This window comes from Sinorhizobium glycinis, from assembly GCF_001651865.1.
GTDB classification, from domain to species: domain Bacteria; phylum Pseudomonadota; class Alphaproteobacteria; order Rhizobiales; family Rhizobiaceae; genus Sinorhizobium; species Sinorhizobium glycinis.
The window spans coordinates 223,435-278,233 of sequence record NZ_LPUX01000067.1; the positions used below are offsets into that span (position 1 = coordinate 223,435).

The 54,799-nt window shown below is 59.9% G+C and carries 56 protein-coding genes and 9 pseudogenes (2 of these 65 running past the window's edge); 35 read left to right on the forward strand and 30 right to left on the reverse strand.

The genetic code is table 11. From position 1 onward, the window contains the following. The 10 genes in view from AU381_RS26025 to AU381_RS26070 are tightly spaced (at most 38 nt apart) and all read left to right on the forward strand, a layout consistent with a single transcriptional unit that may run on beyond the window. Nucleotides 1-2,373 carry the 3' portion of a VirB4 family type IV secretion/conjugal transfer ATPase gene (locus AU381_RS26025; RefSeq protein WP_064244473.1) on the forward strand. The gene continues 87 nt to the left of window position 1, outside the view, so 2,373 of the gene's 2,460 nt are visible here — the last part of the coding sequence; its start codon lies off the left edge, out of view; the stop codon is at nt 2,371-2,373. Then, nucleotides 2,370-3,458, forward strand: a complete 1,089-nt coding sequence (locus tag AU381_RS26030; protein WP_064244474.1) for a lytic transglycosylase domain-containing protein — start codon at nt 2,370-2,372, stop codon at nt 3,456-3,458. Before AU381_RS26025 ends, AU381_RS26030 begins: the two co-directional genes overlap by 4 nt. 11 nt (nt 3,459-3,469) lie before the next feature. Further along, nucleotides 3,470-4,171 (forward strand): type IV secretion system protein, encoded by a 702-nt coding sequence (locus tag AU381_RS26035; RefSeq protein ID WP_064244475.1) that lies wholly within the window; start codon nt 3,470-3,472, stop codon nt 4,169-4,171. Further along, nucleotides 4,161-4,388 carry a hypothetical protein gene (locus AU381_RS26040; RefSeq protein WP_064244476.1) on the forward strand — a complete coding sequence of 76 codons (228 nt, stop codon included), beginning with the start codon at nt 4,161-4,163 and terminating at the stop codon, nt 4,386-4,388. The genes AU381_RS26035 and AU381_RS26040 overlap by 11 nt, the downstream gene beginning before the upstream one ends. A 15-nt stretch (nt 4,389-4,403) precedes the next feature. Further along, nucleotides 4,404-5,432 (forward strand): TrbL/VirB6 family protein, encoded by a 1,029-nt coding sequence (locus AU381_RS26045; protein WP_064244477.1) that lies wholly within the window; start codon nt 4,404-4,406, stop codon nt 5,430-5,432. A 38-nt stretch (nt 5,433-5,470) separates the two neighbouring features. After that, on the forward strand, nt 5,471-6,166 hold the full coding sequence (locus AU381_RS26050) for a VirB8 family type IV secretion system protein (RefSeq protein ID WP_064244478.1): 696 nt from the start codon (nt 5,471-5,473) through the stop codon (nt 6,164-6,166). Then, nucleotides 6,163-6,972 carry a P-type conjugative transfer protein VirB9 gene (virB9, locus tag AU381_RS26055; protein ID WP_064244479.1) on the forward strand — a complete coding sequence of 270 codons (810 nt, stop codon included), beginning with the start codon at nt 6,163-6,165 and terminating at the stop codon, nt 6,970-6,972. The genes AU381_RS26050 and virB9 overlap by 4 nt, the downstream gene beginning before the upstream one ends. Further along, nucleotides 6,972-8,183: a type IV secretion system protein VirB10 gene (virB10, locus tag AU381_RS26060; RefSeq protein WP_064244480.1), complete on the forward strand. Its 1,212-nt coding sequence runs from the start codon at nt 6,972-6,974 to the stop codon at nt 8,181-8,183. Before virB9 ends, virB10 begins: the two co-directional genes overlap by 1 nt. Next, entirely contained in the window at nt 8,164-9,192 is a 1,029-nt protein-coding gene (gene virB11 / locus AU381_RS26065) for a P-type DNA transfer ATPase VirB11 (RefSeq protein WP_064244481.1), read from the forward strand. The genes virB10 and virB11 overlap by 20 nt, the downstream gene beginning before the upstream one ends. After that, on the forward strand, nt 9,189-11,288 hold the full coding sequence (locus AU381_RS26070) for a type IV secretory system conjugative DNA transfer family protein (protein ID WP_064244482.1): 2,100 nt from the start codon (nt 9,189-9,191) through the stop codon (nt 11,286-11,288). Before virB11 ends, AU381_RS26070 begins: the two co-directional genes overlap by 4 nt. 185 nt (nt 11,289-11,473) lie before the next feature. Here the strand turns inward: AU381_RS26070 and AU381_RS26075 are convergent. The 4 genes and pseudogenes from AU381_RS26075 to AU381_RS26090 all read right to left on the reverse strand — a co-directional run bounded on the left by AU381_RS26075 (nt 11,474) and on the right by AU381_RS26090 (nt 16,021). Then, nucleotides 11,474-12,914, reverse strand: a pseudogene (locus AU381_RS26075) (IS1182 family transposase). Nucleotides 12,915-13,214: 300 nt separating this feature from the next. Further along, entirely contained in the window at nt 13,215-14,159 is a 945-nt protein-coding gene (locus tag AU381_RS26080) for a beta-ketoacyl synthase N-terminal-like domain-containing protein (RefSeq protein ID WP_064244483.1), read from the reverse strand. A gap of 74 nt (nt 14,160-14,233) precedes the next feature. Further along, nucleotides 14,234-15,422 (reverse strand): annotated as a pseudogene (locus tag AU381_RS26085) (acetyl-CoA C-acyltransferase). Nucleotides 15,423-15,436: 14 nt separating this feature from the next. After that, the gene (locus AU381_RS26090; protein ID WP_064244484.1) at nt 15,437-16,021 is read right to left on the reverse strand and encodes a TetR/AcrR family transcriptional regulator; all 585 of its coding nucleotides are present in this window, start codon (nt 16,019-16,021) and stop codon (nt 15,437-15,439) included. Nucleotides 16,022-16,224: 203 nt separating this feature from the next. On the opposite strand from AU381_RS26090, the gene AU381_RS26095 reads away from it, so the two are divergent. From AU381_RS26095 to AU381_RS26115, 5 genes and pseudogenes are all read left to right on the forward strand, one after another. Next, on the forward strand, nt 16,225-16,785 hold the full coding sequence (locus AU381_RS26095; RefSeq protein WP_162273465.1) for a PAS domain-containing protein: 561 nt from the start codon (nt 16,225-16,227) through the stop codon (nt 16,783-16,785). After that, a pseudogene (locus tag AU381_RS26100) lies at nt 16,761-16,955 on the forward strand (peptide-methionine (S)-S-oxide reductase); the annotation flags it as partial. The gene AU381_RS26095 and the pseudogene AU381_RS26100, both read left to right, overlap by 25 nt. 90 nt (nt 16,956-17,045) lie before the next feature. After that, a pseudogene (locus AU381_RS26105) lies at nt 17,046-18,123 on the forward strand (bifunctional alpha/beta hydrolase/OsmC family protein). A 243-nt stretch (nt 18,124-18,366) separates the two neighbouring features. Beyond that, on the forward strand, nt 18,367-18,963 hold the full coding sequence (locus tag AU381_RS26110) for a tyrosine-type recombinase/integrase (RefSeq protein ID WP_064244486.1): 597 nt from the start codon (nt 18,367-18,369) through the stop codon (nt 18,961-18,963). A 172-nt stretch (nt 18,964-19,135) separates the two neighbouring features. Next, a pseudogene (locus AU381_RS26115) lies at nt 19,136-19,665 on the forward strand (c-type cytochrome). Between the two features lie 304 nt (nt 19,666-19,969). On the opposite strand, the gene AU381_RS26120 reads toward AU381_RS26115, so the two are convergent. The 6 genes from AU381_RS26120 to AU381_RS26145 all read right to left on the reverse strand — a co-directional run bounded on the left by AU381_RS26120 (nt 19,970) and on the right by AU381_RS26145 (nt 25,207). Continuing rightward, a complete protein-coding gene (locus AU381_RS26120) occupies nt 19,970-20,281 on the reverse strand; it encodes a MurR/RpiR family transcriptional regulator (protein ID WP_342028750.1) in 312 nt (103 codons plus the stop codon). Between the two features lie 7 nt (nt 20,282-20,288). After that, nucleotides 20,289-21,308 (reverse strand): Gfo/Idh/MocA family oxidoreductase, encoded by a 1,020-nt coding sequence (locus AU381_RS26125; protein WP_064244487.1) that lies wholly within the window; start codon nt 21,306-21,308, stop codon nt 20,289-20,291. Between the two features lie 28 nt (nt 21,309-21,336). Further along, nucleotides 21,337-22,131, reverse strand: coding sequence for a hydroxypyruvate isomerase family protein (locus AU381_RS26130; RefSeq protein ID WP_064244488.1), 795 nt, complete (start codon nt 22,129-22,131; stop codon nt 21,337-21,339). Nucleotides 22,132-22,217: 86 nt separating this feature from the next. Continuing rightward, complete coding sequence (locus AU381_RS26135) at nt 22,218-23,006, reverse strand: ATP-binding cassette domain-containing protein (RefSeq protein WP_064244489.1); 789 nt, start codon at nt 23,004-23,006, stop codon at nt 22,218-22,220. After that, nucleotides 23,006-24,127, reverse strand: coding sequence for an ABC transporter permease (locus AU381_RS26140; protein ID WP_064244490.1), 1,122 nt, complete (start codon nt 24,125-24,127; stop codon nt 23,006-23,008). Before AU381_RS26140 ends, AU381_RS26135 begins: the two co-directional genes overlap by 1 nt. Nucleotides 24,128-24,256: 129 nt before the next feature. After that, the gene (locus AU381_RS26145; RefSeq protein ID WP_064244491.1) at nt 24,257-25,207 is read right to left on the reverse strand and encodes a sugar ABC transporter substrate-binding protein; all 951 of its coding nucleotides are present in this window, start codon (nt 25,205-25,207) and stop codon (nt 24,257-24,259) included. A gap of 181 nt (nt 25,208-25,388) precedes the next feature. On the opposite strand from AU381_RS26145, the gene AU381_RS26150 reads away from it, so the two are divergent. Together AU381_RS26150 and iolE are read left to right on the forward strand one after the other, a co-directional pair. Beyond that, complete coding sequence (locus AU381_RS26150) at nt 25,389-26,384, forward strand: LacI family DNA-binding transcriptional regulator (RefSeq protein ID WP_064244492.1); 996 nt, start codon at nt 25,389-25,391, stop codon at nt 26,382-26,384. 83 nt (nt 26,385-26,467) lie between these two features. Further along, nucleotides 26,468-27,382 carry a myo-inosose-2 dehydratase gene (gene iolE, locus AU381_RS26155; protein ID WP_064244563.1) on the forward strand — a complete coding sequence of 305 codons (915 nt, stop codon included), beginning with the start codon at nt 26,468-26,470 and terminating at the stop codon, nt 27,380-27,382. A gap of 274 nt (nt 27,383-27,656) precedes the next feature. Here iolE and AU381_RS26160 read toward each other — a convergent pair. From AU381_RS26160 to AU381_RS26175, 4 genes and pseudogenes are all read right to left on the reverse strand, one after another. Continuing rightward, nucleotides 27,657-28,524 (reverse strand): annotated as a pseudogene (locus AU381_RS26160) (alpha/beta fold hydrolase). A 17-nt stretch (nt 28,525-28,541) separates the two neighbouring features. Next, complete coding sequence (locus tag AU381_RS26165) at nt 28,542-29,543, reverse strand: NADP-dependent oxidoreductase (protein WP_064244493.1); 1,002 nt, start codon at nt 29,541-29,543, stop codon at nt 28,542-28,544. A gap of 107 nt (nt 29,544-29,650) precedes the next feature. After that, nucleotides 29,651-30,745, reverse strand: a complete 1,095-nt coding sequence (locus AU381_RS26170) for an alkene reductase (protein WP_064244494.1) — start codon at nt 30,743-30,745, stop codon at nt 29,651-29,653. 61 nt (nt 30,746-30,806) lie between these two features. Further along, nucleotides 30,807-31,595, reverse strand: coding sequence for an SDR family NAD(P)-dependent oxidoreductase (locus AU381_RS26175; protein WP_064244495.1), 789 nt, complete (start codon nt 31,593-31,595; stop codon nt 30,807-30,809). A gap of 110 nt (nt 31,596-31,705) precedes the next feature. On the opposite strand from AU381_RS26175, the gene AU381_RS26180 reads away from it, so the two are divergent. Beyond that, nucleotides 31,706-32,269: a TetR/AcrR family transcriptional regulator gene (locus tag AU381_RS26180; protein WP_064244496.1), complete on the forward strand. Its 564-nt coding sequence runs from the start codon at nt 31,706-31,708 to the stop codon at nt 32,267-32,269. Nucleotides 32,270-32,643: 374 nt separating this feature from the next. Here the strand turns inward: AU381_RS26180 and AU381_RS30950 are convergent. Next, a pseudogene (locus AU381_RS30950) lies at nt 32,644-32,906 on the reverse strand (GMC oxidoreductase); the annotation flags it as partial. A gap of 148 nt (nt 32,907-33,054) precedes the next feature. On the opposite strand from AU381_RS30950, the gene AU381_RS26185 reads away from it, so the two are divergent. After that, a complete protein-coding gene (locus tag AU381_RS26185) occupies nt 33,055-33,678 on the forward strand; it encodes a hypothetical protein (protein WP_156528668.1) in 624 nt (207 codons plus the stop codon). A gap of 92 nt (nt 33,679-33,770) precedes the next feature. Continuing rightward, entirely contained in the window at nt 33,771-33,941 is a 171-nt protein-coding gene (locus AU381_RS31135) for a Thivi_2564 family membrane protein (protein WP_342028751.1), read from the forward strand. Between the two features lie 169 nt (nt 33,942-34,110). On the opposite strand, the gene AU381_RS29235 is transcribed toward AU381_RS31135, so the two are convergent. The 4 genes from AU381_RS29235 to AU381_RS26195 form a co-directional block, all read right to left on the reverse strand. Further along, nucleotides 34,111-34,308, reverse strand: coding sequence for a hypothetical protein (locus tag AU381_RS29235; RefSeq protein ID WP_082910372.1), 198 nt, complete (start codon nt 34,306-34,308; stop codon nt 34,111-34,113). Between the two features lie 295 nt (nt 34,309-34,603). Further along, the gene (locus AU381_RS26190) at nt 34,604-34,846 is read right to left on the reverse strand and encodes a hypothetical protein (RefSeq protein WP_064244498.1); all 243 of its coding nucleotides are present in this window, start codon (nt 34,844-34,846) and stop codon (nt 34,604-34,606) included. A 47-nt stretch (nt 34,847-34,893) separates the two neighbouring features. Further along, entirely contained in the window at nt 34,894-35,109 is a 216-nt protein-coding gene (locus AU381_RS30955; protein ID WP_082910373.1) for a hypothetical protein, read from the reverse strand. A gap of 11 nt (nt 35,110-35,120) precedes the next feature. Continuing rightward, the gene (locus tag AU381_RS26195) at nt 35,121-35,408 is read right to left on the reverse strand and encodes a hypothetical protein (protein WP_064244499.1); all 288 of its coding nucleotides are present in this window, start codon (nt 35,406-35,408) and stop codon (nt 35,121-35,123) included. A 468-nt stretch (nt 35,409-35,876) separates the two neighbouring features. On the opposite strand from AU381_RS26195, the gene AU381_RS26200 reads away from it, so the two are divergent. From AU381_RS26200 to AU381_RS26205, 3 genes are all read left to right on the forward strand, one after another. After that, on the forward strand, nt 35,877-36,218 hold the full coding sequence (locus AU381_RS26200; protein ID WP_064244500.1) for a hypothetical protein: 342 nt from the start codon (nt 35,877-35,879) through the stop codon (nt 36,216-36,218). 52 nt (nt 36,219-36,270) lie between these two features. Next, nucleotides 36,271-36,393: a hypothetical protein gene (locus AU381_RS31060; RefSeq protein WP_106407803.1), complete on the forward strand. Its 123-nt coding sequence runs from the start codon at nt 36,271-36,273 to the stop codon at nt 36,391-36,393. A gap of 151 nt (nt 36,394-36,544) precedes the next feature. Next, complete coding sequence (locus AU381_RS26205) at nt 36,545-38,323, forward strand: SLC13 family permease (protein WP_064244501.1); 1,779 nt, start codon at nt 36,545-36,547, stop codon at nt 38,321-38,323. 120 nt (nt 38,324-38,443) lie between these two features. On the opposite strand, the gene nhaA is transcribed toward AU381_RS26205, so the two are convergent. The 6 genes and pseudogenes from nhaA to AU381_RS26230 form a co-directional block, all read right to left on the reverse strand. Then, nucleotides 38,444-39,757 (reverse strand): Na+/H+ antiporter NhaA, encoded by a 1,314-nt coding sequence (gene nhaA, locus AU381_RS26210; RefSeq protein WP_064244502.1) that lies wholly within the window; start codon nt 39,755-39,757, stop codon nt 38,444-38,446. 51 nt (nt 39,758-39,808) lie between these two features. Then, nucleotides 39,809-40,621 carry a transglutaminase-like domain-containing protein gene (locus AU381_RS26215; RefSeq protein WP_064244503.1) on the reverse strand — a complete coding sequence of 271 codons (813 nt, stop codon included), beginning with the start codon at nt 40,619-40,621 and terminating at the stop codon, nt 39,809-39,811. Between the two features lie 11 nt (nt 40,622-40,632). Further along, nucleotides 40,633-40,752: pseudogene (locus AU381_RS30960) on the reverse strand (DUF1488 family protein); the annotation flags it as partial. A gap of 1 nt (nt 40,753) precedes the next feature. Beyond that, nucleotides 40,754-41,020: a hypothetical protein gene (locus AU381_RS26220; RefSeq protein ID WP_064244504.1), complete on the reverse strand. Its 267-nt coding sequence runs from the start codon at nt 41,018-41,020 to the stop codon at nt 40,754-40,756. After that, a complete protein-coding gene (locus AU381_RS26225) occupies nt 41,017-41,259 on the reverse strand; it encodes a hypothetical protein (RefSeq protein ID WP_064244564.1) in 243 nt (80 codons plus the stop codon). The genes AU381_RS26220 and AU381_RS26225 overlap by 4 nt, the downstream gene beginning before the upstream one ends. Nucleotides 41,260-41,292: 33 nt before the next feature. Continuing rightward, nucleotides 41,293-41,520, reverse strand: a complete 228-nt coding sequence (locus tag AU381_RS26230) for a hypothetical protein (protein ID WP_425288634.1) — start codon at nt 41,518-41,520, stop codon at nt 41,293-41,295. 734 nt (nt 41,521-42,254) lie between these two features. On the opposite strand from AU381_RS26230, the pseudogene AU381_RS26235 reads away from it, so the two are divergent. Continuing rightward, nucleotides 42,255-42,491 (forward strand): annotated as a pseudogene (locus tag AU381_RS26235) (hypothetical protein); the annotation flags it as partial. 195 nt (nt 42,492-42,686) lie between these two features. Here the strand turns inward: AU381_RS26235 and AU381_RS26240 are convergent. Then, nucleotides 42,687-42,896, reverse strand: a complete 210-nt coding sequence (locus AU381_RS26240) for a cold-shock protein (protein ID WP_064244506.1) — start codon at nt 42,894-42,896, stop codon at nt 42,687-42,689. A gap of 690 nt (nt 42,897-43,586) precedes the next feature. Here AU381_RS26240 and AU381_RS26245 point away from each other — a divergent pair. The 3 genes from AU381_RS26245 to AU381_RS26255 all read left to right on the forward strand — a co-directional run bounded on the left by AU381_RS26245 (nt 43,587) and on the right by AU381_RS26255 (nt 45,964). Then, nucleotides 43,587-43,862, forward strand: a complete 276-nt coding sequence (locus AU381_RS26245) for a hypothetical protein (protein WP_064244507.1) — start codon at nt 43,587-43,589, stop codon at nt 43,860-43,862. 390 nt (nt 43,863-44,252) lie between these two features. Continuing rightward, nucleotides 44,253-44,672 (forward strand): hypothetical protein, encoded by a 420-nt coding sequence (locus AU381_RS26250; RefSeq protein WP_064244508.1) that lies wholly within the window; start codon nt 44,253-44,255, stop codon nt 44,670-44,672. A 29-nt stretch (nt 44,673-44,701) separates the two neighbouring features. Further along, a complete protein-coding gene (locus AU381_RS26255; RefSeq protein WP_064244509.1) occupies nt 44,702-45,964 on the forward strand; it encodes an extracellular catalytic domain type 1 short-chain-length polyhydroxyalkanoate depolymerase in 1,263 nt (420 codons plus the stop codon). 119 nt (nt 45,965-46,083) lie between these two features. Here the strand turns inward: AU381_RS26255 and AU381_RS26260 are convergent, their stop codons facing one another. Beyond that, complete coding sequence (locus AU381_RS26260; RefSeq protein WP_064244510.1) at nt 46,084-46,464, reverse strand: hypothetical protein; 381 nt, start codon at nt 46,462-46,464, stop codon at nt 46,084-46,086. A 521-nt stretch (nt 46,465-46,985) separates the two neighbouring features. On the opposite strand from AU381_RS26260, the gene AU381_RS26265 reads away from it, so the two are divergent. Further along, nucleotides 46,986-47,621, forward strand: coding sequence for a peroxiredoxin-like family protein (locus AU381_RS26265; protein WP_064244511.1), 636 nt, complete (start codon nt 46,986-46,988; stop codon nt 47,619-47,621). 196 nt (nt 47,622-47,817) lie between these two features. Here the strand turns inward: AU381_RS26265 and AU381_RS29245 are convergent, their stop codons facing one another. Then, nucleotides 47,818-48,111, reverse strand: coding sequence for a DUF982 domain-containing protein (locus tag AU381_RS29245; protein ID WP_082910374.1), 294 nt, complete (start codon nt 48,109-48,111; stop codon nt 47,818-47,820). A gap of 413 nt (nt 48,112-48,524) precedes the next feature. Beyond that, nucleotides 48,525-49,139 carry a TetR/AcrR family transcriptional regulator gene (locus tag AU381_RS26270; RefSeq protein ID WP_064244512.1) on the reverse strand — a complete coding sequence of 205 codons (615 nt, stop codon included), beginning with the start codon at nt 49,137-49,139 and terminating at the stop codon, nt 48,525-48,527. A gap of 280 nt (nt 49,140-49,419) precedes the next feature. Here AU381_RS26270 and AU381_RS26275 point away from each other — a divergent pair, with 280 nt between their 5' ends. The 7 genes from AU381_RS26275 to msrA all read left to right on the forward strand — a co-directional run bounded on the left by AU381_RS26275 (nt 49,420) and on the right by msrA (nt 54,579). After that, nucleotides 49,420-49,950: a YkgB family protein gene (locus AU381_RS26275; RefSeq protein ID WP_064244513.1), complete on the forward strand. Its 531-nt coding sequence runs from the start codon at nt 49,420-49,422 to the stop codon at nt 49,948-49,950. A 110-nt stretch (nt 49,951-50,060) separates the two neighbouring features. Then, nucleotides 50,061-50,216, forward strand: coding sequence for a DUF1127 domain-containing protein (locus AU381_RS29250; RefSeq protein ID WP_082910375.1), 156 nt, complete (start codon nt 50,061-50,063; stop codon nt 50,214-50,216). A 57-nt stretch (nt 50,217-50,273) separates the two neighbouring features. Then, nucleotides 50,274-51,272 carry a thioredoxin-disulfide reductase gene (gene trxB / locus AU381_RS26280; RefSeq protein ID WP_064244514.1) on the forward strand — a complete coding sequence of 333 codons (999 nt, stop codon included), beginning with the start codon at nt 50,274-50,276 and terminating at the stop codon, nt 51,270-51,272. A 293-nt stretch (nt 51,273-51,565) separates the two neighbouring features. After that, nucleotides 51,566-52,030: a DUF6130 family protein gene (locus AU381_RS26285; protein WP_064244515.1), complete on the forward strand. Its 465-nt coding sequence runs from the start codon at nt 51,566-51,568 to the stop codon at nt 52,028-52,030. A 98-nt stretch (nt 52,031-52,128) separates the two neighbouring features. After that, nucleotides 52,129-53,583 carry an amidase family protein gene (locus tag AU381_RS26290; protein WP_064244516.1) on the forward strand — a complete coding sequence of 485 codons (1,455 nt, stop codon included), beginning with the start codon at nt 52,129-52,131 and terminating at the stop codon, nt 53,581-53,583. 45 nt (nt 53,584-53,628) lie between these two features. Further along, entirely contained in the window at nt 53,629-54,072 is a 444-nt protein-coding gene (msrB, locus tag AU381_RS26295; protein ID WP_064244517.1) for a peptide-methionine (R)-S-oxide reductase MsrB, read from the forward strand. Further along, the gene (msrA, locus tag AU381_RS26300; protein ID WP_064244518.1) at nt 54,073-54,579 is read left to right on the forward strand and encodes a peptide-methionine (S)-S-oxide reductase MsrA; all 507 of its coding nucleotides are present in this window, start codon (nt 54,073-54,075) and stop codon (nt 54,577-54,579) included. A 124-nt stretch (nt 54,580-54,703) separates the two neighbouring features. Here the strand turns inward: msrA and AU381_RS26305 are convergent, their stop codons facing one another. Further along, nucleotides 54,704-54,799, reverse strand: the final stretch of a protein-coding gene (locus AU381_RS26305) for an RrF2 family transcriptional regulator (protein ID WP_244520149.1). It continues 504 nt past the right edge of the window; the window shows 96 of its 600 coding nt (coding positions 505-600); its start codon lies off the right edge, out of view; its stop codon occupies nt 54,704-54,706.

Genomic DNA, 54,799 nt, shown 5'->3' on the forward strand with positions numbered 1-54,799 from the left:
CACGTCTCCGACACAGTGATCGGGCTGGAAAACGGATCGCTTCTAAGCGTCATTAAGCTCGATGGACTGTTCTTCCAGACGGAGGACCAGGCTGAGCTCAACATGCGGTCGGTCGTCCAGAACACGATGATCCGTGCGTTGGGGTCGAGCCGCTATTCTCTTTGGTCGACCGTGATCCGGAGAGAGGTCGAAACGCAGATCGGTGGCGCCTTCGACGAACCATTCTGCGACCTGTTGAACAAGCGCTACATGGGGCAGCTGCGCCACAAGCGCATGTTTACGAACGAAATATACTTGACGATCGTGCGGTCTGGGATGCGGGGCGCCCTCGGCGTCGGCGACTCGTTGAAGAGGCTCTTTGACAAGACCAACAAGGACGCTCGGGTCCAGCAAACGCGCGAAGATGTTACCGAGCTCGAGGAGCTGATCGGCAACATCGCCCGCGATCTGCACAAGTATGGAGCCCGGGCACTCGGAATTACCTATCGTCGCAGGAATGACGACGAGGCCAAGATTGAAGGGCGTGAAGAGAAGGAAAAAGGCGAGCCCTACTCCGAACCCTGCGAGTTCTTCAATGCGATCCTGAGCTGCGGTGTGCCGCGCAAGATGCGCCTGCCCCGCATGGGCATTCGCAATTATGTCGGAACGTCGCGACTGCATTTCAGCAAGCGAACGATGCAGGCTCAAGCGGCTGTCGATGAAGACACCCGCTTCGGGGCGCTGCTGTCCATCAAGGAATATCCGCCCTTCACCGGGCCGGGAATGCTGGACGGCCTGCTGCAGGTGAACCACGAATTCATTCTGACGCAATCCTTCACCATCGCCGATAAGCCGATCGCTCAAGAACGCATTAGTCGATTGCAGAGGCAGATCAGAGCCTCGGACGAGTCCGGTAGCTCAGTCGAACAGGATATCGACTATGCGCTCAATAGCCTGATGAACCAGGAAGCCGTCTTCGGTTTCCACCATCTTTCGCTCCTTTGCCTCTCTCGCGCTCTCCCGGGCCTTAGCCGCACCGTTTCCGAACTCGGTGCTTGCCTCACCGACATGAACCTCACCTGGCTTCGCGAAGATCTGAACCTCGAAGCGGCATTTTGGGCGCAACTGCCCGGCAATCACAGCTACATTGCTCGCAAAGCGATGTTGTCGAGCGCGAATTTTTCCGGCCTGTCCTCCATGCATAATTTCGCGACGGGCCAGGCCGATCGCACTCATTGGGGATTGCCGATCACGATCCTCGAAACCACGTCGCAGACGCCGTACTGGTTCAACTTCCATCGCCGCGACATCGGGCACTTCCTCGTCACGGGACCAACCGGCTCCGGTAAAACGGTCGCTTTGACCTTCCTGCTTGCACAGGCGATGCGCGTTTCACCGACGCCGAAAGCCGTGTTCTTCGACAAGGATCGCGGCGCGGAAATCTTCGTAAGGGCGATTGGCGGTTCATATGAGGTGCTGTCACCGGGAACGCCGACCGGCTTTAACCCGCTGCAGCTCGAAAATACCGGCCCAAACCGCGAATTCCTCCTTCGTCTCTTGAAGGCAATGCTGCGCTCCGGTGATCGCAGTGACTTCACTCAGGAAGATGAGGATACGCTTGAGCGGGCGATCGTCCGCCTGATGCAGGAACCTGCGGCGGAACGAAACCTAGCGAACCTAGCCGCCCTGCTTGTGGGTCGGTCGCGGGCGGATGCCAATGACCTTCACTCTCGCCTTCGTCCTTGGATCGAAGGTGAAAAGGCGTGGCTCTTCAACGCTCAGCACGACGTCCTCTCTTTCTCGGGTCGCAGCGTATTCGGGTTCGACATGACGAACATCCTCGGCAACGAGGATCTCCGCACGCCGGCGCTGATGTATCTCTATCATCGCCTCGACGAGTTGCTCGACGGGAACCCGGTCATGTTCTTCATGGACGAGGGCTGGCAGCTTCTTATGGACGAGACCTTTTCGGCGTTCATCGTCGACAAGATGAAAACCATCCGCAAGCTCAACGGCATTGTTGGCTTCGGCACCCAGTCCGCGGCGGATATCGCCAAGGCAAAAGCCTCGCATACGCTGATCGAGCAGTCGGCGACGAACATTCACTTTCCGAACCCGCGGGCCGACGAAGAGAGCTACATCAAACGCTTTGGCCTGACGGTGAAGGAATTCAACTTCATCAAGAACACTCCGCCCGAAAAGCGAACTTTCCTGATCAAGCACGGCAATGACTCGGTCATCGCTCGGCTCGATCTCTCCGCCATGCCCGATCTCGTGAAGGTGCTTTCCGGCCGCAAGGAGACCGTCGAGGACTGCGCGGCGCTTCGGGAACAATATGGCGACGAACCTGAACATTGGCTGGCTGAATTTTGCGGATGGGAGAAGGCCGAATGAGGAAGAGTCCTGCTTTGTGGGTGATTTCTGCGCTGTGGCTTGGTGCCTTCGGAACGGCGCACTCTCAGGTACCGGTGCTTGACGGCAAGGTGCTCGAGACCGACACCATACGCGACCAGACGACGACGGAAATCGAGAAGACGGACAGTGACCGTCATACGGTCACCAAAAGCGTGACCTGCTCAATGTATCGTCCAGGTCGCAGCGGTGACGCCGCTTCCGCTGCGACGGCCAACCCGGAAATCACCGGGCTCGTGAAGCGAGTGGCCCAGGAAGAAGGCGTCGACGAAAGCCTCTTCATGGCGCTCGTCTACCAGGAAAGCCGGCTCAATCCATGTGCGAAATCGCCGGTGGGCGCCATCGGGCTTTCCCAGCTTATGCCGGGTACGGCAAGGGATCTCGGGGTCAATCCCTATGACATGGAAGACAACCTCCGGGGCGGCGCGCGCTATCTGAAGCAGCAGCTTCGCCGTTTCAACGGCAACACCAATCTGGCGCTGGCCGCCTATAACGCGGGTCCTGGTAACGTCCAGAAGTGGGGCGGAATCCCGCCTTTCAAGGAAACGCAGGGGTATGTGGCGAACATCACGCAAAAGTGGCTTCCTGCTTTTGGCGGCTCCGACGTTGCGAATATTCCGGCGAATTATGGGGGCGGTTCTACCGCCTTCACCGGGATGCGGGACTCCACGATTAATTCGATGGCGACATCCCAGGCGATCGGGGAAAGCAGCGGAAACGTTGCCTCTTGGCTGCAGCAGTTGGGCGCAATGTCCAGCGGGACGATCCAGGACAGTTGGGACCACAATTCCGGCGCGCGAAATGCCAACCTCGAAATGATGAACCAGGTCATCCGCCTCGGCACGACGATGGCGGACCTCATGAATTCTCGTAGTGCGGTCGATGTCGGCAATCTTTCCGGCGCATCACGTACGAGCAACTTCAAGAAGGATGACGACGACGAGGATCGCGAAACGACCGGCGTTTGCGATCCTCGCGCGGGGCTTGAATGGAGCCCGACAGAAAAGGCTTGCGTCCAGAAGCGGGAGCGCGAAGCCAACGTAGATCTGATGTTGACCGCTCAATGAGGAGAACTGCCATGAAACGTTTGATTTTAACGGCGTGCTCGGTGGCCCTTGCGTCCGCAACAACCGCTCAAGTTCCGGTCATCGACGCTGCTAATCTTGAGATCGCCCAAAGGACGTCGACGACGACCGATCAAATTCTTGGGACGAATAAGGAAGTCCTGAAAACGGTGCAGGAGACCCTTCAGGCGGTGACCGGCGATCGCGGTAGCGATGCAAACCAGATGCAGAACCTTGCCGTTGGTAATGGATTCAGCGTCTCCCAAATGCCGTCCTTCGACAGCCTGATGTCGGGCGGCGTTCCGAATTTCGGAAGCATGGGCGGCGATGTTGCCAAGGTTGCAACGACCTTCATCAATGGGCTGCAACTGGTGAAGAACCTGTCCGGTCAGGCAGGCAGCTCTTTTTCGGGCGACAAGTCTTACGAAGAGATGGTGAACACCGTTCTCGGTGTCGCGGCGCTCGTTACCGGGTCGCAGCAGGCAGTCCAAACGCGCCGCACCTCGTTCGAGCAGGCGGGTGCAAACATCGGCCAGGCCAAGGACATCAAGGGCTCGATCGATCAGAACACACAGCTTCAGGTGCAAGCTGGCCTGACGATCAACGAGCTGATCGGCGTCATGAACGGCGCCGTGTCTTCGCTTCAGGCCGACAACCAGCGGCGCCTGACGGACATTTCCAACTCCAAGAAGGCGCTCACCTACAGTGACCAGTAAAATCACCACGACCGCAAAGGTTCTGTTTCCCGTCCTGATCGCGGCCGCCCTCGCCGGCTGCGGTACAGCGGCGAAGGAGAAGACCGCCCCCTGCAAGAGACCTGCCAACCTGACGTCTTACGCGCCGGATCCTCGCCAAGAATGCGGCCCGATGATGAGCGTCAACGGTGACGCAGCGGCCGCCTTCACTGCAATCGAGGCGATGGCGGCTGAATAGGGACAATTTGCGACGATGCACGATTTTCTAGGCGATCTGCTGGACAGAATTGAACAGACCGGCGCGAATTTTTCCTCCCGGGCCTTCGGGATTGTCGGCGATGAGATCGTGCCGCTGCTCACCATCATGTTCATTGCATATGTGGGCTACTACGGGCTCCAGCTCTTCATGGGAACGGCCCGCGTCAGCGTCAGCGAGATCATTGGGCGCGTCGCCCGGATGTTGATCATTCTGGCGCTGGTCAGGGAGTGGGACTACTTCAACACGCTTTTCTATTCCTGGCTGAACAACACGCCAGAGGACGTCGGCCGGGCGATCCTTACCGCCACCGGGACAGGCATCACAGAGCCGACAAACGGCCTTTCGATGATCTGGAAAACGGCAAACGAGGCTGCTTCTGCCTTCGCAGAACAGTCCGGTTATTTTGCGGTGCTGCCGTCCATGATCGGTTTTCTGATCATGCTTGCAGTGGCGGTTTTCATTGCAGTGGCTCTGGCGATCCTACTCCTTGCCAAGGTGATGATGTGGGTGCTGATCGGGACCGCACCAATCTTCATCGGCTGCATGCTCTTCGAGCAGACAAGAGGCATGGGCGTCGCCTGGTTCCAGCAGGTGCTAATGTATGCGCTGATCCCACTATTCGTCTACGTCGTGGCTGCATTCCTGATCGCAGCAATGGACCCGGAATTGACAAAGGTGACGAGCGCTGCAAACCAGCGGGAACTTCAGCTTAGCGACATTTCCGCTTTCCTGCTGCTCTGCTGCGCGGGCGCGTTCGTCCTCTTCAACATCCAGGTTCTGGCGCAAGGCATTACCGGTGGCGTGGCCGCCGGCATCGGCAATTCTGCGCGTGCTTTCGGCCGGTTTGTAGGTGTGTCAGCACCAATATCCGCTCTGTCAGGTGGACAACGGCTGGCGGGAGCTATCGGCAACGCCGGGATGCAAGCCAGAGCGCGCACCCAGGAAGGTATGAGAACGAATATTCGCAACGCCGCTGCTGAGGCGATGCAGAACCGCATTAGCAGCAACAGCTTGCCTCTCTGAGGCGCGAATTTAAGGGCTAGATGTAAGGGCTGGAACGAATGGCAGAAATGAATGACGCAGCTCTTCGGAGCTATTTTCAGGACGGCGATCGTTGGGAACAAGAGATCGTCAAAAAGGCCAAGCGATCGCGCTCGCTCGCATGGTTCGTCACAATGATTTTCGGCGCGATTACCCTGCTGTCGCTGACAGCCTTGGTGATGCTCATTCCGCTGAAGAGCTTTGAACCGTACATCGTCGAAGTCGATAAGAATACGGGCTATATGGAGGTAAAGACCGGTCTAACCAGGTCTGCCAAGCTGACCGATCAACAGGCGGTCACTCAGGCGAACGTCGTGCGCTATATCCGATCTCGCGAAGGATACGACCCCTTCGCGATTGAGCAGAATTTCGGCATTGCCGCGCTGCTTTCTACCGACGATGCGGCCCGTGAGCTGCAGGAGCTCTACAGCGCCGTAAATCCCAACAATCCCGCAAAGGTCCTCGGCAAGAATAAGAAGGTGACGGTCGACATCAAGTCCGTCACCTTCTCCAATGCGAGCACGGCCTTGGTCCGCTTTTCGACGACCGAAGAATCGGACACGGATTCGATCGTCCGTCACTACATTTCGGTCGTCCGCTATCGCTATACGGACACGCCGGCGACCAACGAATGGCGCTTCGAGAACCCCTTGGGCTTCCAGGTCTACAACTACCGTCGCGATCAAGAAACGGTTACGCCGGGAGGTGAAGAATGATCAAACGCCTCCTGCTTTCCGCGGCCTGCGCGGCCGCGATGATGACTCACGCCCATGCTGCGCAGGCACCTCGCCCGGGCAGCCTCGATTCGCGCGTGACCAGCGTCGTCTATCAGTCCAACAACGTGGTGAAGGTCTCTGCCACCTACGGCATCTCCACCATGATCATCTTTGACGAGGACGAAAAGTTCGAAACGATCTCGCTTGGCGACACCGACAGTTGGCAGGTTGCCCCTTCCGAGAAGGGCAACATTCTGTTCGTGAAGCCGATCGCAAAGAACGTCGCCACCAACATGAATGTTGTGACCAGCAAGAGGATCTATTTCCTCGAGCTTAACGACCATGCTCCGTCCGATGGCAAGCAGGTGTTCGGGATCCGTTTCGTCTATCCGGAGAAGGATCTAAATGCCGCGCTCCGCAAGGAGGCTGAGTACCGGGCGGCCTACCCGAACATGTCGAATGTCGATAAAGGCAACGTCAACATCGACTATTCGTTTTCCGGTGATCCGGCGTTGAAGCCCTTGGTGATCTTCGACGACGGGAAAAAGACCTTCTTCAAGTTCGGCAGCCGGGTCCCGGCGATTTTTGCCGTCCAGGCCGATTTTTCCGAGACGCTGCGCAACTTCCGGAAGGAAGGCGAATATATCGTCGTCGATGGTGTCGCAACGCAGTACACGCTGCGCGAGGGCAACCAATGGACCTGCATCTTTAACCTTCGCAAGCCCGACTTCGGCGCTCCGGATCCTGCCATTCTCGGTCCGGCTCCTGACACCAAGGCGACGAAACGTAGGAGGAGCGGCAACTGATGAAGCGCAGTCCCGAACTGGAGGCCATGACGGCGGCCGATGAAACGGCCGTCAGCAACAGAAACGCTGGACGCAATCAAACCATCGGCATGGCTGCCCTGCTCCTGGGGGGCGCTGTCGCCGCCTATTTCGTACTTGCCACGGCAGGAGAAAAGCCGCGTGACGTCGCGGATAGCGACGAAGAATTTCAGACGACCACCTTCCGGCCGCCGTCATTCGTGCGTGAGCAAGAAGAGCCGAAGCCGGAAATAGAGCCTGCAGTCATCAATCTGCCCCCTCCTCCGGAGCCAGTTGAAGAAGAGCCCGCGGCTACCACGGAGTTCAAGGTTCCACCGCCACCAGAGGTGGTTGAATACACGCCCGAGGCGGCGCCTGTCGAAGAGTTTCCCGAACGCTATAAGTCGGGGCTGATCTCGCTTGATCAGAAAGGCAATGGCAACGGCAACGGGGGTTTTCCAGGCGAGAACGATTCAGGACTCAGCGTTGCCGGCGAAGACCGCAACAGCAAGTACCTCGCTGCGGCCTCGAGTCTCGCCGATCGGAGCGCAAAGGCTCGGCAAATCGAACGCATCGACGCCATGATACCGGAAGGAACGTTGATCCCCGGTATCCTCGAGACCGCGATCAACAGCGATCTCCCCGGCCAGATTCGTGCGATCACGTCGCAGGACGTCTATTCCTTTGACGGGCGGCGCGTCCTCATTCCGACTGGAACGCGCCTCATTGGCGAATACCAGTCCGAGATCACCCGCGGGCAAAAACGGATTTTTGTTATCTGGACCCGGCTCATTCGCGATGATGGCGTGTCGGTGCGCCTCAACTCCATCGGCACGGATAGCTTGGGGCGCTCGGGCTTGACCGGCCATGTGGACAACAAATGGCGCGAGCGGTTCGGCTCCGCAATCATGCTTTCGGTCGTCGGCGCCGGCGCTAGCTTCCTGACCGGCTACGGAAGCGACGAGGCGTTCGGCGACAACAACAGCGAGGCACAACGTGGCGAGGAACTCGCCCGCGAAACCATTGCCGAGACCTTCTCGGATATGGCGAACCAAGTTTTGAGCGAAAACCTGCGCATTCCTCCCACCATCAGCGTCAGCCAAGGCGAGCGGATCTTTGTCTACGTACGCCAGGACCTCGATTTCAGCGCCATGTATGACGACCCGGTCACCGAAGCGATGAAGGAGATTCAACGTGAACGTCGCCGTAGGTAACACCACTACGATCAGACGCGATCCCCATTATTTCCTCAACCGCGCCCTCGAACCGATCAGGGAATTTCTTGACGATCCGAGGGTGGTGGAAATCGCCGTCAACAAACCGGGCCATGTCTATGTGGAACGGTTTAGCGCCGATTACATGGAGCATCATCTAATCGACGCCCTGACGGGTGATGAAATCCAGAACATCGGCGAGCGTGTTGCGGCTGCGACGAACCAGTTCATTAGCCGCTCGAAGCCGATCCTCAGCGCCGCGCTTCCGACCGGCGAGCGTATCCAGATCGTCTTGCCGCCGGCGGCACCCGAAGGTGGCTCGATCTCCATCCGCAAGCAGGTCGTCAATAACTTCACGCTCGAGGAGTATCGCGACAATGGTTCGCTCGATAAGGTCTCTGTAGCCGTCGGCGGCCTCAGCGACATCGATCGCGAGCTGATAGGGCATCTGCGCGCCAATCGGATTTACGATTTCATCCATACCGCCATCACCAAACGGGTCTCTATCCTGATCAGTGGCGGCACTTCCTCCGGCAAAACGACCTTCCTCAATGCATGCCTGAAGAGCGTCGATCCGCATGAACGGATCATCACGCTTGAGGACACGCGAGAGCTCTTCCCGCCGCAAGCAAATGCCGTTCACCTGATCGCGTCGAAGGGCGACCAGGGCACAGCGGACGTGACCATTCAAAGCCTGCTCGAGTCATCGCTGCGCATGCGGCCGGACCGGCTGTTCGTCGGCGAAATTCGGGGTGCAGAGGCTTTTTCCTTCCTGCGGGCGATCAACACCGGCCATCCCGGCAGCATGTCGACGGTTCATGCCGATACGCCGATGGGCGCTTATGAACAGCTCGCCATGATGATGCAGCAAGCCGGCATGTCGGCGGGTTTTTCGAAGCAGGATCTGATGTCGTATATCCAGATGGTCATCCCGATCGTCATCCAGCTCCGCCGTGAAGGCGGCAAGCGCGGCGTCTCTCAGATCTTCTTCGCCCGGGATGAATCATGACGAAGCAGCTCCAGGCGTTCTACCTGCTGTTTTGCGTCGGGATAGCGTTCGTTGTCTGGATGCTCGGGTACGGCCTGGGGCTTCAGCTCTTCTATAAGGACGGTCGGATCCTCGAAACGACGATCACGAGCAATCCCTTCGCTCCGATTCAACAGTTCTGGCACTACAAAACGAGTCCTGCCCTGCAGAAGGCCGCGCTTGGTTCGATGGTGCCGGCGCTGCTGGTGGCGGGCCTCGTGGCATACATCGGAATGAAGCCGACGAGCAGCCCATTGGGGGATGCTGCGTTTCAGGACATAGCTTCGCTTCGGCGCGGGAAATGGTTCCGCAAACAGGGCCATATCTTCGGGCGGATCGGACGGAACATTCTCCGCACCAAGGACGATCGGCATCATCTAATCATCGGCCCGACGCGCTCCGGCAAAGGTGCGGGCTATGTGATCCCCAATGCGCTTATGCACGAGGGCTCGATGATCGTCACCGATCTCAAGGGTGAAGTGTTCAAGGCGACGGCGGGCTATCGCCGGCAGAACGGCAGCCAAGTCTTCCTATTCGCGCCCGGCTCCGAAAAGACCAACAGCTATAACCCGCTGGACTTTATCCGGCCGGAGCGCGGCAATCGCACGACCGACATTCAAAACATCGCCAGTATTCTTGTGCCCGAGAACACGGAATCGGAAAATTCCGTCTGGCAAGCGACCGCGCAACAGGTCCTTGCCGGCGTGATCAGCTACATCACGGAAAGCCCCTTCTATAAGGACCGGCGCAACCTCGCCGAGGTCAATTCCTTTTTTAACAGTGGCGTCGATCTCCAGGCGCTGATGAAATACATCAAAGAGAAGGAGCCCTACCTTTCGAAGTTCACCGTCGAGAGCTTCAATTCCTACATCGCCCTGTCGGAACGCGCCGCCGCGTCTGCTCTCTTGGACATTCAAAAGGCGATGCGGCCCTTCAAGAACGAGCGTATCGTTGCCGCGACCAATGTCACCGACATGGATCTTCGGGCAATGAAGCGCCGGCCGATCTCGATCTACCTGGCGCCGAACATCACCGACATCACCCTGCTGCGCCCTCTCCTCACCCTGTTCGTGCAGCAGGTGATGGATATCCTCACGCTCGAGCACGATCCCAATTCGCTCCCCGTCTACTTCTTGCTCGACGAGTTCCGACAGTTGAAGCGAATGGACGAGATCATGACCAAGCTGCCCTATGTGGCTGGCTATAATATCAAGCTCGCCTTCATCATCCAGGATCTGAAGAACCTCGACGAGATCTACGGCGAAACGTCCCGGCATTCCCTGCTCGGCAATTGTGGCTATCAGCTCGTCCTCGGCGCCAACGATCAGGCCACAGCCGAGTACGCATCCCGCGCGCTCGGAAAGCGCACGATCCGCTACCAGTCGGAATCCCGCACGATCGAACTGATGGGCCTGCCTCGCCGCACGAAGGTAGAGCAGATTCGCGAACGCGATCTGATGATGCCGCAGGAGGTCCGGCAAATGCCGGAAAACAAGATGATCCTGCTTATCGAAGGACAACGGCCGATCTTTGGTGAAAAGCTTCGCTTCTTCCAAACACAGCCCTTCAAATCAGCCGAGGCATTTTCTCAGGCCAACATTCCGCAAGCGCCGGAAGTCGATTATCTGACACCGAAGCCCGTGCCGGCGACAACTCCAGAATATGCCGAGGGGGGAGATCCTTCCGTCGAAATTCCCTCGCCGGCGCCAGCGAAGGATGAGAAGCCTTTCACTGCCGCTGCGGCGGAGGCAGCTCCGGTCAAGGCAGAACCTGCGGCAGACGAGAAAGCTGCAGCACCTGCCAAACGCTCCGTCAATAAAAAGGCGCTGCGCCCGAAGCCCAAGGCGACTGCTGCAAACACGGGTGGTGCGGAAGCATCTGCAAGCCTTGATGCAATGGAAGCCCGGATAAAGGCAATCGAGGAGGGCCTCAAACCAAAAGCCGCGCAGCTCAAGGAAGTGGTCGAGACGAAAGCTCAGAAGCTTGGCGACAAGTCTCCGACCAAGCGCCGCAACATCATGGACATCTTCAGCGCGACTGTGCCTGATCCCGTCGAAGTTGGTGTGCCGGCCGAATGACGATGAGGAGACCGCTTCCGACCCTGGCTGTGTAAAAACGCTGATGCCATGGCCAATTGTGAGATATGAGCGTTGCTCAAGCGTCATCGTTGGCGTTTTGTTTTCGAGCGCCCTCCAGATGCCGAATAGGGCTCTATATCGGCGTTCGACGAGAGCGTTTCATGCAAGCGTGATAAGCGAAGCGCTCACCCCCGTATTGCCGCCATCAGTGCCTTGGAGCCGATGATGTTCATGACCCGGGTCATGTTGTAGGCGAGTACGTGCAGCGCCATCTCGGCGCGCACATTCGGCAGGCGCTTGGTGAGGAAGTGCGTGGCTCCCATCCATGATTTGATCGTCCCGAAGGGATGCTCGGCGGTCACGCGGCGTTGCCGCATCTTATCAGGATCAGCATCAAGCCTTGCCTGCATCGCCTCGAGGTGATGCTCCTGCTCCCAACGCTGAATGCGCCGATACTTGCTGGTCGTGCATTTGGACCTCATGGCGCAGCTTGGACAATTGCTCGACCAGTAGCGCCGGATCATCAGGTCCGCCTCTTCTCGCGTGTACCGATAGATCAACCGTTCGCCGGCCGGGCAGAGATAGACATCCTCGTCCTTGAGATATCGGAAGTCCTGCTTGACGAAGAGCCCCTTGATCCGATTGACCGACGTCATGGGCTTGGGCATGGTCACCGTGATCTTCTGCTCGACGCAGGCGAGAACCTCTTCGCTGTTGAAGTAACCGCGGTCAGCCACAACCTCGAGATGGTCTGCGTCAAAGGCTTGCTTGCTGGCCTTGGCCATGTTGGCAAGTTGCGCCCGGTCGTTGCCGACATTGGTCACCTCATGGGCGACGATGAGGTGATGTTCGGTGTCGACGCGCGGTCTGAGTGTTGTAGCCGACCATGCCTGAGCCTCGGCCGCTGGTCGCCATTGACCGGCTATCGGGATCGGTGAGTGATATCTGCTGGTCGGGTGTTTCCAGCATCTCCTTTTCGATCTCCTTGAGCCGAACCATCTCCTGTCGGAGCCGTTCAACCTTCTCCTGCAGACGCTCAATTTTGGCGGCATGAATGTCGTCGCGCTCCTGCCGGTCGGCGCTGTCCATCTGGTGGAGATATCGGGCAACGCTCTCTTCGATCTGCGCCAGGCGCCGGTCCAGCTTGCCCTTGGTGAAGTTCCGGTCCCGGTTGTTGACCGCCTTGAACTTGCTGCCGTCGATCGCAACACTCGGCTTGGCGAGAAGCCCTATCTCGCGGCACAGCCGCACAAAGCCGGTACAGACCTTCTTGATGGCACCCCCGTTGCCGCGCCGAAAATCGGCGATGGTCTTATGGTCAGGCACAAGACGCCCAACCAGCCACATCACCTCTATATTGCGTCCAGCTTCGCGTTCGAGACGCCGGCTCGACTGGATTCGGTTCAGATAGCCGTAGATGTAGAGCTTGAGCAGGATCGAGGGATGATAGCCTGGGCGCCCGGTATTGCTTGGCTCACAGCGCACGAATCCGAGATCGGCCAGATTGAGCTCATCAACGAAGACGTCCACCACCCGAACTGGGCTATCCTCATGCACCCAATCATCCAACTGCTCGGGAAGCAGTGTGCCCTGGCTCCTGTCGACACCCTCGATATACCGCTTCATGAATCCCCCTCGACTCACGTCAAAAGTGTATCATGTTCGGCGTTTTCACACAGCCTGGACCCAATGCGGACCACTAGGCCCGGCGGGCCGAGGTCCGGATCTGGTGGCGAAGCGGTCTTAACTCGAAAATGAAAGGATCTTTTGCCCCGGTCAACGGCTGGATCGGCACGAATCGTACTCCTGCCCTGCCGTACAACTTTCAAGTGCCGAGGCCGACGTGGCTGCCCTGGTCGTCGATTTTCGCTAGTCCGCCGCCGGGCGATCACCAGGCAGTCGGCCGGCGGCGAAGAAGCGGGGCGTCTATCGCCACTGGCGGAAGATCACGCTCGCATTGACGCCGCCAAATCCGAAGCCGTTGGAAATTGCGTATTCGGTAGAGATCGACCGCGCTGAACTGCCGACGATATCGAGGCCTTCCGCTGCCGCGTCCGGATTTTTGAGATTGCGTGTTGGCGGAGCAAGCTGGTCGCGGAGCGCCAGAATGGTGAACATCGCCTCGAGACCGCCGGCCGCGCCCAGCAGATGGCCCGTTGCCGATTTCGTCGCGCTGACCGCAATCGCGCCATCACGACCGAACACCGTCTTGATCGCTTCGATCTCGCCGCGGTCGCCGACCGGCGTCGATGTCGCGTGGGCATTCAAATGACCAACGGCGGTGGGATCGACGCGCGCCTGGTTAAGGGCGATCTCCATCGCCCGCCTTGCCCCGTCACCGTCCTCTGGTCCGGAGGTGATATGATGGGCGTCGGCGGTGGTGCCATAGCCGACGATCTCGGCGATCGGTCGCGCGCCGCGACCCAGCGCGTGGTCAAGATCCTCGATCACCAATAGCCCGGCGCCCTCCCCCATCACGAAGCCCTCGCGACCCGCATCGAAGGGCAGCGACGCGCCATGCGGATCCTCGTTGTAGCCCGTCGACAGCGCCCGCGCGGCGGCAAACCCGCCAAGGCTCACTTCATTGATGCAAGCCTCTGCCCCGCCACAGAGCGCTACGTCTGCCTCGCCCGCTCGAATGAGGCGCGCAGCATCGCTCGGAACGACGAACCGATCCGGATCGAAGCCGCCCTCTTCATCTTCCTGGCCGTCCGGAACGATGCCGGCAACCTTGCAGCCAAGCTCGCCGACGATCGAGTCCGGTAACCGCCGCAGCCCCGATCGACCCGCCGTCAACCGCGCCCAGTTCAGTTCCGTTCCAATACCGAGCGGCGAAACAGCGCCCATTCCGGTAACCACAATGCGTCGCATTCAATGTCCCTTCGATGGAACTCGCCTGGAGGCGACGCGTTTCGGCGTCGTCGCCCAAACAGGGCAACTGTTCGCTATAGCGGGCGCTCGATCGCGATCGCGGTCGCCTCGCCGCCGCCGATGCAAAGAGCGGCAACGCCGCGTCTCAGGTCCCGCCGCTTCAGGGCGTGAACCAGCGTCACGATGAGTCGCGCGCCGGTCGCGCCGATCGGATGACCTAGGGCACAGGCGCCGCCGTTCACATTCAGGCGGTCACGCGGTATGGCAAGCTCCTTGGCCGCTGCCATCGCCACCACCGCAAAGGCCTCGTTGATTTCGAAGAGATCGACATCGTCGACACCCCAGCCCGTCTTCTGCAGGAGCTTACGGATCGCCGGAATGGGCGCCGTCGTGTACCAGGCCGGTTCCTGGCTGTGCGTCGCATGCGCCTTGATTTCGGCCAGCACTGGCAACCCGGTCCGCTCCGCGACAGAGCGCCGCGTCAGCACAAGGGCGGCCGCGCCGTCGGCATTTGCGGACGCGCTCGCGGCGGTGATCGTCCCGTCGGCGCGAAAGGCCGGCTTCAGGTTCGGGATCTTTTCCGGCAAGACCTTCAGCGGGTGCTCATCGTTCTCAATCACTGTCTCGCCGCCCTTCGCCGGCACGATGACGGCGGCGATTTCATCCTTGAACTCGCCTTCGTCGATCGCTTTGCGGGCACGCGTGAGCGTCTCCATGGCATAGGCGTCCTGGTCGGCGCGACTGAACTGGTAGGCCTCCGCCGCCATCTCGCCGAAGTCGCCCATGGAGCGGCCGCGCTCGTAGGCGTCCTCCAGCCCGTCAAGTGCCATGTGGTCGAAAAGCTGATCATGGCCGAAGCGGTAACCGCCGCGTGCCTTGGAAAGCAGATAGGGCGCATTCGACATCGACTCCATGCCGCCTGAAACCACGATATCCGCGGAGCCCGCCCGCAGAATGTCGTGGCCGAGCATCGTCGCCTTCATGCCTGAACCGCAAACCTTGTTGATCGTCGTCGCGCCGACTTCGTCCGGCAGGCCCGCGCCACGCATTGCCTGGCGCGCCGGCGCCTGCCCCTGGCCGGCAGGCAGGACGCAGCCCATCAGCACCTCGTCAACCCGATCCGGCGCAAGGCCGCTCCAGCGCGGATCGAATGACGTGCGATCCGAGCGTTGGTGCCGGAACCGGCGAAAGATCGCCAAGGAAGCGGCCGAGCGGCGTGCGAACAGCGGAGACGATAACAATGGGATCGGCATGTGCAGTCATCGGGACACTCCTTGTCAACGGGTGGGAAGCGTATCAACGAGCCGCTCGGCCGCCTCGGCACCAGCAGCGAGGATGGCGTCGGCGGCAACCGCGTCGGTGGCGATGCGGGAGAGCTGCAGCGAGCCCATCATCGTCGCGAAGATCGCGGTGGCTGATCGGCGCCGGGCCTCCGCTGAAGCGGTCGGCGGGAGATGACGTTCGATCAGCGCAACGCGCTCTTCGATCTTGGCTGAAAGGACTGCGCGCGTTCCTTCGGGATGCCGCGCCAGTTCAGGCGCGAGAGCTGCAGCCGCGCAGCCGACTTCCGGGTGGTCGCGATGCTGAGCGCTCATAAATCGGGCAATAATGCCTTTCACCCCAGCTTCTTCCGCCGCCGCCGCGAGCGCCGCCTGGCCGCGGTCAAGGGCGTCAGCCAGCGCGGCAACGACTAGGTCTTCCTTTGAGGGGAAGTGACTGTAGAAGCCGCCATGGGTCAGGCCGGCATCGGCCATCATGCTGGCGACGCCTACGGCATCGATCCCCTCGGCGCGGAAACGCTTTGACGCTATGTCGATGATGCGCGCGCGCGTCGCATCCTTATGACCTTTTTCGTAACGCATGGCCTCGGACTTCCTGTCACCGCCAACGCGAGCGAGAGGCTCGCGAACTAGCTAGGTTGGCTTCATTGCATGATGACAATCGTATAGCATGATACTCATCATGCAATAGCTTGAAACCGGAAACCGACACCATGGCGTAATGGACGTTTATGCCCGCTTGGCGCATTCTTCAGACTTGCACAGAGAAACACGCAAGGTTGGAAATGCGGACCTTTCTCGACCGTGTCTTAGATGCGCTACCGGTGTTGGTGTGGACTGTACGGGCCGACGGGCAAATCGACTTCGTCAATCCACGATGGTCCGACTACACGGGTCTCAGCCTGTACGACGTCGATGGTAGGGAGTGGCGGGCCGCACTAGATCCGGACGACTTGTCTACGGCGCGCGAACGCTGGCGATTGATTTTGGAGTCCGGCGAGCCCGGCGAAATGGAGGCGCGGCTACGACGATTCGACGGGCAGTATCGTCGGTTTCTCATCCAGTACAGTCCCATGCGCGACGAGGCCGGAAGGCTCGTCAAATGGTGCGGGGTGGCCACCGACGTCGAAGATTTTCGGCGCGTTGAGCAAGACCTTAGGCAGCGCGAAGTCGAGGCTCATCTCGTTCTGGACAACATCCCGACCTTGGTGTCGCTTCTGACGCCGACCGGTACGCCGGAACTGATTAATCGCCAGATTTTGGATTATACGGGAAAGACCGGAGAGGAGTTGAAGAAATGGAGCGGGAGTGACCTCATTCAGCCGAGGACGCGATCGCGGATGTGAATGCTTCCGGCTTGTGGCCGGGCAATGTTGTGACCGAAGTCGAGCCGGTGGGGGATTTCTGGGAGGCGGAGCCGGAGCACCAGGATTACCTGGAGCGCTACCCCAACGGCTACACCTGCCACTATCCCCGCCCCAACTGGGTGCTGCCCCGGCGGAAGGCGGCCGAATAGTCGGCCGCCTGTCTGCGGCTATCGCGCGCGTCAACTCCAAACGGCCCGGTGGATACGCCGGACTGTCATTTCAAACGAAGGAGCGGTCGCATGGCTTTCGGCACGCAACGACTCCAATTTGCCGGCCATTCCGGCGCAACCCTCGCCGCCCGCCTCGACCTCCCCGATGGACCTTTGCGGGCCTAATTCAGCCGCCGACTATTTACGCCACCACTATCAGGCACCAGCGTTGGTGATCGGCCACTCGCTCGGCGGCGCGGCGGTCCTGGCCGTCGCCAAGGACATTCCTGAAGTGCGTGCCGTGGCGACGATCGGCGCGCCGGCCGATGTCGGCCACGTATTGAAGAACTTCGGAACGAGCCTCGAGCAGATCGAGAGAAGCGGTGCCGCCGAAGTCGATCTTGCCGGACGCAAGTTCCTTGTCAAAAGGCAATTCGTCGAGGACGCGCGCGCACAGCGCCTCAAGGACGCTGTTGCGCGCCTGAAAAAGCCACTCCTCATCCTTCACGCACCGCTGGACCAGACGGTCGGAATCGAAAACGCTACCGAAATCTTCCTCGCGGCCAGACATCCAAAGAGCTTTGTTTCGCTGGACAAGGCCGACCACCTGCTCACGAATTCCGAGGACGCGGCCTTCGCCGGTCGGATCATTTCGGGGTGGCTGACGCGTTATCTCGCCGCCGACGCGCCGCAAGGGACTGCGCCGATCGAACACGTGCGCGTGACGGAGACGGGCGAAGGCAAGTTTCAAAACGCGGTTCAGGCCGGCAGCCATCGGCTATTCGCCGACGAACCCGAAAGCGTGGGCGGGCTCGATTCCGGACCATCGCCCTACGACTTCCTATCGATCGCACTTGGCGCCTGCACATCGATGACGCTGCGGCTCTATGCCGACCACAAAAAGCTGACTTTCGGGCGCATCGGCGTCGACGTCTCGCACGCGAAGATCCATGCCAGTGACTGCGAAGAGTGCACCGAATCGGAACGCAGCGGTGGCGCCCGGATCGATCATTTCGAGCGCGTCATTTCCGTCGATGGCGAGGTCTCCGAGGAGCTTCGCGACAAGATTGCCGAGATTGCCGGCAAGTGCCCGGTCCATCGCACGCTCGAAGCTGTGGCGAAGATAAAAACCGTCGTGAAATCAGAATCCCGAATGACAGAACGATAGCCTCGACGGCTCTTGGTTAAGGATGTTTTGCCGATATCTTATGAATCTCTTGTGCGGTCTCCAGAGAAAGAGAACGATTCCGTCAGATCGAAGTGTCGGCTTCTGGCGTGCATTGCTGTCGCTCAGCAAGCTACTCACCAGCTTCCGCTGTCCACCCGAAAGGTCACTTCCAGGAGGATTACCATTGGGTCGCTTGAAGGTTGAGCGCTGCGGCAGTGGAGGGTGGCTCTTGGGAGAAAGGCTATGTCTAGCTGGAACTCGGGCCGCATCATCGGTCAGAAGCCCCCATTGAAGCCGAAGGAGGTCTGGGCCATCCGAACCCGCCTCCAGATGTTGGGTGCAGTGCGCGACCTGGCGCTGTTCAATCTCGCGATCGACAGCAAATTGCGAGCTTGTGATCTGGTCGCGATCTCAGTTGCCGATGTTGCGATTTCCGGAAGGGTTCGCAACCGGGCGATCATCATTCAGAGGAAGACCGGCCGACCAGTGCAGTTCGAACTGACCGATCAAACGCGGGAGGCTGTCGCTACATGGATTGGAAGTCGCAGGCTCGGTGAACGGGATTACCTGTTTCCCAGCCGCATGCACGCATTGCCGCATCTGTCGACTCGGCAATATGGCAGGATCGTCGAGCGGTGGGTGTCGAGCATCGGACTTGACCCCAAGCGCTACGGCACGCACTCGATGAGGAGAACCAAGGCGGCGCACATTTACAAGAAGACCGGCAACCTGCGCGCCGTCCAGCTCTTGCTCGGCCACAAAAAGCTGGAGAGCACCGTGCAGTACCTTGGGATCGAGGTCGATGACGCCCTAGCCATCTCTGAACAAGTTGAGTTGTAGTGCTGAATTGCGGCGCTTCTCATTGAAGCGCCGCTCGCTGGGAGTCCGCTTCGGGCCAGTTTCTGAAGTACCCTGCCCGGCGCGGGTGTCCGCTTCGGAGCGCAAACTACCATCCAGCGCGTTGGCGTTAGACTTCCGCTCACCACCCAGCTTTTGTCTCACGGAGGGTAAGATGGTTCGATTGAGCGCCCGGTTCTTAATTCTAGCCGCCTCTGCATTGGGGTTACAGCCGAGCATGGCAGCAGCTGCCGACGATACGCAGATTGCGCGCGGCGAATATCTCGTCACGATCGGCGGCTGCAACGACTGCCACACGCCGGGATATTTCTTCGGAAAGCCGGATACCTCGCGATTTCTGGGTGGGTCGGATGTCGGCTTTGAGATCCAGGGGCAAGGTGTTTTCGTCGGCCGCAACATTACGCCTGATAAGGAGACTGGCATCGGCAGCTGGACCAGGGAGCAGATTGTGACTGCGTTACAGACCGGACAGCGGCCGGACGGTCGCGTCCTGGCGCCAATCATGCCGTGGCATGCATTCGCGCAGCTCACTGAAGAAGACGTGACATCAATTGCAGCATTCCTGCAAAGCCTGAAGCCCGTACCTAATCAGGTCCCCGGACCTTTCAAGCCGGGGAGAAGGTCTCAACCTTTATGTTCCGGATCTTGCCGCCGGGTCAAACCGCGGCCACCGCGCCAAACTAGAAGGTTACGATTGCCGCAAGAAGGTGATGCGGCAGCCGCCGGGATTGTCAGTGTGGCAGCACCCCTACCAAAGCTGCCGCTCGGCGACAGCGCGGAGATGGGCTAAGCTGGCGCAAAGTCACCGGCTCCAAACTTCGGTTTTCCCACCCTTTGCGCCCTCTGAGGAACTCGGAAAAACGACCCAACGCTGTCATTCGCCTATAGCGCCCGCAATTTCGGGTGCTGACCCCACAGCGGCCGCTGACCGTTACTCGCGTCGACGAGACAACGTGGCCGCCACAGGGCCGCGGATGACCAAAGCCCATCAAACACACCCCCTGGTATAGGAGTTCGCAGTTCTCCTTAGATGCTGTTGAAAGAACAACTTGAAATCCTGGAAACTGTCGAAGCCAAGGGCGGTAGCAAGGCGCGTGACCGAGGTGGGGGAGACGGAGCAAACGGCAGCGATCGAACGAGCGCTGCCGAAGGCGATGACATCCGGCCTTGCAAGCGCCAGACGAGCGACCTGCTCGAGTTGTTTGGGAAGCCTAAGGGACCTGGAAGCGAACATGCCCTTAAGCTCTATGACGTCCGTCGGAGGTTTTGTCACCTCGCTCGTTTTCATGACCGCGTCCATCTGCCTTTTATTTCAACGCGATAGCTGCCTTCTGTGAGACGGACTCAATGCAGGCCAGCGCGATGCTGAGCGCATTGCGCGCATCGATGCCGGTCGGTCCTTCGGTGATCTCGCCGCGACGAACGGCGGTTAAGAAGGACGCGAGCTGCGCTGTGTAACCGTGGACAAAATGGTCGGTGTCGCGACGCCAGGTCTCGCTCGACACGCCGTCCTTATCGAACAGCGTCATGCTGGAACGACGGACGTCTCCCATTGTCACCATGCCGCCGGAGCCGAAGACCTCGCCGCGGATGTCGTAGCCGTACATTGCGCAGAAGTTCGCCTCCGCCACAGCGATCGAGCCATTGTCAAAACGGATCGTGACGACCGCCGTGTCGTGGAAGCCCTTGTCGGCGAAATCTGGACGAACCAGCGCGTCGGCAACGGCCGTGACCTCGACCGGTCTGGCATTCGGGTTCAGCCAAAGCAGCGTGTCGAAATCGTGGATCAGCGTTTCGTAGAAGATCGTCCACTGCGGAATCCTGGCGGGGTCGGCACCGAACGGACCGGGGTCGCGGGTCAGCGATCGGAGCAACTGAGGGGTACCGATCTTTCCGCCATCAATCGCGGCACGGCCCTCAGCGAAGGCCTGATCCCAGCGCCGGTTGAAGCCGACCTGAAGCGGAACGCCGGCAGAGCGCGCCGCCACGATCGCGCGGTCGGCATCCTCCAAAGTCAACGCCATCGGCTTCTCGCAAAAGATCGCCTTGCCGGCTTCCGCGGCCTGCACCAGGATGTTCGTATGAAACCGCGCCGGCGTGGCGATGATCACGGCATCGAGATCCGGGCGGGCGAGGAGATCCGCGACGTCAGTGTACGAGCTTTCAACGTTGAGCTTGGCGGCGAGACCGGCCGCAGCCCCTGGCGCGGGATCGGCGATGGCGACGAGCTCGGCGTCGACGAGGCGGCGTGCGACGGTCTCACCATGGAAGGAACCGATGCGGCCGGCACCGATGAGACCGACATTGACGGGTTTGTTCTTGGGCATTGAATTGATCCTGTCACGTTGAAAAATGTCAGATGGTGAAGGCGGTGCGGAACGCTTCGAGCGCCGCTTCGGGATCGCCGGCGGCCCAGGCTTCCATGCCGATCGGGCCGGAATAGCCCATGGTATTCAGCGCCTTGGCGATGCCGTTCCAGTTGACCTCGCCGGTACCGGGCTCACAGCGGCCGGGTACGTCGGCCACCTGGATCTCGCCGATCCAAGGCAGGCACTTGCGGCAGAGTTCGATTAGGTTCCCCTCGCCAATCTGGGCATGGTAGAGATCGAGATTGAGACGGAGCCGCGGATGATTGACGCTCGAGACAAGCGCCAGCGTGTCCTCGGCGCGCCCGAAGGGCACACCGGGGTGGTCGACCGGCAGGTTGAGGTTTTCGAGCGTGAAGGTGACGCCTTCTTCCTCAGCCATATCCACGATGCGGCAGAGAGTTTCGCGCGCCTTCAGCCACATCGCACCGGTGACGACTTCAATGGGCTGGACAGGCAAGCCTCTGTCTCCCAAGCCTGTGCCATGCAGGTTGAGCCGCTCAACGCCGAGCCGTTTTCCGACCTGCGCGGTCTCGCGTGCCGTCCTCAGGAGTTCTGCTGCACCGTCGTCGTCCGTAAGGCGGCCGGTCAGATAGCCGTTCATGATCGTGAAGGTCGCCCCGGTCGCTTCCAGCTTCGTGAGGTCGTGGTCCGGCCAGTTCCAGAGACCGACGCCGAAACCCATTTCTTTCAGGCGCGCGGCGCGCCACTCGATCGGCTTGTCGCGCCAGAGCATTTCCGCGCAGGCTGCGAGTGGGAAGGGAGAAGTCTTGGGTGCACTCATTGGCTAGTGTTCCGCTATTTTGGGTATGGCGATGGGTGGAGCGGCGTGAGATGCGCCGCACCTACATGCATGCGAACAGGTGTCGATCAGATCGTTCCGCCGAGCTCTTCCGACAGAGACTGCAGCTCCTTGCCGCCGGCCATGAGGTTCTGCAGCTCGTCGATACCGATCTCGTTCTTGGCATAGGTTCCAAGTGTCTTGCCGCGGTTGAGCACCGTGAAGCGATTGCCAACGGCATAGGCGTGACGAACGTTGTGGGTGATGAAGATCACGCCGAGGCCCTTGGCCCGGACCTGGTTGATATACTTCAGCACCATCGACGTCTGGGCGACGCCCAGTGCGGATGTCGGTTCGTCGAGGATCAGCACCTTGGCGCCGAAATAAACTGCGCGGGCGATCGCCACACATTGCCGCTCACCGCCCGACAACGTGCCGACCGCCTGTTGCGGGTCGCGAACATCGATGCCGATCTTGTGCATCTCGTCGCGCGTGACGTTGTCGGCCTCATCCATGTCCATGCGCTTGAAGGGGCCGAAGCCGATCAAGGGTTCGCGACCCATGAAAAAGTTGCGGGTGACCGACATCAGCGGGATCATCGCGAGGTCCTGATAGACCGTGGCGATGCCGGCATCGAGTGCGTCGCGCGGGCCGGAAAACACCCGTGGCTGGCCGTCGACCAGGAAATCACCCGAGGTCGGCTTGTGCACGCCTGCAAGCGTGTTGATCAGGGTCGATTTGCCCGCGCCATTGTCACCGAGCAGGCAGAGAACCTCGTTGCGATTGACACTCATGGACACGCCGTTGAGGGCGATGACGGAGCCGAAATGCTTGACGAGGTTCCTGACCTCGACGAGGGGCGTCTGAGATGTGCTCATCAGCGTTCTCCCGTGACGCGTTTGCGGATGACGTTGTTGAAGACGACGGCGGTCAGCAGCATGCCGCCGAGGAAAACGAGGTACCAATCCTGGTCGATCGACGTGTAGGTCAGGCCGATTAGCACCATGCCGAAGACGATCGATCCAAAGAACGCGCCGATGGCGGAACCGTAGCCGCCGGTGAGCAAGCAGCCGCCGATGACAGCCGCGATAATCGCCTCAAATTCTTTCTGAAAGCCGCGGCGGGCGTCCGTCGAGCCGGCATCGAGCACGGTGAGGATGGCGACCAGCGTGGCGCAAAGGGCGGTGACGACGAAGAGCGTTGTTTTGACTCTCGCCACCGGCACACCCGACTTGCGCGCAGCGCGCGGATCGCCACCAGATGCGAAGATCCAGTTGCCGAAGCGCGATCTCAACAGAACCCAGGTGGCAAGGAGTGCGATGGCGATGAACCACAGGATCTCGACCGGAACGCCGGACACCCTCGGCGTGCCGTTCGGAAAGGTGTCGATGATGCCGACTTCCGCAAGCCAGGTGAACAGTCCGGGGAAGGCGTCTCCTGAGAACAGGGGAGCCAGCGGGCTGCCGGCCACTGCTTCCTTCATGCCGCGAAGCTGGGTCGCGCCGCCGCTTGCCCATTTCAGGCCGACCAGCGTCAGGCCGCGCAGGATGAAGAGGAAGGCCAGCGTCACGATGAAGGACGGAAGGCCGGTGCGCATGGTGAGCTGCGCGTTGGTGACGCCGATGAAAACGGCAAACGCGAGCGCCACGAGAATGGCGACGCTGAGCGGCATCTGCCAGACGACGAGCGCGGTGCCGAAGACGAGACCGGCAAATGCCACCATCGAGCCGATCGAAAGGTCGAACTCGCCGCCGATCATCAGAAGGGCTGCGCCGATCGCCAGAATGCCGAGTTGGGCAGCCGGGGCCATAAAGTTCATCACACCCGCCAACGTGAACATGGCGGGATTGGCGGTGAGGAGGAAGAAGACGGTCACGAGCACCAGACCGGCTACAGCGCCGAGTTCGGGACGCCGCAGAATGGCAGTCAATGTCGAAACCTTTTTCAGCCGCTCATCGGGTCCGACAGCAGACCCGTTCTGTTCGTTGGCTAGAGTCATGGTTCGTTCCTTAGATCTCGGTCGTTATGCGTACGCGCGACGACCGCCTGCGAACCGAAGTCTCGCGTCGGCCGAATGCGCGGCAACAGAGGGCAGCCCCCGTCCGGGACGGGGGTTGCCAGCTCCGCCTTAGCGGATGCCCTGGGAGGATTTCTCGATCACCTGCGCGGCGGTGTCGGAGGTCACGAAGCTAGGACCAGAAGCCACGTTGCCGGCCGGGATCGTGCCGTAGCGCGCATTGAGCGCCAGGAACGTCACTGGCAGATATCCCTGTAGATAAGGCTGCTGATCGACCGCGAACAGCGCCTTGCCGTCGGCCACCGACTGAAGGAAGCTCGCCGAAAGATCATAGGAGGCGACCTTCACCTTGTCGCCGACACCCATCTTTTCCACGACCGCCACTGCCCGCTCGCCGACGAGCGGAGCCGAAAGGCCGAGTACGACATCGATCGACGGGTCGGACGTGAGAGCCGCCTGGATCTTCGATTCGATCTCGGCGGGATCGGAGCTCGTCGGCAGTACGGTGACATTGCCACCCTCGAAGCCCTGTTCCGTACCGGCACAACGCTGGTCGAGAGCAGCGTTGCCAACTTCCTGGTTGACGCAGAGGACGTGCTTGAGGCCGAGCGACTTCAACTTCTCGCCGACCTTGATACCAGCCGGCATCTCGTCTTGTCCGACATGCAGCTTGATGCCGAGTTTTTCGGCTGCGGAGATGCCGGAGTTCATCGATATGACCGGAATGCCGGCGGCGACGGCCTTCTCGATCGCCGGGCCAAGCGCATCCGGATCCGGGTTCGAAATGACTATGCCCGCGGGGTTCTGATTGACAGCAGCTTCGATGAGCTGTGCCATCGCTACCATGTCGAAGGTCTCCGGCGCGCGGTAATCGACCTGGACGTTGCTGTCCTTGCCGGCTTGCATGATGCCGTTCTTCACGATCGACCAGAACGGATCGGACGCCTGTCCGTGCGTCACGGCGATGATGGTGGGCTCCTGAGCTTTTGCGCTCACGGCCGCCGAGGTGGCGACGCCGAATGCGACAGCGCCGAATGCCAGCTTCTTCAGAATAGATTTCATTTGCTCCTCCTCAATTCGCCGTCCACTCCACTGGATGGCGAGAAAAACGAATGCTACCGGGTGCATTTCTGTTTGCTACCGGGTGCAAACAGGTGCATGTTATCCTCGGATGCCGTAAAAGCAAGCATTCATTTCATCCGAATCAAAAAATGGAATGTCCGTTCCATTTGCAGGAGGTTCTATGCGCAAGCGGGCGACAGCGAGGGAAGTGGCGGAGGCCGCGGGTGTCTCGAAGTGGACGGTCATACGGGCTTTCACTCCGGGCGCATCGATCGCGGAGGAAAGCAAACGCAAGGTCCTCGAGGCGGCCGCGGCGCTCAACTATACCCCGAACCTGCTTGCACGCAGCCTCGCGACCAACTCCACCAATCAGGTGGCAGTGTTCGTCGATGATTTCGCCAATCCTCAGAAATTGCCGTTCCTGGAGACATTGACCGAACGGCTGCAGGCCGAGGAGCTGGTCGCCGTGCTGATCAATATCAACACGCACTTCGACCATGTGCACGCATTGCTTCACGCTGACCAGCGCCAGGTCGATGCCGTCATCCTGTTCGGAACGGCGTTTCGCAGCGAGACACTGAGCGATCTGCAATTGGGCCGGGGGACGCCACCCATGTTCGTGCTGGCGAGAGACAGTCAGATCGAAGGCGTGCCGGCGGTCACATGCGATGCCGAACTGGCGCTGCGGGAGATCGTCGATCATCTCTTCGAAAGAGGATACCGGCGTCCCGGCTTTATGACGGGTGCGACCGTCCTGTCGACGGCGCTGAGACGTCGGCAACATTTCGTCGATTTCTGGAAAGAGAAGGGTGTGGATGGCGTCTCGGTGTTCTCGGCCGAGAAATACAGCGCCGATGCCGGGGCCGAAGCCGTCCGCAGCTATCTCAAGCAGACCGACCCCGCGGACCGAGTCGACGTCCTGATGTGCGAAAACGACATCCTGGCGCTCGGCGCGATGGATGAAATCCGCGGCCGTTTTGGTTTGCGGGTCCCGGAAGACATGGCGGTCGTCGGCTTCGACAATTACGAGCTCTGCGGATCGTCGGCCTACAGCCTCACCACATACGAGCAGCCGCGGCAGGAAATGGTTGAGGTGATCGTCGGGATGGTCACGGGACAGCTGGAGCCCGAGACCGTGACACTGCCGGGCGCTCTTATCGTGCGTCAGTCCACATGAGCTGCCGTCATTGGCGAGACCGTCATCTCTTGGGCACGGCGAACGCGCTGCCGCTCAAAGAAATCTACCATCCGGAGAACAACATGATCCCCCAGAAAGCCATCACTTTGCCCGCCGGCGTGCGTCTTGCCGTCAGTCCGCTGTCATGGGCCAACGACGTGCTTGAGGACCTTGGCGCCGACATCTCGCTCGAGACATGCCTGAGCGACGCAGCCGAGACCGGTTACCAAGGCGTCGAACTCGGACGGAAATTCCCACGAGATGCCGCAACATTGCGACCGCTTCTTGCAAGCCATGGCCTCGCCTTGGCGTCCGGCTGGCATTCGGGAGAACTGGCTGAACGCGGCGTCGGCGAAGAAATGAAAGCCGTTGCCCGCCATGCCGAACTTCTGCGCGAGATGGAGTGCAAGGTCATGGTCTATGGCGAGGTCGCGATGATGACACCAGGATCGCCGCTCGATGCACCGATGTCTGAGCGGTTGACCATGCCGAAGACGGAGGTAGTCGCCTATGCCGCCCGGCTCACCGAGTTCGCCAAGCGTCTGGCGGGCGAGTACGATCTCAAACTTGCCTATCACCATCACCTGATGATGGTGGCAGAGACATTCGATGAGATTTCGGACATTTTTGGCAGAACGGGGGAGGAAGCCGGCCTGCTTCTCGACACTGGACATGCTGTCGCCGGCGGCTTTGATTATACCCGCTTGATCGAGCGCTTCGGGGATCGCATCGTCCACATCCATCTGAAGGACGTCCGTGGCCCGGTGCTCCAAAACGTTCGGGCGTGTGACCTGAGCTTCAATGTCGGCGTGCGAAGCGGCATGTTCACTGTGCCCGGCGACGGCATTGTCCATTTCGACCCGATTGCCCGCTTTGTCCGGGAAAATGGCTACCGCGGGTGGCTGGTGGTCGAAGCCGAGCAGGACCCTGCACTAGCCCCGCCGCGGCCGGCCGTCGCCCGCGCTTTCGACCATATCCGGGGCGTCTTTACTAGCTAAACGCATCTTGCCTATGGTGGGGGTTCGTCTCGGCGGCCCGACGACGGCATCCGGCGCTTTCTGCCGTTCATGCATCCCGCAGCGAAATTAAGCTCTCCACCCACCCGCGACACTGGCGAAGGCGAGTTCTCGACCCGAGAGCGACGTTCACAATCGTGCCGCTGGATGGCCGCTGTTGGGCGCTTCTGTCATGTTCGGGCGCATCAAGCCAGCAGCGGCATTCCACCCCGAGAAATGATGTGAACCAGATCCAAGATCAGCGACAGCGGCGGCATCAGCGCGCGAGGAACTCAAGCGCCTTCTTCACGAAGGCCTCGCGATATTGAAAGATGCCTCCGTGCCCGGCCTCCTCGTAGAGGACGAGTTCGGCATTCGGCAGGCGGCGCGCCAGGCCGATCGAGTCGCTGGTGGGCACCATCCTGTCCTGATCGCCATTCGCAACCAGAACAGGCGTCCAGATGGCGCCAAGATTCTGTTGCGCCTGCTTGCCCCAGGCCTTGATCGCCTTGAGCTGCCTGAGGAATGCCGTCATCGTGATCGGCTTGTCGCGATCCGCCTCGCGCTCCTTCAACCGTTTCAGGAAGGCTTTCGCGGCGTGGCGGCCATTCGCGGTCGACGTGAAGAAGAGGTAGAATTTCGGATCCCGGAACGTCAGCATGCCCTTGAGGATGAGCGGCCAGGACATAGGCCCTACCTTTTCGATGCCTTCGCCCCCTGCCGGGCCGGTGCCGGTCAGGATGACCTTTCGGACGAGGCCGGGTTCTTTCAGCATTATGTCCTGCGCCACGAATCCGCCAAGGGAGAAGCCGAGCAGATCGACCTGCTGGAGGCCCAATCGCGCGGATGAAGGCAATCGCGTCCTCGGCCATCTCCGCCACCGTGAGCGGCGCCTTGCCGCCCGATGCGCCGACGCCCCGGTAGTTGACGGCGATCACTGGTCTGGTCGCGGCGAGGCCGTCAACGATGCGCGGATCGAAGTTGTCTAAGGTGGCACCCCAATGATTCAGCATGATCACCGGGACACCGGCCGCGGGTCCGAGCCGCCGATAGACGAACTTCGTGCCTGCAGCATCGACGCTCCTGGTCGGCGCATCTTTCCACGTGATTATGCTGCCGGCTTGCGGCGGATAAGACTTGGTCATGCTCTTCTTCCTGCCTACTACCGGATTTTGACGACGACTTTGCCCTTTGACCGTCCCGTATCGAGATAGGCCAACGCTTCATTGGTCGCTTCGAACGGGAAGACCCGGTCCATGATCGGACGAATGATGCCGGCTTCGATCAGCGATGTGACCTGGCTCAACTGTTCGCCGCTGGCGCGCATGTACAGGAAAGAATAGCTGATCCCCCCGCCTTTGGCCTTCCTTCGGATGCTGAAGCTCAAAAGACGCAAGACCTGCTGCAAGAGCCAGTTCAGTCCTTGTTCTCTGGCGAAATCGGGATCCGGCGGACCGGAGATGGAAATCAGTTTGCCGCCGGGCTTCAGCACGCTCAGGGATTTTTGGAGCGTGTCGCCATCCAGGCTGTTCAACACAACGTCGTAACCAGACAGGAGGTTCTCGAAGTTCTGCTTCTTGTAGTCGATGACAACATCGGCGCCTAGGCTTTTGACCAGCTCGACATTCGCTGTGCTCGTCGTCGTAGCGACCGTCGCGCCGAGATGCTTCGCCAACTGAATGGCGAATGTACCCACGCCGCCGGAGCCCGCGTGTATGAGGACCTTCTGCCCTTTTTGCAGGTCGGCTCGCTCGACCAATGCCTGCCAGGCGGTCAGCCCGACCAGGGGGATGGAAGCCGCTTGCTCCATGGTGAGGCTCTTTGGCTTCAGCGCCAGGTCGGCTTCATTGATGGCAATCAGTTCCGCAAACGTCCCGACGCGGCCATCGCGCGGCCGGGCATAGACCTCGTCACCCACCTTGAAGCGATGGACCTTCGATCCGACCCGAGCGACTATTCCGGCCATGTCGTGCCCCAAGATGAAGGGCGGGCGATAAGGAAGGAGGGGCTTGAAGGCTCCATCGCGGATTTTGGAATCCAAAGGATTGAGCCCGGCGGCGTGGATCTCGACCAGAACATCGTCATCCCCCAACGCTGGCTCCGGCATGTCGCCGAAGCGCAGGGCGCCGTTCTTCTTGTATTTATCGAGGATGAATGCCTTCATGATGATCTGTTCTCCAGGTTCCTGCCAACGCCGCCTCCGGTTGGAGAGCCACTATCGCAGACCGCGCATAAGGGTCGGGGCCGCACCAAAGTGCGGCGCCGAAAGTATCAGTGGCCGCTTGCGGCTGCGAACGCAGGATAATCCGTATAGCCAGCGGCGGTGCCGCCATAGATCGTGGAAGGATTGGCCTGCGCCAGCGGCGCGCCGGTTTGCAACCGCTCCACTAGATCGGGATTGGCGATGAACGGTCGACCGAACGCGAACAGGTCGGCCTTCCCCTCGGCGAGGTGCGACGTCGCAAGCTCGAGATCATAGCCGTTATTGCCGATATAGGTGTTCTTGAAGCGTCGGCGGAGCGATCCGAAATCAAACGGCGCAACATCACGCGGCCCGCCCGTGGCGCCCTCGACGACGTGAACGTAGACGATGCCCAAGGCGTCAAGTTGATCGACGATGTAGTCAAACTGCGCCTGAGCGTCACTGCTCGATACGCCATTGGCTGGCGATACGGGTGAAATCCGTATTCCGGTTCGCTCGGCGCCGATCTCCTCGACCACTGCAGCCGTGACCTCCAGCATCAGCCGAGCCCGGTTCTCGATCGATCCGCCGTACCCGTCCGTCCGGACATTGACACCATCCCTGGCGAACTGGTCGAGCAGATAGCCGTTGGCTCCGTGAATCTCGACGCCATCGAAGCCGGCCGCAATGGCGTTCGCAGCCGCCTTGCGGAAATCGTCCACGATGCCAGGCAGTTCATCAAGTTCCAGTGCACGCGGCTCCGAAACAGCGAAGAAGCCGTTGTTGACAAACGTCTTGATCTCAGCCCGGATCGCTGAAGGCGCAACCGGCGCGGCCCCGTTCTCCTGAAGGTCGACGTGGCTAACGCGGCCTACATGCCAGAGCTGCAGGAAAATACGCCCGCCCTTCTCATGCACGGCGTTGGTGACCTTGCGCCAGCCCTCGATCTGAGCCTGAGTGTAGATGCCTGGCGTGTCCTGGTAGCCCTGTCCCTGCTGCGAGATCTGCGTGGCTTCGGAGATGATCAACCCAGCCGAGGCGCGCTGGCCGTAATACTCGGCGGTGAGATCACCCGGAACGAAATCCGGGCCAGCGCGGTTGCGCGTCAGGGGCGCCATGACAATACGATTGGAGAGGGTCAGCGAGCCGAGAGTATAGGGCTCAAACAGCGTCTTGTTGGTCATAGTTCACCAATGTTGTCGCCGCCGCAGCGGCTATCGATTACCGAAATGGTTTCGTTGATGCTCAGGCGACCGTGCGGTACCGCTCGGCGGGATGCTGGTTGCCATAGTTCGGAAGCATGGCCTGGCGCGCGGCCTCAAGCGCGTCCCACTGACCGGCGTCGGGAAGCGGCGGAATGGTCACCGGTTCGCGACGGTCAAAGCCGACCAGCGCCGCATCAACCAGATCGTCCACCTCCATCACGTTGGAGAGCGTGTTGACGTCGGCGCCGACATGCTCCCAAATCTCGGTTCGTGTCGTGGCCGGAAGCACGGCCTGGACGTAGACACCCTTCGGCCCGAGCTCGAGGCTGAGGCCCTGCGACAGAAACAGCACGAAGGCTTTGGTTGCGCCGTAGACCGTCATGCCAAACTCCGGCGCCAGGCCGACCACGGAGCCGATGTTGACGATCGCCCCTTCGCCGGTCTTCGCAAGTCGTGGAGCGATGGCGCTGGCAAGCCGCAGAAGTGCGGTCGTGTTGAGCGCAACGAGCCGCGCCACATCATCGGCGCTCTGCTCGACGAAGCTTCCGCCGATGGCCGTTCCGGCATTGTTGACGAGGATCCCGATGCGGGCATCATCGCGCAGCCTCGTCTCTACCGTTGCAAGCTCCGCGGGCTGCGTGAGATCAGCCTGGATGATGTCAATCGCCACGTCGTTTTCCTGACGCAGACGGCCTGCCAAAGCCTCCATTCGCGCCACGTCACGGGCGACCAGCACGAGGTCGTGCCCGCGGCGCGCGAACCGCTCGGCGTAGGAAGCTCCGATACCGGTAGAGGCGCCGGTGATGAGGACGGACGGAAGCTTGGTCATGGGATTGCTCTTTTCTGTGCTTGAACCTATAATCATGACGATCATCATGATTAAAGCTAAATATGATGATCATCATGTAAAAGTCAAGGACACCGGTGGAGAATTTTGAAATGAAGGTCAGTCGAGAGCAGATGGCGGAGAACCGCTGCCGGATTCTGGATGTTGCCAGCCGGCTGTTTCGCGATAAGGGGTTCGACGCTGTCAGCGTGGCGGAGGTGATGAAAGCCGCCGGGCTCACCCACGGCGGCTTCTATGGCCATTTCAGCTCGAAGGATGACCTGATCGCGCAGACCCTTGCCCATGTCCTCGCCGCGGATTCAAGCGGAGGGGGTGATCTTCGCGCTTATGTAAGTTCCTATCTTTCGTCCCGTCATCGCGACAACGCCGCCGGTGGCTGTCCGACGGCGGGCCTTGCCGCGGCCATCCGCCACCAGACCCCGGCCGCACGCTCGGCCATGACGGAAGGCCTTCGATCGCAGATCGAGCGCATCGGCAAGGCGCTACCCAACTTAGATCCGTCAGACAGACGCCGCGCAGCGATCGGAAGCTGGGCGGCGATGGTAGGGGCAGTGATCCTCGCGCGGGCGATCGACGATCCCGTCCTTTCGGATGAGGTACTGGAACAGACGCGTACCTGGATCGATGCGGGGATCAGCCAAGCGTCTGCCAGCTAGGGGGTCTGCGACAGGAGTGCTCTTGTCGAGAGCAATGCGGCTCTCGGCGGTGATTGCGTGGCGATCTTGCAGAATACCGCGCCGTAGCGCGCAATCAGCGGGTTTTCGGCCAAGAGGGCTTCGAAGCATTATGTTGAGGCAACCATCCTGTCGCCAAAATTCCGCTAAACTAGTGCAAACGAAGCCGTTCAACGGCAGAGCATCGAAAGACCGCTCCTCGCGGTTCCTGTCCGTTCAGACCCAGGGGCATCAACGCGAACTTTCCACCCACCCACGACGCGGATGAAGGCGAATTCGCGACCCGATGCAGACTCTCGCAAACGGAGCCGTGCATGACAGCTTTGCGCCGCACAGCTGGCCATCGCGTCGATTTGGCCACCCTCGGCGATTATGATAGCCGGCGTGTTGGTGTTGCCGGAGGTTATGGTCGGCATCACCGAAGCGTCGATCACGCGAAGGCCCTGCAATCGAATGACGCGCAGCCGTTCATCAACGACCGCCATCGCATCCGAAGGCAATCCCATCTTGGCAACCCCGACGGGATAAGAATAGTGGTCCCGGTGTCGCGAGCCGCCGTTGCGAGCGAGGCGTCGTCATCTAGGACACACTTGATGGAACACCCTACCGACCTACCTGGGCGTTGCACACGGACGCTCACCCGCAGCTCATAAGCAGGAGCTAAATCTCGTAACCCCTAGCAATAAGGTATTTTCATTCGCCGGGGCGGCGGTGACGACTAGTGGTCCAGACTGTTCCGCTCTTGCCCTTTCGAGGGCGATTGCGCGATGAACGGCGTAGCACCGAGCTCGCCGGCGGCATCCGTTGGAACAAACCTCTTAGCTCAGCAGTTCGATCCACACCAAATGGAGCTTATGATGCGCTGCCGGTACCTCATCGCGTTTCTGGCCGCTGTTTCTCCGAGTGTGATCGCGCTCGCTGCCGGCGACGGTTCAGAGGCAGTCGAACTATTCCGGCGAACGTGCCTTGCACAAGGTTCAAGTTTCGACGCGATCGCATCCGCCGCCGCCGCAGAGGGATGGAAAACTTTCCCAGGAGGCGACTTCGAGCGTCTCGCTCCTCTCGAGCACGTTGATTTCTCAAGTGGATGGATGGCCACTGATCGAGCCCTTCCGGAACCGGTTGCAATCGGCGTCACCAAGGCTCGACGGGACGGAAGACCCGTCGAGACCTGCACCGTCGCCTTCACGAAGGTGCCCATTGAGCCATTTCTCAAGGCATTTTCCGACAGTACCGATGCGGAGAAACTTTCCGAAGAATCGGAAGGAACCTGGACTTCGAGGCTCTACATGCTGATTGCCGGAGACCGCAAACAGTTCGTCAAGCTTAAATACGCCCGTTCGCCCGATGGAAATGGGCCAATGGCCGCGAGCTCAATCGCCGAGAGGTAGGAGCATTACGGCGTGACATGCCTCCCGTTGTAGAACTCAGACGCATTTACCCGTCACTGCCGGAAGGCACTCCGCTCAAGGGGCCTGGGGGTATGAGCATAATAATCAGCATCATCATAAGCATCCTGATTACAGGCATTGCCGTCCTGGTGCTCTACCTCGTGCAAAAACTTCCGATTGACTCAACGATGAAGCAGATGGCTCAGGTCGTTGTTGTAGTCGTCGGCGTAGTTTCGTTGCTCAGCTATCTGGACGTATTCTAAAAAGCTCCGGGGGCCGACCTGCACTTCTCTCGGAGGGTACTTGAAATCGGCATGCGCCGTTTAGGCGGGCAGCAACAGGGCAGCATCGACCCAGTGGGCGGAAGGGGCCAACTGTCAACCTGTTGAGCTGCTCCTGAGGGGCCATCTTAGAAGCAACGTTTCGGTCACGTTATCCGCCGCTTTCCGGCTTCCCTTTCGCCCGTCTGCGTTCGTCTAGCAGATTCAGCAAGTCCGTTAGATCGTCCGCATCGAAATAGTCCAGGCCGGTTTGTGGTATGCCTTGCCATCGAGCAGGCCAGCCGGTGAAGCGATCAATCACGCTCCACAAGCCGTTGCTGTCATCATGCAATTCGTATCGCTGGGTCATGCTGGCATTTTAGCGCACCCTTAAACGCCGCGCTATCGCGCCACTAGTATTCGAGTCGTTTACGCGAATGCGACAACGCGAGGAATATCGGCTTCGTGGTGTTGAGGGCATGCCTCGGCCCGCTTCGCGGACCGGCTGATCGCCTGGTGGTGAGCTGTGGCAACAGCTGTTCAACATACCCGGCGATGTCGACGTCGGGTATGTCGGTGCGGCGAAGAGGCGTGTCAATATTCTTCACCAGCGCGGTGTGCCCTGCGAGGGTAGCCGTGCTGGTGTTGTTCCACAGATGTTATGATCACGGCCAGGTTGGGTTATTGAGAATATGCAGCGCTCTCGCTGCATTTTTCGGGTTAAGCCCTTCCATCTTCCAGGGGCCGATCTCTGCAGTTTCTCCGGTGAAGAGGTGATAGATCGTATAGGTTCCGTCGCCTTCGAAACGGCGGCCATACTCATCGCGCTGTCCGGATCGGTTCGGCGCGCCTCTTTCGGATTCCCATGTGCTGATGGCGAGCGCGTGTTCTTCGTGTTTACTTTTCATCTGCAGCTCTCCTCCCCACAGTCGCCTGCGCGACAGCTGAACGCTGATCAGTTATCGGACGTTAGGCCGTCAATCGGCTCCAGATTATCTTCGTTGCTCACGCGCTCTTGGCCGAGTTCATCATTGCGCATGCGATACTGAGGCGAATTGTCTCTCAGAGGGAGTTTGGCAGTGATCTGATAGGTTTCCGCCGCACGAGGTGAAATATTTGCGCGATTTTTAAGTCGCACTGACAACCCGATCGGGAATAGATGATGGCGCATTCGGTGTTGCCTTATCGTGAAAGTGACGGGAAGATTGCGGCTTCGTTGCGATCGACTGCCGTCAGGCGTTCAAGCTCCTCAGGATCGATCGCTATCAGCCGCATTCTGTATTTGTTCTCGGCCGTGGCTGGTAACTTGATAAAGGTCGCCACACGGCGATAGGCGAGCCAGGAGATCCCTTCGATCAATTCCTCGTCCTCGTCGACCTCGTAGTCGCCAGCCGGGACCATTTCACCGAGGTCTGGCATCCAGAACGGTTGGTCGAAATGGACTGTTCGATGCGTCGTCCGGGCAAGCATGCTGCCCTCCTTTTCTGGGGCTTCGTGACCAGCCCGTTTGCGCCACTTGAGCGCGCACCGCTATGCTCTGTACTGCCGCATTGGAGCAGGCCGCAATCGGCGGCCGCACTTGGATATGCGGAGCATGAGCTTGATGTAGATGCCTTTGATGAACCAAAAAACTAAGTAAGAATCTCTATCAATTGATTGTGTCATTACCGTGTTTTTTGAGATAAAGTCAGTTTTCACACAAATTAAAGTTTCGCATTGCGTAAATATAGGTGCGCCAAACGCTGCGTTGTTTTTCATTATGATGCCGAAATTAGCTACAAAGACCCACTGAAAAATATTTATGAATAAGAAACGAAATTAGTAGTTTACTTTGATTATTTTATGGCGCAACGTAAAAAGTCTGGATTGCCATTGGCTCCTGGTCGAGCACGGGCTGCAACGATCCCGATAATCAACCTGATTAAAGGGAATGAAATCATGACGTTCGATCAAGTCCTTGAACGGACAAAACCCTACGCGATCGGCCTAATCGTAGGACTTTTCGCGGCGCCGATCATCGGGTTCAATGCTGGATGGATTACCACCACGACTGCCAGCACCCAGGCGGCCGAGGAGGCCAGAGTAGCTGCGCTTGCGGGCATCTGTTCGAGTGCGGCAGGGCGAATGGCAACTGCCAGCAGCACCGACCTCGCAGCACTTAAGGGCTACGACAATCGTGCGAAGCGCGACGAACTCGTAGCAAGCATTATGACCGATATCCAAGTTCCAGCGGACATCCTCGGCAGGGTCAGCACGAGTTGCAGTCGCTCACTATCTTGAAGCGCAGCGGACGCGGCGCTTTGGGCATCTCGACGAAACTTAGGAGATCGTTATGAAAAACCTCATCCCCGCCCGCTTCTATACCTACGACTTCACGCGGCTGTTCGTATCGCTTGCGTTTACGCTGGCGATTGCCGTGATTGTCTATTCGGTCCTGTTCGGAAGCATCCTGTAGTCGTCTGATCAAGCGTGCATCCGCTCTACGACGTTGGAAAACATCCTGCACGGACTTCGGGGTGCGGCGCCGTTGAACGAAGCTGGTAAGTTATCCCGACATTGGCTCTTTCAGGCGCGTAAAATGGGAAGAGTGGGTCGGGACTTTATCCATGACACAGGCTCAGGCTTTCGCCTTCGCCATTCTGATCGGCCTGATGGTCGCATTCATATGGGGACGGCTCCGCTACGACCTCATTGCAGTCCTCGCGCTGCTTGCCGCGGTTTTCACCGGTATCGTGCCGCACAACGCAGCATTCTCCGGCTTCGGCGACGACATTGTCATCATTGTAGCCAGTGCGCTGGTCGTCAGCGCCGCGATTGAGCGCAGTGGTGTCATAGAGGCATTCCTTCATCGGGTGGCGCCGAACGTGACCTCTGTCCAGGGGCAGGTTGTTATTCTCGTGACGACTGTCTCGGTTCTCTCCATCTTCATCAAGAACATCGGGGCGCTGGCGATGATGATCCCAGTCGCATTCCAGATGGCGCGCCGCTCGAAAGCCTCCCCTTCGTCTTTTCTCATGCCGATGGCGTTCGGTTCCTTGCTTGGCGGACTGACGACCCTCGTCGGCACATCGCCGAACATCGTCGTCTCCCGGATGCGCGAGGAACTGACGGGCCGCCCTTTCAATATGTTCGATTTCACTCCCGTCGGTATAGGGCTCGCCACAGCAGGAATAATCTTTCTTGCGTTTGGCTATGGGCTGCTCCCCAAGGAGCGCAAGGCGGTTGCGACAATGGAGAAGGCGCTGGACATCAAGGACTACATGACCGAGGCTCGCATCACTGCCTCTTCCTCCGTCATCGGCAAGTCTATCCGTCACCTGTCGATCTTGTTGGACGAGGAGGTTCTGGTCACTGGCCTCATTCGCAATCGGGTCGAACCACTGACGCCCCTGCCGGACGTTATACTCCATCAAGGCGATATCGTTCTGTTGGAAGGAGATCCCCAGGCGCTCGAGCGAGGCATCAGTCGTGCGCGTTTGGAACTGGAAGGGCACGACCGCCCCACGGAAGCAAAGGGAGCCGATGAGGAGATTGCCGGGATTGAGGCGGTGATCGGCCCGAAATCAGTCTTGATCGGGCAAACCGCCAAGCGTTTGGCGCTGCATGATCGCTTCAATATCAACCTGCTCGCAGTAAGCCGAAGCAGCGAGCGCTTCACTGAGCGATTGCGCGACATCGTGTTAAGACCAGGCGACGTTCTCGTTTTGAAGGGCGATCTGGTGCTTCTCCCGACCAGGTTGATGGAACTCGGTCTTCTTCCGTTGGCCGGGCGCGAAATCCGCTTGGGGAATCCCCGCAAAGGCCTGGTTCCGGTGGTGGTGCTGGCTGGTGCCATGGTGCTGACGGCATTCGGCCTGCTGCCCGTCGCCACGGCTTTTTTTACGGCTGCTGTCCTGACGGTACTGCTCGGGTCACTTTCGCTTCGGGAAGCTTACGAGGCCGTCGACTGGCCCATCCTGATCATGCTCGGCGCTCTCATTCCGGTCAGCGAGTCGATCCGTACGACCGGTGGCGCCGACCTTATCGCCGGCGGCCTCGCTCAGTTGGCCAGCACCTTGCCCTTCTATGGTGCGCTTGCAATGGTCATGGTGGTCGCAATGGCCGCAACGCCGTTTTTGAACAATGCAGCGACCGTTCTCGTTGTCGCCCCGATTGCTGTTACCCTTGCTCAGCGCCTTGGCTACAATCCGGATGCGTTTCTAATGGCGGTCGCGGTAGGGGCGGCGTGCGATTTTCTCACGCCTGTTGGGCACCAGTGCAACACCTTGGTGTTGGGTCCCGGCGGCTATCGCTTCGGCGACTATTGGAAGTTGGGGCTGCCGCTCTCGTTCATCGTGGTCGTGCTGGGCGTGCCTCTGATCCTGCTGTTTTGGCCGCCAGTTTAGCGCGCAAGCGTCAGGCCGAGCTTCAAATTCACCGGCCAATTCTTGCCAAGGCGCCAAGTGGGATTCCAAAGTGGCGCGCGAACTCACTACGCTATGAGCCGGCCGATGGAGCGAGCTGCACTATCGTCTGCCAGGAGACGTCAGCCAGGTCAGCGCCAGGAAACCGAGTGCTGCCGAGATGACGGAAGCGCCGAGAACGCCAAGTTTGACGGAGTTCAGAAGCGCGGGCTCGAAAGCAAGTTCGGCAATGAACAGAGCCATGGTGAAGCCGATCCCGGTCAGCAGGCTACCGGCTGCCAATAGGCTCCAGGGTAGCTCGTCTGGACGAGTTGCGAGGCGCAGTTTCACGGCGAGGAAACTGAAGAGCACAATGCCAACGGGCTTGCCGGCCACGAAGGCGGCGAAAATTGCGACCGTGAGAGGCATGTCGAAGTTTGCGTCTCCTATCGGAACGCCCGCGTTAGAGAGGGCAAAAAGCGGCATGATCACGAAGGCGACCCAGGGATGGAGAGCCATCTCCAGACGCTCGACCGGCGGCAGTGATTCGCGGGTCGCGACGCCTGCCCGATGAAGGTCGCTGCGTGCCGCCGTGTCGCGGCTCGAATGGTCGCCGGGCGGATGGGCGCTCACGCGGTCGAGTATCGCATGGAGGCGGGCGTCGCTCACCCACCTCCGCGCGGGCGTCATTAACCCAAGAATCACTCCGGTGAGCGTCGCGTGAACGCCCGATGCGTCGAATGCCAGCCAGATGCCACCACCTATTGTGAAATAGACCGGAATGCTGCGGATGCCCAGACGCGCGATACCTGCTACGACGGCAAGTCCGAAGCCGGCGGTTCCAAGTGCGGCCCAATTCAAGGCTTCGCCATAGCCGATCGCCACGACCAGGATGGCGCCGACATCGTCGAAGATCGCAAGAGAGAGCAGGAACAGCCGTAAGCTTCCTGGTATCCGCGAACCGAGCACGGCAAGGCATCCGATAACGAAGGCCGTATCGGTGGACATCACGGTGGTCCAGCCGCTCGCACCCGGCCCGCCGCCGACCAGCAGCGAGAACAGACCGGCCGGCACCGCCATCCCGCCGAAAGCAGCGGCGACGGGGAGAGCGGCCATGCGCGGGTTGCGCAACTCCCCCAGCACCAGCTCGCGCTTTAGCTCAAGGGCGATGACGAAGAAAAAAAGCGTCATCAGCCCGTCGTTGATCCAGTGCTTCAGAGAACGATAGATCTCGATGTCGCCAACTCTAAGGCCCGCGGGCATCTCCCATAAGGCGAGAAACGACGACGACCACGCAGTGTTTGCGAGGCCCAACGCCAAGAGCGTGCTGAGCAAAAGGATAATGCCCGCCGTAGCCTCGATGCGGAGGAATCGCATGAATGGCTTGGTAAGCCGATCTGCCGGTTCCCTGGGAAGCCGTGAGAGGCTGTCGTTCATGCCGTGAACCACTCCTGCGTTTTGATCGCGACTCGCAAATCTTTCCAGTGGCTAGTGCAAGGCCGGCACCTCATAAGTCCACACCCGGAACGACTTCAGGACGTGCGGCCCGAACGAGTTGATGAGGGGGACATCGGCCGCGTCACGGCCGCGTGCAACCACGATCCTGCCGACACGCGGCGTATTGTTGCGCGGATCGAACGTGTGCCAACCACCGTCCAGGAAGACCTCGATCCAGGCACTGAAATCCATCGGGTCGACGACCTGGACGCCGATGTCGCCGAGATGACCGTTGATATAGCGTGCGGGAATGTTGAGGCAGCGGCAAACTGTGACCGCAAGATGTGCGAAGTCGCGGCAGACACCAACGCGCTCATGAAAGACTTCGAAGGCCGTCCGCGTCGGTCGGGCCTGCATGTAGTCGAAGCGAATATGGTTGTGAACGAAATCGCAGATCGCTTGCACACGCCCCCAACCGGGCGCGACCGCGCCGAACATGTCCCAAGCGATCTGGCTGAGACGGTCGGTTTCGCAATAGCGGCTGCCCATGAGATAGGCGAGGCAATCGTCCGGCAACTCCGGCATTGGGAGTTCCTGGGCGGCTGGCAGCACTTTGTCCGGTTTGCCGTCGTCCTCGATCGTGGCATCGCCCCATATCGTCAGGTCACCCGCCGGTGCGACGAGCCGCCGGCAGCGGTTGCCGAAGAGATCGCGATAGGTCGACGTCGGCACATCGGGAGCAGTGAATGTTGTTTCAGGAACCCGGATATCGGCCGCGCGATCCTCGTGGACCGACAGCAGGCATACCAACGCGGTCGGTTGCTGGAAGTTCAACGTGATCTCATAACCGTAGCGGATCAACATCTCAATCCATCCTAGCGGAAATCGGCGGCGGTCAGCGCGTAGGATTCGCGGCGGCCACTGGAACAGGCCTTGCGTGCGACATCGTAGATGGAAAGGCGCAACGCGACGAAAGCAGAAAGGAGCTTGTCATCCTCAGCGTGCCTCTGTTTCGCGCAAAGCTGCCGCGCGGGGGCGCGATAGGCTGAGCCGCTTTATTCGGCGCTCTATATTGCGAAGGTTGCCGTTGACCCGCGCCGGTGCGCCTGCGGACACGTGATAGATCGCCGAGGGGCGATGGGTTTCGATGCGGCGGCCGTATTGGTCATCCATTGGCTCGGGTGCTGAAGTCCCACCTTCATTTTCCCAGATGCTGATCGCAAGTGCATGCCCGGCTTCAATTTCAGTGCGGTGGGCGTTCATCGTGTTGGCCTTCCATCAAGACTTTCGATGGTGTCGAGCCTGCTTGAATGGATCGTGCTCCCATCACCGTCGGTGATGGTCATGGCGTCTGGACGCTGCGGCATGTCGAGCGTCCTCAAAAGCTCCAGCGCAATCTCTATCGCCTCGTCGAGATCGGCAGCTTCCGCGGTTTGGCGGCCGACGATCGCATGCGCGTCGTCCACCTCCCGGATACGATAGAACGCAATCACGATCTTCATCGCCATCCTCTCCGTTGGACAGAAGGGCGGTGGTCAGTGCTTGCCCTTGGCGAGCGAGGCGCTGCCGTTCGCAGCGGGCTGGATCTGGTTGCCGAACGTCCTTTCGATGAGCATGGCGCCTTCATCGGCGGACGACATGCGCACCGGTTCGAGCCTGTCCTGCGTCGTCACCCGCTCATGATGTTCGTCGTCGTTTCGAATGCGGTATTGCGGCGAACCGCCGCTCGGCGGCAGCGTGCCGGTGATGTGATAGACCGGCACAGCCGATCTCCAATCCCCGCCCTTCAGCCAAACAGCTTGACCAACGGTAAAGAGATGTGTTGCTGCGTCGCGGCGGGTCGGACGAGGACTGCGTTGGAGAATTCTTGTAGCGGCCATGATTGTTGGTGATCCTTTTCGAGTGCGGCAATCGAGCTCAGCCGGATTGATCGGCATCATGTATGGCGTCGACCTTGCATACCGCGCGGGCATATGGATGAAGGACGTCGCCCCGCCGATGCGAGGCGTCTGCGTAGTGCGGCTGGTCATGGCGGCGCTCCGCAGAAGCACACGAGGCGGCCCGCATCCTCTGTCATCCCGTGATCGCGCTCGAGTGTCCGTGCGAGGTTCGAACGGAGCGACGCTACGCGTCCGATCGGCGTAAGGCATTCGCATCAAAGTTCGTGGTGAATGGCGGGTCCTCTGACGCCGCGAAGCCAAATTGGCTAGTCCAGCCAAATTAACGAGTTTCTTATATGTGGGTCTCAAATCGGATTTAAACAAGGTCCCGGCATCTTTGTTTTCGGCTGACAGGAAGGGAGATCTCAATTGATTAAATCGACTCCGTGAATTCGCGGTTTTGACTGCGAGAAGGCCTCCCGTCCGCCGAGTCCGCCGAACTGATCCAACCTATGTCTGAAGGCGCCAAGATCACAGACGGCGGCCAGTTCGCGAGCAACCAGGAACCTCGAGACGCAGGCAGCGTTTAGATTCAGAGCCTGGACTGGGAGGTGATGATGAGAAAGCACTCCCGCAAGATGCCGCCTGAGGTCCGCGCGGCGATCAGCGCGTTTCTGAGCGCGTGTCAGAAAGAAGCCCAGCCGCTTGCGACCTCTGAAGCCCTTGGCGCAGTGCGGCGCGCTTTCCCTGATCTGGATATTTCAGATACCGACCTGATGGATGCCATCATCAGCGAAGCATCCATGGCGGGTTTCGACGTAGACACCCCGGATCCTGCTTCCGCGGCGCGGATGGGCGCGCAGTCCTGGTGATGCTTGCGCAAGAGCAGGACCCAACCCTTCCATTCCGTTTTCAAGTACCGGCGGGGGCGTCGGCCGAGACAAATACGGGCGATAGCCTCAGAACAGAAAAAGGCCAGACATCCGCCTGGCCTTTTCGAACTTCTTGCCGCCATGCCAGTACATCCGTGGTCATCGCGGCGAAAAGCTTTAGGCAGCGCGGAGCTGGCCTGCGGACATTTTGCCCGACTTCTTGTCGCGCTCGAGCTCGAAGCCGAGCTTCTGGCCTTCGACGATCGAGTTCATCCCTGCGCGCTCAACGGCCGAGATGTGAACGAACACGTCGGCGCTGCCGTCGTCAGGCTGGATGAAGCCGAAGCCTTTGGTGGAATTGAACCATTTAACTGTGCCAGTGGTCATAACGAACCCCTTCTTAGCAACATTGATCACCGCTGGGCGGCGCACAGCGGGCATTTTTCGACTTTTGAAAGGAGAAGTTCGTCACGAGGCGCGAGGCGCAGCAAAAACAAATATCGGCAAACAAAGTATCGATGGTCTTCAGTACAGCTCTTTGATCGGTACGTCAACTTCTTGTTTTGAGTTTCGTAGATTTACTACCGTGACTAGCAATCGGCAGACAAGGTCGACCGCGCCTGCCGCCTTGGCCATCACACGCAAGGGGGACGCCGGGAACCGCGTGAAGGTCGCGACATCACATGCCCCGCCGCGGTAAAGGGGATGCATAAGTTTCGCAAAGCCTCCGCATCTGTTGACCCTTCGTAGCGGCTTTCCTCGACCTCCAGAACGGAGCCGCGAAGCATCGAGACCGGCATATCCTCGGGCGAGTGCCGCCGGTTAGGCGACTTTGCCCCTTCTTCATTCAGTGCATTCAGAGGTCGCATTGTGCCTGATTGAATTGTCGACGTCGGAACTGCCGGCAAGGCACGATTACCATCGGGGGACGTGATCGGGAACAAAGGAGCTCTTCCGATGCTTCTATTGTTCAGGTGGGCGTCGAAACAGCCTCTCCCAGTGACCGAGACAGGAGATTTGGCCCTATCACGCATAAGGCCGCGATGACGAATTTCAACGCTATATGAGGATCCGGGAATGCCACGGGGACTGAAGGAATTTGCAGCGAGCTCGAATGGCGACAAGTGGTTTCTCGAGCATGATCGAATTACTTGCGAGCATATTGTCATCCATCGCGCTAACACCGCCTCTGGTGGCGCCGAGACGAGATGGTCGATACCCGGCTTTTTGGGGGTCGCCGGCGATCACCCTCAAGGCCAGGCTCTCCGCGAAGCTCTGCTCGACATTCGTTCTCTCGAAGGAGAACCAACCAGCGACGAGAATTCCAAAGCTGATTTTCCCGAAAAGGACTGACCGAAGCCGAGCTGGTCTCCTGCGGGCCGACTGATAAAGTGCAGGCGATTGCGTTCCGGCTTGGCGTACCGACTACCGCCAGTCGCACAGCGTACGCGCCGAGCAAATTCGACAGGCCTCTGACCGCAAGTGCCGCCGCGATACTTTCGGACCATGTGGCGTCGAGCGGCAGTAGGCTCAAAGACTCCTCACCCGCCGAGACTGCACGCCATTTCTATGCCCAGGGGCTGGATACGGATACTCTCTTATCAAGAAGTCGACATGTGGGTTTTGCATCGTGCGATGCCGTTTGATCAACGCGCAATTACATCGCCAGCAAAAGCATCGCCCCTTGCAATGGATCAGCACTCCATCCATATACCATCCATGTGGATGGAATTAGGCGGGCACATGAAAGACAATGTACATAAGTTACGCGACAAGGGCGGCGAATCGGAGAAGATCACCATCAATCTCGGTTACGTCGATCTTGGTCGCATCGACCTTCTCGTGCAGGAAGGATTCTATTCCAATCGCACCGACTTCATCCGAACAGCGATCCGCAATCAGCTTGCAGCCGAGGCCGAGGCCGTCAAGCAGTCGATCGTGCGGCACACGCTCGAGCTGGGTTTGCGCGACTACAGCAGAGCCGATCTGGAATCGGTGAAGGCGGCCGGCGAAAGACTTCACATCAAGGTGGTCGGACTTGCCCGCATCGCACCCGACGTCACACCGGAACTTGCTCTGGCAACAATTGAATCCATAACCGTACTCGGCGCGCTCCAGGCCAGCACCGAGCTGAAATCAGCGCTGGCCGAACGCATCCGATAGAACTGCGCCCGATCAACAAGGACAACTCGATGAATGACGATTTTGCAACGGCTATGCGCCGTGCGGTAAGGTCCACGCGCGCCTTGAACGTCGCCGAGGCGACACGCGTGATCCAAGATGCGTTGGCCGGCCGTCCGGCCTCCGATGCTCGCACCTCGACAAATCCGGACATCACACCACCGCCGCCAATCCAGCGTTCCACCCCCTTTCCGGTCGATCCGGATGCGGAAATCATCGAGCCATCGGCAAAGCCTGAGGCCGAAGAACCCGCCGAAAAGGTCGGCGACGGCACTGCGTCGCGAAGGTTCCGGAAATCCTTGGCAGAAACGGTACGGATCTTGCGCGAGGGCCGGTTGGCATCCGGCGTTTTCGGATCGCTACACGGCGCCGGCCTGCCGGGAACCGCCAAACAGGTCCCCCAGCCCATCATGCCGGATGGGGCACAGTTCCTGGCGCGATCCTTCACCTGCCCCGCCGGTGCGCGAAGCTACAGGCTCTACATTCCCGCGTCCGCACCCGATCGGCCGCGCGGCCTTGTCATCATGCTTCATGGCTGCAACCAGGATCCCGAAGACTTTGCTGCAGGAACCGGCATGAATGCGGTCGCCGAGACGCACGGCCTGGTGGTTGCCTATCCGCGTCAAAGCGGGGCTAACAATGCGTCGTCCTGCTGGAACTGGTTCAGGCCCGTCGACCAGATGCGCGACGAGGGGGAACCCTCGATCATTGCGGGGATCACCAAGGAGATCATGTCGGAATTTGGGTTCGATCGCAGCCGCGTCTTCGTGGCAGGCCTTTCGGCAGGGGGAGCAATGGCGGCGATTATGGGCGAGACCTATCCCGATCTCTATTCCGCCGCGGGGATCCATTCAGGCCTGACCTACGGGTCGGCCAACGACGTCGTCTCAGCTTTCTCCGCGATGCGCGGCGAAGGCGGTCTTGCATCCAGTCCGAAGCGGTTCGCCAATGGGCACCGGCTCCGGACGATCGTCTTCCAAGGAAGTGCGGATCGGACGGTGCATCCCTCCAACGCCGATCGGATCGTCGCGGCGGCAACGCCAACTGGCGCGGGATGGACCGTCCGGAAGGAATCCGGCCGATCCGCCAGCGGGCGGACCTATGCAAGAACGATTGTCGCGGACCCCGCGGGTAGGCCGGCGGTCGAATATTGGCTGGTGGACGGGGCCGGCCATGCCTGGTCCGGCGGCCATTCCGCTGGAACATATACAGATCCGCATGGTCCGGATGCCTCTTCCCAAATGGTGCGGTTCTTCCTCGATGGCCAGGAATGAGGGCAATCGGCGGCCGACGAATACACCTATGCTGCGCTGTCCGCACGGCGCGAGATATTGCCGCGGTTAACACGCTTTGTGAAACGTTCAACTCTAGATGGGCACTTGCTAGAGCCGTGCTAGAGCAGCTCATTCCGGTCCTTGGTCGCTTTCGCCCGCCGCCTTATGCCGTCCGAGTCATTGCCACTCCCGCCGCGAGTTTCGCTGCGCGACGGTCTCTCGACTGCGCCGCCTTCATTATCCCATTCTTCAAGCGAATCCCTCATCGGCGCCGCGGACTTATGATCTGGGGTGACTACATGGAAACCGGCCAACGATGCTTCGCTGATGATGGCATCCGCAAGGTGGGTATCCGAGATATCCAGATCAGGGAAAAGGCGCCGCACTGCGCCAAGGGCTTCAGAGGTCGCAAGCGGCCGGGCTTCTTTCTGACATGCGCTGAGAAACGCGCCGATAGCCGCGCGCACCTCAGGCGATATCTCGCGGGAGTGCTTTCCCATTATCACCTCTCAGTGCACGAACGCAGTGGCTCTAAACGGCGCTCGCGCCTTAATGTTCCTGGTTTCTCGCGAACACGACCGCCGGTGCGATCTCGGCAATCTTCGTACTAAGGTTGGGTCAGTTCCGTGGCTTCGGCGGACCGCTCGTCCGCAGGGCTTAACGACCCAGTTTGGCACCGGAAGAGCCAGATCGACGAAGTCGCACAGTTGGCTAACGCATCGGGTCGAAAATCGAAATCGAGTTTTCGGAAAGCGCCTTCTTCCAATGCGGCGGTTGGCGCCTTTATTGGCGGGCAGCATGGTCTTTCCCATAGGAGCGATCCACCAATGTCTCCCTATTGGCGCAACCTAGCCATCCAGCCCCTTGGCGTTAGATTTCCGCATACCACCCGAAACAGAACCTAAATGACGCGAAACCTGGCGCTGATAGTATTTTGACCGTGAGCGCGGTCGTTTGAAGGATTAATATGGACCAAGGAGCGACTGCCTTTTCTTGACGGATCCGGCAGAGGAGGTTGTCCATGGCCACGAGCAATGTCGACCGCCCACTGCAGCCGGGCGACCGGGCGCCGAATGTTGTCCTCGATGCGATCTCGCGGGAGGGCAAGATTTCGCTCGATGATTTTCGGGGCCGCAGTCCGTTACTGATCGGTTTGTTTCGAGGCCTGCATTGTCCTTTCTGCCGGCGCCATGTCGCGGCGATGGCGCAACTCAAAGCGGCCCTGCATGAGAAAGGCGTCGAATGCCTGGCGGTCGTCAACACGCCGGTCGAACGCGCGCGGCTCTATTTCCGGTACCACCCGACACCAGATCTTCTCGCGGCGTCCGACCCCGAGCGGGCCTCGCACCGTGCTTTCGGCTTGCGTGAGGTCGGGATGGACACGGTCATGGCGCTACGGGTCCATCTCCCGGGCGAGTTGCCCGAGCCTATGGACGTAGTGGCCATGAACGAGTTTCTCAACAAGAAGGAAGGATATGAGATTACTGAAGCCGATCAGCGGATGATGGCTCGCCGGGCGCAGCTTGTCGGTCAGTTCCTACTGGACCGGGCGGGGATCGTACGCTGGAGTTTCACTGAAGTTTTGGAGGTTGGCTATACGTTCAGGGCGCCGAGTCCGGAGGAATTGATGTCGGCAGCTTCCCAACTTCAACATTAATAGGTTGCCGAAGAACTCGCTCGAAAACCAAGGCGCCACAGAGCGGCATCTCTTTCAGGCTGTGAGATCTCGAACGCGACACGAATTGCCCAGGCCTGCTTTGGCCAACACCAATCCCGCGGCGAAACGATCGCGGATTGGAGGCGCCGTGCGGCCTTCAATCTCATTGTGCAAAATTGGCTCGCAGGTGCCAGACTTATCGATGCCGGCTCGCTCCTGTGAACCTGACCCGACCGCCAAATTTCACAGCTTCGCTGCATTCTAGCGACGCTTCGATGCATGCTGCTACGAAGGAGTGTCTCGCGGAATTCGTATACTCTGAATGGTGCAATGCGGCGCGACAAATCTCAATTGCTCGAGCCTGCTGCACTCCATGGCTCGGCCATTCGTTTTCCAGGAAATCAAGGGCGTCGTAGGGGCCGCAGAACTGGCGCGGCATACCGTTTTGGAGCGTCACCCACAATGGAATGCGCCACGGCACTTCTTTCATGTTCGGACCACCTCAAAGGTCGTACTGAGAACCGCCAGACCACCAGCTTCGTTCCGCAGACTACAGTGATTCTTTTGGCTTGGTCACGCTCGCTCCGCGCGCAAATGCCCCTCAGGCTTACCCAGCGTCTCTTGGACACTCGGGAGGCTCTCCCAGCGCTCGCGCGGGCGGCAGAAATCGACCCAAGGCGGTCATTCGCAGGGCAGGCCCGGAATTTCCGGTGTTTCCCGAAAAGTGGGCATTTCTCATTCCTCTCAACAGGTCAGAATCGGAAACAGCCGTGGAGCCGTCGGAATACTGAACTTCCCCGAACGTCCTTCCAACCACATTCCGATGTGAATGCCCGATGGGGCGGCGTGGCAGTGGTGCTTAGTCCATTATGCGACTTGGCGATGCAGCGCCGGAGGGAGACTTCAGGAGGCTTGCGTTCGCCGGCCTGCGTCCTCTCCCGGGGCTGACGGAGACCGCTCTTCCGCCGCGAGCAACTGGCCTGCCATGCGTTTGGCCTGCCGCGCAGGCTCGGCGATGCGGGTCATCTGTGCGACGGCCATCGCGCCCTCGTGCAGCAGGTTGATCTCGGTCGCGATCCGCTTTGGCTCCGCAAACCGCGCCGCATGGGCGAGTTCCTCAAAATAGGCGATTACCAGGCGCTTGTGCATCACTGCAGCGCGGAACACGGCATTGACCGTATCCTTATGCTCCCCCGCCGCGCTCACGAAGATGCAGCCGCGGAACTGCTTGTCGCGGAACGTAGTTTCGAGGAAATCGAACGTCACCAGAAGGCGCTCGACCAGATCGCTCGCATGCTGCTCGACGAAGGCACGCATGGCATTGCGGTCCTCCTCGTCGCGCCGTTCAAGCGCGGCCAGGATCAGGTCTTCCTTGGTTTCGAAGTGCCGGTAAAGCGTCGTCTTGGCCACCCCCGCCTCGGCAATGATCAGGTCGACACCCGTCGCGTGATAGCCGTGCTGGTTGAACAGCCGCAGTGCGGTTTCGAGCAGGTGGTCCCGGATTTCCGAACGGCGCATTATCGCCCTCACAATACGTAACAGATCTGTATCGTTTAACGGTAACCGGAGGCAAATACAAGGAGCTTTCTGAGGCATTCCCTGCAAGGAGCGCCTCCTTCGCCTCACGGCAGCGCGGGAGAGAAGAGTTCCCTGGGGAACAAGGCCGGCATCCTTCCAGAACTCGCCCTTGCAAAACGATACAGATCGGTATACTTCTTTTTCATCCGATACAACTCTGTATCGTTTACTCCGCATCAGCCGGGCGGATCGCCCACCGCGGACAACCAAGGAGAAGACAATGCCTCATGTTCCTATCCGCAGCGCCGCGTCCCATCCGCGCGCACACGCTCGCGCCGTTTCCCTCGATCTGGCCGAGCACCACGGCCGGACCGTCAGTGCGGCTGGGCTCTATATATCGCTGGTCGTGATCTATGGCTGGTTCGGCGGTATGAAGTTCACCGCTTATGAAGCGGAAGGGCTGACCGGCCTGGTTGGCAACAGTCCGCTGTTGAGCTGGACCTATTCGCTCTTCAGCGTAAGGGACTTCTCAAGCCTTCTCGGCTTCCTCGAACTCAGCATCGGCGCCCTGATCGCGGCACGGCTCGTCAACCCGGTTTACTCGCTCGTCGGCGGTTTGCTCTCGGCCGGGCTGTTCGCGACCACGCTCAGCTTCATGGTGACGACCCCGGGGGTCACAGTGCCGGAGCTCGGCTTTCCGGCGATTTCGGTCGCTGCCGGTCAGTTCCTGCTCAAGGACATCGGGCTGCTCGCCCTTTCCCTCTGGATTGCCGTCGACTCGCTCGCGGCGCTCCGCTCAACCAGCGCCTAACCAAAAACGAGGGCGGAGCCCCTCCTCCGCACGCATCCCGAAATTGCAATGAAGGAAACCATCATGTCCAGATCGGCCGTGCCGGTCGGTTCAACGAAAAGGAACGTCCCATGTATTTGACCTATGTTCTGTCTAAAATCCGCGCTCATCAGCGCTATCGCCGAACCCTTCACGCGTTCAAGCAATTGAACGACCACTTGCTCGAGGATGTCGGCATTACCCGCAACGAAATCGACTTAGTCGCGCGCCGGCAATACGACCAATGAACCCCGAGACTGGCGTCACGGCTGATCCCAGCCCGCGACGCAGAAGGAGATCACCTCATGAACACGCATCACGCCAGGGTCCTGATCATCGGGGCCGGACCGGCCGGCTATACCGCCGCCATCTACGCTGCCCGGGCCAACCTGAAACCGCTCCTTGTGACCGGACTGCAGGCGGGCGGCCAGCTCACCATCACCACAGATGTCGAGAACTACCCCGGCTTTGCCGAACCCGTTCAAGGCCCGTGGCTCATGGAGCAGATGAGGCAGCAGGCGGAGAATGTTGGCACCAAGGTGGTGTACGATATCATCACCTCCGTCGATCTCTCCGAGCGTCCGTTCCGTCTCAAGGGTGACTCCGGCGACACGTTCATCGCCGATGCACTCATCATCGCGACGGGAGCCCAGGCCCGCTGGCTTGGCCTTCCCTCTGAGAAGACATTCAATGGTTTCGGCGTCTCGGCATGCGCGACCTGTGACGGCTTTTTCTACCGAAACAAGGAAGTGGTCGTTGTCGGCGGCGGTAATACAGCCGTGCAGGAAGCGCTCTACCTGTCGAACCTTGCCTCCAAGGTCACGGTCGTTCATCGCCGCGATGGTTTGCGCGCGGAGTCGATCCTGCAGGACCGTCTCCTGGCGAAACCGAATGTCGAAGTCGTCTGGAACCACGTCATCGACGAGGTCATTGGCGAGCACGAGCCGAGGAAGTCGGTGACTGGCGTTCGGATCCGCAACGTGAAGACGGGCGACGTGACGGAGCTGTCCACGCACGGCCTTTTCGTCGCGATCGGACACGATCCAACAACCGCGTTGTTTCGTGGCCAGCTCGACATGGATGAGGCCGGCTACATCAGGGTCGGCTCCTGGTCTACGAAAACAACCGTCGTCGGGGTTTTGGCCGCCGGCGATGTAATCGATCCGGTATTCCGCCAAGCCATCAGCGCCGCCGGAATGGGGTGCATGGCGGCTCTGGAAGCCGATAAGTTTCTCGCCGAGCAATCAACTGATCCGGTAGCCCGGTCGATCGATGCGCGTGAAGCGGAGATGGTTGAAGCCTAAGGATGGCGACGAGAGGCCGGCCGCAGTGCTCGATGGTGTTGGATCGCCCCTGCTCCTACATAGCGATACAGTTTGCGGGCATCCGAACACATTCAAGATACGAGCATGCGTCAGTCTCGCCCAACGGTTCGGACCGAGAGCGAGCCGTGAGACCGAGGCATGAACTGGGATCGTTCGCTCACAGCGTGAAAGAGAGCATCCCGCGATATGGCTATTCGGTCTTTCGATTGCCGGGCTCATGTTGATGTCCGGCATGAGGAAATGGATCTCTCTGAACCAAAGGAACGATTGAAATGATCCTGTTCATCAAGACGCTTGCCGCCGCTACCGCCGCCACGGTGCTCGCCACCGGCGCCTTCGCCCAGAGCGCGCGGGAGATCCGCGGCCCTTCGCCCTATGTTGCCGTCGAGAACGAGCCCGAGCCCAAGCTGATCGTGGACCCCCCGCTTCCCGAAGGGATTGCCCAGGGTGTCTACTGGGCGCAGTACCGGGTGGAGAACCTGCGAATCGTGCCGGTGTTCGGAGCCGGCGCCGTCGACGTGTCTCCACGCATCGGGCATCTCCACGTGATCGTCGATGACCTGCCGTGGTGGTGGGCGGACGCGAGCGACAACAACACGGTCGATATAGCCAATTTTCCGCCCGGCCCGCACAAGGTGAATATCCGGTTGGTCGACGCCAATCACAACGTGATTCCCGGGCAGGAGGTGACGCATACGTTCACTGTCCCTGACACGGCGACGCCTCACACGCACTGAGGATCGCTCTCCGATGCGCTGCCGCACAGTTGGCACTGCGCACCCCTGAACATGATGGCAACGGGACGTTGATCGTCCCGTGCTAAAGTGAGGTTAGCATGCACGAGAACGAAGCATTCGTTAGAACAGCCTTGGAGGCGGACGGACTCACAGGGCTTGGCGTCGTCGCAGCGGCTGCCGCCATTCGTAATGGCGACATCTCGTCGGAGTCATATACGGCCGCGCTCCTCCAGCGCGCCCGGACGCATTCCGATCTGAATGCCTTCATCACGATAGATGAAGCCGCTGCGCTGGCGGCGGCCAGAAATGCGGACAAGGCTCGCGCCGCTGGTTCCACTGCTCCGCTTCTCGGCGTTCCATTGGCTGTCAAGGACAGCTATCTGACTAAAGGACTGCGAACGACGCTTGGGGTGCGGAATCTGGAAGGTTTCGTACCGGAAGAGGACGCCGAGGTGGTTGGCGCGATCAAAGATGCTGGCGGCGTCGTCTTTGGCAAGAATAACCTTGTTGAGATGTCCTACGGCTTGACCGGCAACAACAGCCCCTATGGTCAGGTGAAAAACCCGCTTAACCGCAATTATGTCTCTGGCGGCTCCTCCAGCGGGGCTGGCGCGTCCGTCGCAGCTCGAATCGTGCCCGCGGCCTTGGGGGGCGATACGGTAGGTTCGATCCGGGTGCCTGCGTCGCTGTGCGGCGTGGTTGGCTTCAAGCCGACGACGGGGCGGTGGCCAGCTAACGGGGTCGCCCCGATCTCTCATACACTCGATACAACAGGCGTGCTTGCGCGCAATGTCGAAGACTGCGCCCTGATCGATCAGATCGTCACGAAGGCTGAAGCAACCGGACGCTCCGATCGGTCAGACCTGAAGGGTGTCAGGTTAGCCTGTGCGCCTCGGCAATATCTCGATCTGGTCGAGCCTGAGATCGAGGCGCATTTCAACGAGACGGTTCGGCGGCTACTTGAGACTGGTGCAGAGATTGTCGCGATAGATCTCGGGGAAGACTTCTCCTCGATCACCGAGAGGGCAACGTGGAACATCTTTTTCCATGAGACGATGGAAGCGATCTCAGGATTTCTTCATCACAACAGCGTTCCGACCTCATTCGACGCAATCTATGACGGCTTGAAGCCTGGCCTGAGAGAAGTCTGGGGGAACGTCGTCTTGACGAGCGGAGCTGGATATTCTCGCGAAGCATATGAGGCAGCGCTATCGCTGGATCGTCCGGAAATTCAACGCCGATTCAGCGAAGCCTTTACTCGCAGCGGAGCCGTTGCACTTCTCTTTCCAACGACGCCCTGCACGGCACCGTTGATCGAGCATCAGTCAAGGTTCTCGATCGCGGATCAGGAGGTCAGCGATCTGGTTCTGGCAAAAAACACCATCGCCGCGAGCGTAGCCGGTTTGCCAAGCATCAGCATTCCTACGGGCCTGTCCAGGAATGGGCTCCCTATAGGGCTCGAAATCGACGGTGCGCACGGACGTGACAGAAGCCTCCTGGAGCTCGCACGTCTAGTGGAAGCGGCCGTCGGGACGCTCCCATCACCCGTCTGAACGCTCGGCGCTGCTCGATCAGGATCTAAAAAGGAGACAAGGAATATGACCTATAGAAAGACCGACGAAGCGGTCAGTAAGCTTACGCCCGAGCAGTATCGGGTGACCCAGCAGAATGGCACCGAACGCCCCTTCACCGGGGAGTACACTGACAACAAAAGGCCGGGAATCTATGTCGACATTGTTTCCGGCGAACCGCTGTTCGCCTCGGCCGACAAGTTCGATTCCGGCTGCGGCTGGCCAAGCTTCACCAAGCCGATCGTACCGTCAAACGTCAACGAGTTGCGGGATGACTCGCATGGTATGATCCGCACCGAGGTGCGCTCTATGCATGGCGACAGCCACCTGGGCCATGTGTTCCCCGACGGCCCTGAGGACCGGGGTGGCTTACGTTACTGCATCAATTCCGCCGCACTGCGCTTCATTCCGCGCGAGGAAATGGAGGCCGCGGGCTACGGCGCGTATATCAACCAGGTAGAGGATATCTGAATGACCAAGAGAGCTGTGTTGGCTGGTGGCTGCTTCTGGGGCATGCAGGACTTGATCCGCAGGCTCCCCGGAGTGATCGAGACCCGCGTGGGCTACACCGGCGGCGATGTGCCGAATGCGACCTACCGCAATCACGGTACCCACGCCGAAGGCATCGAGATCGTCTTCGATCCCGAGAAGATCAGCTACAGGCGGATTCTGGAATTTTTCTTCCAGATCCACGATCCCACCACGAGAGACCGACAGGGCAACGATCTCGGCAGTTCCTACCGGTCGGCGATTTACTACGTCGACGACGAGCAGAAGCGGATAGCCGAGGACGCGATCGCGGATGTCGATGCTTCCGGCTTGTGGCCGGGCAAGGTTGTCACCGAAGTGGAACCTGTGGGGGACTTCTGGGAGGCGGAGCCGGAGCACCAAGATTACCTGGAGCGCTACCCTAACGGTTACACCTGCCACTTCCCGCGCCCCAACTGGGTGCTGCCCCGGCGTGCGGCGGCCGAATAGCCGGCCAGCGCTAATCGCTGGCCGCGGCGTCTGTCCTCGCGTTCATGCCTGCTCATCGAGGCGAGCAGCCAGGGAAGCGCGTTCAGACTGAACGCACTTCTCTCCGCAGAGGACCGCATATCAATCAACCTTTTGCTGGATTGCCGCGGCGGCGACGCCGCGGCGTGCGCGCCGCCAGCCAAGCCTTTACGCGGCCCCGATGATCCTTGGGTGCCTTCGC

Excerpts from the sequence above, each read along its gene's own strand:
- AU381_RS26030 (WP_064244474.1), top strand. The coding sequence starts at position 2,370 with ATGAGGAAGAGTCCTGCTTTGTGGGTGATTTCTGCGCTGTGGCTTGGT.
- AU381_RS26035 (WP_064244475.1), top strand. The coding sequence starts at position 3,470 with ATGAAACGTTTGATTTTAACGGCGTGCTCGGTGGCCCTTGCGTCCGCA.
- AU381_RS26045 (WP_064244477.1), top strand. The coding sequence starts at position 4,404 with ATGCACGATTTTCTAGGCGATCTGCTGGACAGAATTGAACAGACCGGC.
- AU381_RS26050 (WP_064244478.1), top strand. The coding sequence starts at position 5,471 with ATGGCAGAAATGAATGACGCAGCTCTTCGGAGCTATTTTCAGGACGGC.
- virB9 (WP_064244479.1), top strand. The coding sequence starts at position 6,163 with ATGATCAAACGCCTCCTGCTTTCCGCGGCCTGCGCGGCCGCGATGATG.
- virB10 (WP_064244480.1), top strand. The coding sequence starts at position 6,972 with ATGAAGCGCAGTCCCGAACTGGAGGCCATGACGGCGGCCGATGAAACG.
- AU381_RS26070 (WP_064244482.1), top strand. The coding sequence starts at position 9,189 with ATGACGAAGCAGCTCCAGGCGTTCTACCTGCTGTTTTGCGTCGGGATA.
- AU381_RS26080 (WP_064244483.1), bottom strand. The coding sequence starts at position 14,159 with ATGCGACGCATTGTGGTTACCGGAATGGGCGCTGTTTCGCCGCTCGGT.
- AU381_RS26090 (WP_064244484.1), bottom strand. The coding sequence starts at position 16,021 with ATGCGTTACGAAAAAGGTCATAAGGATGCGACGCGCGCGCGCATCATC.
- AU381_RS26095 (WP_162273465.1), top strand. The coding sequence starts at position 16,225 with ATGCGGACCTTTCTCGACCGTGTCTTAGATGCGCTACCGGTGTTGGTG.
- AU381_RS26110 (WP_064244486.1), top strand. The coding sequence starts at position 18,367 with ATGTCTAGCTGGAACTCGGGCCGCATCATCGGTCAGAAGCCCCCATTG.
- AU381_RS26120 (WP_342028750.1), bottom strand. The coding sequence starts at position 20,281 with ATGGACGCGGTCATGAAAACGAGCGAGGTGACAAAACCTCCGACGGAC.
- AU381_RS26125 (WP_064244487.1), bottom strand. The coding sequence starts at position 21,308 with ATGCCCAAGAACAAACCCGTCAATGTCGGTCTCATCGGTGCCGGCCGC.
- AU381_RS26130 (WP_064244488.1), bottom strand. The coding sequence starts at position 22,131 with ATGAGTGCACCCAAGACTTCTCCCTTCCCACTCGCAGCCTGCGCGGAA.
- AU381_RS26135 (WP_064244489.1), bottom strand. The coding sequence starts at position 23,006 with ATGAGCACATCTCAGACGCCCCTCGTCGAGGTCAGGAACCTCGTCAAG.
- AU381_RS26140 (WP_064244490.1), bottom strand. The coding sequence starts at position 24,127 with ATGACTCTAGCCAACGAACAGAACGGGTCTGCTGTCGGACCCGATGAG.
- AU381_RS26145 (WP_064244491.1), bottom strand. The coding sequence starts at position 25,207 with ATGAAATCTATTCTGAAGAAGCTGGCATTCGGCGCTGTCGCATTCGGC.
- AU381_RS26150 (WP_064244492.1), top strand. The coding sequence starts at position 25,389 with ATGCGCAAGCGGGCGACAGCGAGGGAAGTGGCGGAGGCCGCGGGTGTC.
- iolE (WP_064244563.1), top strand. The coding sequence starts at position 26,468 with ATGATCCCCCAGAAAGCCATCACTTTGCCCGCCGGCGTGCGTCTTGCC.
- AU381_RS26165 (WP_064244493.1), bottom strand. The coding sequence starts at position 29,543 with ATGAAGGCATTCATCCTCGATAAATACAAGAAGAACGGCGCCCTGCGC.
- AU381_RS26170 (WP_064244494.1), bottom strand. The coding sequence starts at position 30,745 with ATGACCAACAAGACGCTGTTTGAGCCCTATACTCTCGGCTCGCTGACC.
- AU381_RS26175 (WP_064244495.1), bottom strand. The coding sequence starts at position 31,595 with ATGACCAAGCTTCCGTCCGTCCTCATCACCGGCGCCTCTACCGGTATC.
- AU381_RS26180 (WP_064244496.1), top strand. The coding sequence starts at position 31,706 with ATGAAGGTCAGTCGAGAGCAGATGGCGGAGAACCGCTGCCGGATTCTG.
- AU381_RS26185 (WP_156528668.1), top strand. The coding sequence starts at position 33,055 with ATGAACGGCGTAGCACCGAGCTCGCCGGCGGCATCCGTTGGAACAAAC.
- AU381_RS31135 (WP_342028751.1), top strand. The coding sequence starts at position 33,771 with ATGAGCATAATAATCAGCATCATCATAAGCATCCTGATTACAGGCATT.
- AU381_RS29235 (WP_082910372.1), bottom strand. The coding sequence starts at position 34,308 with ATGACCCAGCGATACGAATTGCATGATGACAGCAACGGCTTGTGGAGC.
- AU381_RS26190 (WP_064244498.1), bottom strand. The coding sequence starts at position 34,846 with ATGAAAAGTAAACACGAAGAACACGCGCTCGCCATCAGCACATGGGAA.
- AU381_RS30955 (WP_082910373.1), bottom strand. The coding sequence starts at position 35,109 with ATGCGCCATCATCTATTCCCGATCGGGTTGTCAGTGCGACTTAAAAAT.
- AU381_RS26195 (WP_064244499.1), bottom strand. The coding sequence starts at position 35,408 with ATGCTTGCCCGGACGACGCATCGAACAGTCCATTTCGACCAACCGTTC.
- AU381_RS26200 (WP_064244500.1), top strand. The coding sequence starts at position 35,877 with ATGACGTTCGATCAAGTCCTTGAACGGACAAAACCCTACGCGATCGGC.
- AU381_RS31060 (WP_106407803.1), top strand. The coding sequence starts at position 36,271 with ATGAAAAACCTCATCCCCGCCCGCTTCTATACCTACGACTTCACGCGG.
- AU381_RS26205 (WP_064244501.1), top strand. The coding sequence starts at position 36,545 with ATGACACAGGCTCAGGCTTTCGCCTTCGCCATTCTGATCGGCCTGATG.
- nhaA (WP_064244502.1), bottom strand. The coding sequence starts at position 39,757 with ATGAACGACAGCCTCTCACGGCTTCCCAGGGAACCGGCAGATCGGCTT.
- AU381_RS26215 (WP_064244503.1), bottom strand. The coding sequence starts at position 40,621 with ATGTTGATCCGCTACGGTTATGAGATCACGTTGAACTTCCAGCAACCG.
- AU381_RS26220 (WP_064244504.1), bottom strand. The coding sequence starts at position 41,020 with ATGAACGCCCACCGCACTGAAATTGAAGCCGGGCATGCACTTGCGATC.
- AU381_RS26225 (WP_064244564.1), bottom strand. The coding sequence starts at position 41,259 with ATGAAGATCGTGATTGCGTTCTATCGTATCCGGGAGGTGGACGACGCG.
- AU381_RS26240 (WP_064244506.1), bottom strand. The coding sequence starts at position 42,896 with ATGACCACTGGCACAGTTAAATGGTTCAATTCCACCAAAGGCTTCGGC.
- AU381_RS26245 (WP_064244507.1), top strand. The coding sequence starts at position 43,587 with ATGCCACGGGGACTGAAGGAATTTGCAGCGAGCTCGAATGGCGACAAG.
- AU381_RS26250 (WP_064244508.1), top strand. The coding sequence starts at position 44,253 with ATGAAAGACAATGTACATAAGTTACGCGACAAGGGCGGCGAATCGGAG.
- AU381_RS26255 (WP_064244509.1), top strand. The coding sequence starts at position 44,702 with ATGAATGACGATTTTGCAACGGCTATGCGCCGTGCGGTAAGGTCCACG.
- AU381_RS26260 (WP_064244510.1), bottom strand. The coding sequence starts at position 46,464 with ATGGGAAAGCACTCCCGCGAGATATCGCCTGAGGTGCGCGCGGCTATC.
- AU381_RS26265 (WP_064244511.1), top strand. The coding sequence starts at position 46,986 with ATGGCCACGAGCAATGTCGACCGCCCACTGCAGCCGGGCGACCGGGCG.
- AU381_RS29245 (WP_082910374.1), bottom strand. The coding sequence starts at position 48,111 with ATGAAAGAAGTGCCGTGGCGCATTCCATTGTGGGTGACGCTCCAAAAC.
- AU381_RS26270 (WP_064244512.1), bottom strand. The coding sequence starts at position 49,139 with ATGCGCCGTTCGGAAATCCGGGACCACCTGCTCGAAACCGCACTGCGG.
- AU381_RS26275 (WP_064244513.1), top strand. The coding sequence starts at position 49,420 with ATGCCTCATGTTCCTATCCGCAGCGCCGCGTCCCATCCGCGCGCACAC.
- AU381_RS29250 (WP_082910375.1), top strand. The coding sequence starts at position 50,061 with ATGTATTTGACCTATGTTCTGTCTAAAATCCGCGCTCATCAGCGCTAT.
- trxB (WP_064244514.1), top strand. The coding sequence starts at position 50,274 with ATGAACACGCATCACGCCAGGGTCCTGATCATCGGGGCCGGACCGGCC.
- AU381_RS26285 (WP_064244515.1), top strand. The coding sequence starts at position 51,566 with ATGATCCTGTTCATCAAGACGCTTGCCGCCGCTACCGCCGCCACGGTG.
- AU381_RS26290 (WP_064244516.1), top strand. The coding sequence starts at position 52,129 with ATGCACGAGAACGAAGCATTCGTTAGAACAGCCTTGGAGGCGGACGGA.
- msrB (WP_064244517.1), top strand. The coding sequence starts at position 53,629 with ATGACCTATAGAAAGACCGACGAAGCGGTCAGTAAGCTTACGCCCGAG.
- msrA (WP_064244518.1), top strand. The coding sequence starts at position 54,073 with ATGACCAAGAGAGCTGTGTTGGCTGGTGGCTGCTTCTGGGGCATGCAG.